At 61.0% G+C, this 57,671-nt stretch carries 52 protein-coding genes (1 of these 52 running past the window's edge); 27 read left to right on the top strand and 25 right to left on the bottom strand.

The window, feature by feature from the left end:
• Both A8B82_RS08580 and A8B82_RS08575 read right to left on the bottom strand, forming a co-directional pair.
• A protein-coding gene (locus A8B82_RS08580) for a MarR family winged helix-turn-helix transcriptional regulator (protein ID WP_067290834.1) crosses the window boundary here: on the bottom strand, positions 1-190 show its 5' end (the start). Its footprint begins 284 nt before the window's first position; only the first 190 of its 474 coding nucleotides appear in the window; the start codon lies at positions 188-190; its stop codon lies beyond the left edge, outside the window.
• Between the two features lie 109 nt (positions 191-299).
• Entirely contained in the window at positions 300-1,391 is a 1,092-nt protein-coding gene (locus A8B82_RS08575; protein WP_067290832.1) for a cupin domain-containing protein, read from the bottom strand.
• Between the two features lie 163 nt (positions 1,392-1,554).
• Here A8B82_RS08575 and A8B82_RS23910 point away from each other — a divergent pair, with 163 nt between their 5' ends.
• Entirely contained in the window at positions 1,555-2,220 is a 666-nt protein-coding gene (locus A8B82_RS23910) for a GntR family transcriptional regulator (protein ID WP_067290829.1), read from the top strand.
• Between the two features lie 437 nt (positions 2,221-2,657).
• Positions 2,658-3,500 carry a hypothetical protein gene (locus tag A8B82_RS08565; RefSeq protein WP_138069709.1) on the top strand — a complete coding sequence of 281 codons (843 nt, stop codon included), beginning with the start codon at positions 2,658-2,660 and terminating at the stop codon, positions 3,498-3,500.
• 9 nt (positions 3,501-3,509) lie between these two features.
• Here the strand turns inward: A8B82_RS08565 and A8B82_RS08560 are convergent, their stop codons facing one another.
• The 3 genes from A8B82_RS08560 to A8B82_RS08550 form a co-directional block, all read right to left on the bottom strand.
• The gene (locus A8B82_RS08560; RefSeq protein ID WP_201120768.1) at positions 3,510-4,163 is read right to left on the bottom strand and encodes a response regulator transcription factor; all 654 of its coding nucleotides are present in this window, start codon (positions 4,161-4,163) and stop codon (positions 3,510-3,512) included.
• On the bottom strand, positions 4,160-6,280 hold the full coding sequence (locus A8B82_RS08555; RefSeq protein WP_067290820.1) for an ATP-binding protein: 2,121 nt from the start codon (positions 6,278-6,280) through the stop codon (positions 4,160-4,162). Before A8B82_RS08555 ends, A8B82_RS08560 begins: the two co-directional genes overlap by 4 nt.
• Positions 6,281-6,413: 133 nt before the next feature.
• A complete protein-coding gene (locus tag A8B82_RS08550; protein ID WP_067290817.1) occupies positions 6,414-7,646 on the bottom strand; it encodes a surface lipoprotein assembly modifier in 1,233 nt (410 codons plus the stop codon).
• A 426-nt stretch (positions 7,647-8,072) separates the two neighbouring features.
• Between A8B82_RS08550 and hemF the strand changes: the two genes are divergently transcribed.
• Complete coding sequence (gene hemF / locus A8B82_RS08545; RefSeq protein ID WP_067291110.1) at positions 8,073-8,954, top strand: oxygen-dependent coproporphyrinogen oxidase; 882 nt, start codon at positions 8,073-8,075, stop codon at positions 8,952-8,954.
• Between the two features lie 15 nt (positions 8,955-8,969).
• Here hemF and A8B82_RS08540 read toward each other — a convergent pair whose 3' ends face one another.
• From A8B82_RS08540 to A8B82_RS08515, 6 genes are all read right to left on the bottom strand, one after another.
• Complete coding sequence (locus tag A8B82_RS08540) at positions 8,970-9,932, bottom strand: ABC transporter ATP-binding protein (protein WP_067290814.1); 963 nt, start codon at positions 9,930-9,932, stop codon at positions 8,970-8,972.
• The gene (locus tag A8B82_RS08535) at positions 9,932-10,912 is read right to left on the bottom strand and encodes an ABC transporter ATP-binding protein (protein ID WP_067291107.1); all 981 of its coding nucleotides are present in this window, start codon (positions 10,910-10,912) and stop codon (positions 9,932-9,934) included. Before A8B82_RS08535 ends, A8B82_RS08540 begins: the two co-directional genes overlap by 1 nt.
• A gap of 64 nt (positions 10,913-10,976) precedes the next feature.
• The gene (locus A8B82_RS08530; RefSeq protein WP_067290812.1) at positions 10,977-11,939 is read right to left on the bottom strand and encodes an ABC transporter permease; all 963 of its coding nucleotides are present in this window, start codon (positions 11,937-11,939) and stop codon (positions 10,977-10,979) included.
• Between the two features lies 1 nt (position 11,940).
• A complete protein-coding gene (locus A8B82_RS08525) occupies positions 11,941-12,921 on the bottom strand; it encodes an ABC transporter permease (RefSeq protein ID WP_067290809.1) in 981 nt (326 codons plus the stop codon).
• A gap of 87 nt (positions 12,922-13,008) precedes the next feature.
• Positions 13,009-14,592, bottom strand: a complete 1,584-nt coding sequence (locus A8B82_RS08520; RefSeq protein ID WP_235604644.1) for an ABC transporter substrate-binding protein — start codon at positions 14,590-14,592, stop codon at positions 13,009-13,011.
• 127 nt (positions 14,593-14,719) lie between these two features.
• Positions 14,720-15,607: a helix-turn-helix domain-containing protein gene (locus A8B82_RS08515; protein ID WP_067290806.1), complete on the bottom strand. Its 888-nt coding sequence runs from the start codon at positions 15,605-15,607 to the stop codon at positions 14,720-14,722.
• Positions 15,608-15,774: 167 nt separating this feature from the next.
• On the opposite strand from A8B82_RS08515, the gene pobA reads away from it, so the two are divergent.
• Both pobA and A8B82_RS08505 read left to right on the top strand, forming a co-directional pair.
• Positions 15,775-16,959, top strand: coding sequence for a 4-hydroxybenzoate 3-monooxygenase (gene pobA / locus A8B82_RS08510; protein WP_201120766.1), 1,185 nt, complete (start codon positions 15,775-15,777; stop codon positions 16,957-16,959).
• A gap of 240 nt (positions 16,960-17,199) precedes the next feature.
• Positions 17,200-18,297, top strand: a complete 1,098-nt coding sequence (locus tag A8B82_RS08505; protein ID WP_067290804.1) for a M24 family metallopeptidase — start codon at positions 17,200-17,202, stop codon at positions 18,295-18,297.
• A gap of 50 nt (positions 18,298-18,347) precedes the next feature.
• Here A8B82_RS08505 and scpB read toward each other — a convergent pair whose 3' ends face one another.
• On the bottom strand, positions 18,348-18,941 hold the full coding sequence (gene scpB / locus A8B82_RS08500) for an SMC-Scp complex subunit ScpB (RefSeq protein WP_067290801.1): 594 nt from the start codon (positions 18,939-18,941) through the stop codon (positions 18,348-18,350).
• A 2-nt stretch (positions 18,942-18,943) separates the two neighbouring features.
• A complete protein-coding gene (locus A8B82_RS08495; protein WP_067290799.1) occupies positions 18,944-19,828 on the bottom strand; it encodes a DUF1403 family protein in 885 nt (294 codons plus the stop codon).
• 415 nt (positions 19,829-20,243) lie between these two features.
• Here A8B82_RS08495 and A8B82_RS08490 point away from each other — a divergent pair, with 415 nt between their 5' ends.
• The 14 genes from A8B82_RS08490 to A8B82_RS08425 all read left to right on the top strand — a co-directional run bounded on the left by A8B82_RS08490 (position 20,244) and on the right by A8B82_RS08425 (position 35,176).
• On the top strand, positions 20,244-21,188 hold the full coding sequence (locus A8B82_RS08490; protein WP_067290796.1) for a PDR/VanB family oxidoreductase: 945 nt from the start codon (positions 20,244-20,246) through the stop codon (positions 21,186-21,188).
• 18 nt (positions 21,189-21,206) lie between these two features.
• Positions 21,207-22,547, top strand: a complete 1,341-nt coding sequence (locus A8B82_RS08485) for an aromatic ring-hydroxylating dioxygenase subunit alpha (protein ID WP_067290794.1) — start codon at positions 21,207-21,209, stop codon at positions 22,545-22,547.
• Positions 22,544-23,017 (top strand): aromatic-ring-hydroxylating dioxygenase subunit beta, encoded by a 474-nt coding sequence (locus A8B82_RS08480; protein WP_067290791.1) that lies wholly within the window; start codon positions 22,544-22,546, stop codon positions 23,015-23,017. The genes A8B82_RS08485 and A8B82_RS08480 overlap by 4 nt, the downstream gene beginning before the upstream one ends.
• A gap of 7 nt (positions 23,018-23,024) precedes the next feature.
• Positions 23,025-24,638 (top strand): AMP-binding protein, encoded by a 1,614-nt coding sequence (locus A8B82_RS08475; RefSeq protein WP_067290789.1) that lies wholly within the window; start codon positions 23,025-23,027, stop codon positions 24,636-24,638.
• Positions 24,638-25,813 (top strand): thiolase family protein, encoded by a 1,176-nt coding sequence (locus A8B82_RS08470; protein WP_067290787.1) that lies wholly within the window; start codon positions 24,638-24,640, stop codon positions 25,811-25,813. Before A8B82_RS08475 ends, A8B82_RS08470 begins: the two co-directional genes overlap by 1 nt.
• The gene (locus tag A8B82_RS08465; protein WP_067290784.1) at positions 25,810-27,048 is read left to right on the top strand and encodes an SDR family NAD(P)-dependent oxidoreductase; all 1,239 of its coding nucleotides are present in this window, start codon (positions 25,810-25,812) and stop codon (positions 27,046-27,048) included. The genes A8B82_RS08470 and A8B82_RS08465 overlap by 4 nt, the downstream gene beginning before the upstream one ends.
• On the top strand, positions 27,045-27,836 hold the full coding sequence (locus tag A8B82_RS08460) for a cyclase family protein (RefSeq protein ID WP_067290782.1): 792 nt from the start codon (positions 27,045-27,047) through the stop codon (positions 27,834-27,836). Before A8B82_RS08465 ends, A8B82_RS08460 begins: the two co-directional genes overlap by 4 nt.
• Positions 27,833-28,552, top strand: coding sequence for an SDR family NAD(P)-dependent oxidoreductase (locus A8B82_RS08455; RefSeq protein ID WP_067290780.1), 720 nt, complete (start codon positions 27,833-27,835; stop codon positions 28,550-28,552). Before A8B82_RS08460 ends, A8B82_RS08455 begins: the two co-directional genes overlap by 4 nt.
• Before the next feature lie 70 nt (positions 28,553-28,622).
• On the top strand, positions 28,623-29,807 hold the full coding sequence (locus A8B82_RS08450; RefSeq protein WP_067290777.1) for a thiolase family protein: 1,185 nt from the start codon (positions 28,623-28,625) through the stop codon (positions 29,805-29,807).
• Positions 29,804-30,223: a Zn-ribbon domain-containing OB-fold protein gene (locus A8B82_RS08445; protein ID WP_067290774.1), complete on the top strand. Its 420-nt coding sequence runs from the start codon at positions 29,804-29,806 to the stop codon at positions 30,221-30,223. The genes A8B82_RS08450 and A8B82_RS08445 overlap by 4 nt, the downstream gene beginning before the upstream one ends.
• 238 nt (positions 30,224-30,461) lie before the next feature.
• Positions 30,462-31,463 (top strand): TRAP transporter substrate-binding protein DctP, encoded by a 1,002-nt coding sequence (gene dctP, locus A8B82_RS08440; protein ID WP_161489435.1) that lies wholly within the window; start codon positions 30,462-30,464, stop codon positions 31,461-31,463.
• 79 nt (positions 31,464-31,542) lie between these two features.
• Positions 31,543-32,064: a TRAP transporter small permease gene (locus A8B82_RS08435; protein WP_067290771.1), complete on the top strand. Its 522-nt coding sequence runs from the start codon at positions 31,543-31,545 to the stop codon at positions 32,062-32,064.
• A 2-nt stretch (positions 32,065-32,066) separates the two neighbouring features.
• Entirely contained in the window at positions 32,067-33,542 is a 1,476-nt protein-coding gene (locus A8B82_RS08430) for a TRAP transporter large permease (protein ID WP_067290769.1), read from the top strand.
• A gap of 11 nt (positions 33,543-33,553) precedes the next feature.
• Positions 33,554-35,176 carry an ATP-dependent acyl-CoA ligase gene (locus A8B82_RS08425; RefSeq protein ID WP_082899195.1) on the top strand — a complete coding sequence of 541 codons (1,623 nt, stop codon included), beginning with the start codon at positions 33,554-33,556 and terminating at the stop codon, positions 35,174-35,176.
• Between the two features lie 82 nt (positions 35,177-35,258).
• Here A8B82_RS08425 and A8B82_RS08420 read toward each other — a convergent pair whose 3' ends face one another.
• From A8B82_RS08420 to A8B82_RS08405, 4 genes are read right to left on the bottom strand one after another with little or no spacing between them, the layout of a single operon-like run.
• Complete coding sequence (locus A8B82_RS08420) at positions 35,259-36,035, bottom strand: maleate cis-trans isomerase family protein (RefSeq protein WP_067290766.1); 777 nt, start codon at positions 36,033-36,035, stop codon at positions 35,259-35,261.
• A 1-nt stretch (position 36,036) separates the two neighbouring features.
• Positions 36,037-36,954, bottom strand: a complete 918-nt coding sequence (locus A8B82_RS08415) for a fumarylacetoacetate hydrolase family protein (RefSeq protein ID WP_067290764.1) — start codon at positions 36,952-36,954, stop codon at positions 36,037-36,039.
• Positions 36,955-36,970: 16 nt separating this feature from the next.
• Positions 36,971-38,089 (bottom strand): cupin domain-containing protein, encoded by a 1,119-nt coding sequence (locus tag A8B82_RS08410; protein ID WP_067290763.1) that lies wholly within the window; start codon positions 38,087-38,089, stop codon positions 36,971-36,973.
• 23 nt (positions 38,090-38,112) lie between these two features.
• Positions 38,113-39,144 carry a carbon-nitrogen hydrolase family protein gene (locus A8B82_RS08405; protein WP_067290760.1) on the bottom strand — a complete coding sequence of 344 codons (1,032 nt, stop codon included), beginning with the start codon at positions 39,142-39,144 and terminating at the stop codon, positions 38,113-38,115.
• Between the two features lie 231 nt (positions 39,145-39,375).
• Here A8B82_RS08405 and A8B82_RS08400 point away from each other — a divergent pair, with 231 nt between their 5' ends.
• From A8B82_RS08400 to A8B82_RS08380, 5 genes are read left to right on the top strand one after another with little or no spacing between them, the layout of a single operon-like run.
• Positions 39,376-41,541 carry a thiamine pyrophosphate-dependent enzyme gene (locus A8B82_RS08400; RefSeq protein ID WP_067290757.1) on the top strand — a complete coding sequence of 722 codons (2,166 nt, stop codon included), beginning with the start codon at positions 39,376-39,378 and terminating at the stop codon, positions 41,539-41,541.
• A gap of 4 nt (positions 41,542-41,545) precedes the next feature.
• The gene (locus A8B82_RS08395; protein ID WP_067290755.1) at positions 41,546-43,117 is read left to right on the top strand and encodes an indolepyruvate oxidoreductase subunit beta family protein; all 1,572 of its coding nucleotides are present in this window, start codon (positions 41,546-41,548) and stop codon (positions 43,115-43,117) included.
• Complete coding sequence (locus tag A8B82_RS08390) at positions 43,114-43,596, top strand: acyl-CoA thioesterase (protein ID WP_082899194.1); 483 nt, start codon at positions 43,114-43,116, stop codon at positions 43,594-43,596. The genes A8B82_RS08395 and A8B82_RS08390 overlap by 4 nt, the downstream gene beginning before the upstream one ends.
• Before the next feature lie 31 nt (positions 43,597-43,627).
• Positions 43,628-44,116 (top strand): MarR family winged helix-turn-helix transcriptional regulator, encoded by a 489-nt coding sequence (locus tag A8B82_RS08385; RefSeq protein WP_067290753.1) that lies wholly within the window; start codon positions 43,628-43,630, stop codon positions 44,114-44,116.
• Positions 44,109-44,585 carry a MarR family winged helix-turn-helix transcriptional regulator gene (locus tag A8B82_RS08380; RefSeq protein ID WP_067290751.1) on the top strand — a complete coding sequence of 159 codons (477 nt, stop codon included), beginning with the start codon at positions 44,109-44,111 and terminating at the stop codon, positions 44,583-44,585. The genes A8B82_RS08385 and A8B82_RS08380 overlap by 8 nt, the downstream gene beginning before the upstream one ends.
• A gap of 65 nt (positions 44,586-44,650) precedes the next feature.
• On the opposite strand, the gene A8B82_RS08375 is transcribed toward A8B82_RS08380, so the two are convergent.
• Genes A8B82_RS08375 through A8B82_RS08345 form a run of 7 tightly spaced genes read right to left on the bottom strand, consistent with a single transcriptional unit; the run spans position 44,651 to position 52,661 of the window.
• Entirely contained in the window at positions 44,651-45,595 is a 945-nt protein-coding gene (locus A8B82_RS08375; RefSeq protein ID WP_067290750.1) for an ABC transporter substrate-binding protein, read from the bottom strand.
• Positions 45,596-45,637: 42 nt separating this feature from the next.
• Positions 45,638-46,636 carry an ABC transporter permease gene (locus A8B82_RS08370; protein WP_067290747.1) on the bottom strand — a complete coding sequence of 333 codons (999 nt, stop codon included), beginning with the start codon at positions 46,634-46,636 and terminating at the stop codon, positions 45,638-45,640.
• Complete coding sequence (locus tag A8B82_RS08365) at positions 46,636-48,144, bottom strand: sugar ABC transporter ATP-binding protein (RefSeq protein ID WP_067290744.1); 1,509 nt, start codon at positions 48,142-48,144, stop codon at positions 46,636-46,638. The genes A8B82_RS08370 and A8B82_RS08365 overlap by 1 nt, the downstream gene beginning before the upstream one ends.
• Positions 48,141-49,274, bottom strand: coding sequence for a Gfo/Idh/MocA family protein (locus A8B82_RS08360; protein WP_067290742.1), 1,134 nt, complete (start codon positions 49,272-49,274; stop codon positions 48,141-48,143). The genes A8B82_RS08365 and A8B82_RS08360 overlap by 4 nt, the downstream gene beginning before the upstream one ends.
• Positions 49,274-50,329, bottom strand: coding sequence for a sugar phosphate isomerase/epimerase family protein (locus A8B82_RS08355; RefSeq protein ID WP_067290739.1), 1,056 nt, complete (start codon positions 50,327-50,329; stop codon positions 49,274-49,276). Before A8B82_RS08355 ends, A8B82_RS08360 begins: the two co-directional genes overlap by 1 nt.
• Before the next feature lie 17 nt (positions 50,330-50,346).
• Positions 50,347-51,657 carry a xylose isomerase gene (gene xylA, locus A8B82_RS08350; protein WP_067290736.1) on the bottom strand — a complete coding sequence of 437 codons (1,311 nt, stop codon included), beginning with the start codon at positions 51,655-51,657 and terminating at the stop codon, positions 50,347-50,349.
• Complete coding sequence (locus A8B82_RS08345; RefSeq protein WP_067290734.1) at positions 51,654-52,661, bottom strand: LacI family DNA-binding transcriptional regulator; 1,008 nt, start codon at positions 52,659-52,661, stop codon at positions 51,654-51,656. The genes xylA and A8B82_RS08345 overlap by 4 nt, the downstream gene beginning before the upstream one ends.
• Positions 52,662-52,942: 281 nt before the next feature.
• Here A8B82_RS08345 and repA point away from each other — a divergent pair, with 281 nt between their 5' ends.
• The 3 genes from repA (at position 52,943) to repC (ending at position 56,569) form a co-directional block, all read left to right on the top strand.
• On the top strand, positions 52,943-54,157 hold the full coding sequence (gene repA, locus A8B82_RS08340) for a plasmid partitioning protein RepA (protein ID WP_067290732.1): 1,215 nt from the start codon (positions 52,943-52,945) through the stop codon (positions 54,155-54,157).
• Positions 54,154-55,170: a plasmid partitioning protein RepB gene (gene repB, locus A8B82_RS08335; RefSeq protein ID WP_067291091.1), complete on the top strand. Its 1,017-nt coding sequence runs from the start codon at positions 54,154-54,156 to the stop codon at positions 55,168-55,170. Before repA ends, repB begins: the two co-directional genes overlap by 4 nt.
• Positions 55,171-55,348: 178 nt before the next feature.
• A complete protein-coding gene (gene repC, locus A8B82_RS08330) occupies positions 55,349-56,569 on the top strand; it encodes a plasmid replication protein RepC (RefSeq protein WP_067290730.1) in 1,221 nt (406 codons plus the stop codon).
• 8 nt (positions 56,570-56,577) lie between these two features.
• Here the strand turns inward: repC and A8B82_RS08325 are convergent, their stop codons facing one another.
• Positions 56,578-57,627 (bottom strand): tyrosine-type recombinase/integrase, encoded by a 1,050-nt coding sequence (locus A8B82_RS08325; protein ID WP_067290725.1) that lies wholly within the window; start codon positions 57,625-57,627, stop codon positions 56,578-56,580.
• Positions 57,628-57,671 lie beyond the last annotated feature (44 nt).

Below are 57,671 nucleotides of genomic sequence, written 5' to 3'. Positions count from 1 at the left end.
ATCCCAGCCGGTCCGCCAGATGGTGCTGCCGCATGCCGCCGCAGACCGACATATGTGCCAATACCCGTGCCTCTGCCGCCGTCACGCCGATCTGCGCACGCTCAATCTCGCGCTCGAAAGCGAGCCGCATCAGGCGTGCCGTGGTGCTGATCAGGAATCCGGGCGTATCGGGGTCTATTTTCGGACTCATGGGGAAGGTCACCATATACTAAGGTTGGCTTATTATATGGCATACATATTTTCTGCACCGCAGAAGTCAACGGTGCCAACGCAGTTTTTTCCCGGCCCTGCCCTGCCGTTCAGACCAGCGTGGTATTGAAATCGCCGCGCAGTGCGACTTCGAGCAGCTCCAGATCGTCGGAACAATCGCGGTATTTGGTGACCATGCCCGGCGGGACCACAAAGGCATCTCCCGGTTGCAGGTCGCGGTCCTCCTGGCCTTCTGCGCTCAGCGTCATCGTGCCTTCCATGACAAAGGTAAAATGGATGTCGGCATCATGTGTCGCAGGCACCGGCGTGCCCTCATCCGCGCGCACCACCTGAATGCCCGCGACACCCTTTGTCCCTGCGGTGATCCCGGTGTCGCGCGCGGTAAACCCCGGCATGCGGAAGGGCCGCCAGACGGCCCCCTCCTTGACATGATGCACAAACCGCTGCCCGTCCCATTCGCGCGCCGGATCGCCCTTGCCGTTGGGCAGGGTAAAGTCGTGGTCAATGGTGGTGACATGTTCGGCTGGCACGCCAATCTCGATCACTTCGATCTCGGCAGAGGCATGCATGACCCGGTGGCGGATGCCCGGCGGCTGGGTCACACAATCACCCGCGTGCAGGCGGATCACATCGCCCTGATCCTCATACAGCACATCAACCCACCCCTTGTAGCAAAAGATCAGCTGAAACCCGACCGTGTGGTAGTGCACCATATCTGGCACTGGGCCACCATCTGGAATGCGGATGTGGCTGGCGATGATCGACCCGCCCAACCGTGTCGGGATCAGGTCGCGGTGGTGCATGCCTGCGCGACCGATCACCCAAGGCGCCTCGTCCCGCAGGCGGCGCACGTCGAATTCATGCTGCGTCACGGGCTGATCCACCGCGGGCGACAGCGGCACAATGTCGATCACCGTGCCATTCGGCGCGGTCAGGCGGCGCTGCCCGCCGGCGAAATCCTCCGGCGTGTCGGTCAGGATGCGCAACCGCCCCGGCGGTACATCGGCCCCCTTTTCGATCCGCACCCGCAAACCGTGGCCCGAAAAGCTGGCGACAGAAGGATCGTCTGCGGGAAAGATGTTCTCAAGCCGCATGCCCAGGGTCTTGGTAAAGAATGGCAGGTCGTCGCGCAGCTCCTGTGTGGGCAGCAGCACCTCGGCCAGAATTTCGGGGGTCGGCATGACGCCTCCTTTGCTCTTTCAACTGATCAATCGAAGCTATGGCCCGCCACGTTTGGCCGCCAAGTCTGTAACTGTGATATTCAGAATACTGTATGCAGTTTTAACTTTCCTGCAACAAGTATTTGCGCCATGCTGCGGAGCAAGCCACCATCAGGGACCCCAGATGCCGACACCCCAATTCGACCGCCCGCTGGCTCTCAAGGATCAGGTCTACCGGATTCTGCGCGACCGCGTGCGGCAGGGGGATCTGACGCCAGAGGACCGGCTGGTAGATGCGACGCTGGCGCGCGACATGAACATTTCGCGCACCCCGGTCCGCGAAGCCCTGCAACTGCTGGTCCACGAGGGGCTGCTGGACACAACCACGCGCGGCTTCAAACTGTCAGAGCTTGACCAGACAGAGGTTGGCCACCTGTTTGAACTGCGCCTGTTGCTGGAACCCACGGTGGCGGCCAAATCTGCGCTGACAGTCGACAGGAAAGGTGCCCGCCAACTTGTCGCCTGCATCACCGAAGCCAGCGAGACGGCGGATGACGCAACGCCCCAGCGCTTCAACGCCGCCATCTACCGGTTCTTCGAAATTCTCACATCGCTCTGCGACAACCGCGTGATGGCGCAATCCGTGCTGCTGTATCATGACCGGCTGGCGCAACTCCGGGTCCATATGATGGCCAGCCCGCGGCATCGCGCGCTTGCGGCTCACGGGTACATGGCCGTTGCAAAGGCCATTGACGCTGGCGACCCCGTCACCGCGCAGAACGCGTCTGAACAGCACATCCGCGTCGGCATCACAACCTGCCGCACCCTGGGCCTGATGTCCGAAATCTGACGTCACTTGCCGGGAGTTTGTAAACGTTGAATGCCCACCATGATGCGGCAGTGCCGCAAGACAATCTCGAATGTGCCCGTAATCTGGACAATCCGCACAGAAAGATTCAGACTCGGGCAAGTCCCGTTGGGAAGCGCCAAATTACCGATCTATTCGGTATCGCCCTCAAGCCGGAATATTGATACGCAGCCAGCGCACCGGAAAAATCTGTTGTGCCGGCCAGGAGCAAGTGAATGAGTCATCTGATTGTACACGCAGGGTTTCCAAAATGCGGAAGCACTGCAACTTTTGCCGGGCTTCAGGCGCAATTCGATAACTTGTCGGCGCAGAAAATCCAGATACTGAATCGCGGCTTCATCCCGTCACCAACCCGGCAACAGGCCCAACCCCCCCTTTGGGAGTTGGAATCCGCGATGACAAATCCGCCCGAAGCAAAGGTGATCAAGGAAAAGATACTCTCGGCACTTGAGAATGCAGACCAGGGGACGTCTTTGATCCTGTCCTCAGAGAATCTGGCCAACAAGAACGCACCAAAGCGCCTTTTGCAGGGCATCGATGAAAAATTTCCTGTAACGGCGATATTCTACATGCGACCGCAAGCCGACTGGATTCCGTCGGCGTGGAAGCAATGGGACATGCGCGAGGGATTGACCCTTCGTGAAACGGTGGACAGATACATCGACCTTAAACGCCCCGCATACCTGCCTATTCTTCAGGCCTGGCAAGAAACCATGCCGAATGCCAAGATTATCCTGCGCCCCCTTGTTTCGGCCGAGATGATCGAGGGTGATCCGATCAAAGACTTCTATCACCAGATCGGCGCGGTCTTCGATACGTCCGCCCCCCCCGCCCCGAAAACCAATGTCAATCCAAGCATCGACCACGCACTGCTGCACCTGATGATGCGGTCACACGAGTTGTTCTTTTCAGGACGGCACGACAGCACATTCATGGGGCGGTTGCTGGACCATCTCCCCGACACCTACAAGCGCACGAATGCCTCAATGCTCAGCCAGGATACATGCTCAGCAATATACGACAGCTACCATGCCGAAAACCTCACTCTTGCAACCGACTATATGAAGCTTGATGACCCCAAGGGGTTCCTCGAAACTCATTTCCGCCGGGTCGTCAACGGTGATCCCTACGAAACAATGAGCGAGGATCACGTCATGGCGCGCGCGCAAGAGATCATTTTGGATGTATTCGGCGTGAAGGCTCCCCCCGAGAAACTGGCCCAGGCTTTGTTCGACGCCGTCCAGACCCGCCAAGCAGGCTGATGGACCGCTCTATCGTGGCCTGTCCCCTGTCAGCAGGCCCAGACGGGCTGCCTGATAGGCGGCTTCGGCGCGGCTGGAAATGTTGAGCTTGCGATAGATCGACTTGATGTGGCTCGATACCGTACTGGGTGCCAGTTCAAGCGCGCCAGCCACGTCCGAAACCCGCAACCCCCGGCCCACCAGCGACAGTACCTCGGATTCACGCCGGGTCAGGGTCGCGTTGTCATCCACGCTTGGACCGGTCTGGCGGAAATGATCCATCACACGCCGGGCAATCGCCGGCGAAAGGGGCGGCGTGCCGTCGGGGATTTGCCGCAGGTGGCTTGCAATCAGATCAGGCGGATCGCTTTTCAGCAGATAGCCGTCCGCCCCCGCCGACAATGCCGCCACGATGGCGCTGTCACTGCCCATGGCGGTGGTGACGATGGCTGTCACGTCGTCCTGCGTCTGATGCAGTTTGCGCAGAACGCCATAACCGTCGCCATCCGGCAGCTGTAAATCCACCAGTGCAAGGTCGAACTGATGCCTTTCACACAGAAAGAAAGCCGTGCGCATGTCCGGCGCTTCCAGTATTTCCGCATCGGAAAATATGCCCGACAGTATCCCTGTCATGAATGCCCGGCTTTGCGCCACATCTTCGACGATCAGTATCTTTTCAATCACATTGCAGCCTGTGCCATTTCTGAACGGGAATAGACATCGAGCGGCAGGCTGACATTGATACGCATCCCTTTTGGCAGACGCCGGAACTGGATCGTACCGCCAATGGTCCTGACCCGTTCCTCCATATTGTCCAGCCCTGCCCCTCTGTGTACATCCGCCGTCTCAAATCCATGACCATTATCGACGAATTCCAGCCCCAACATATCCTCTGATAAGGTGAGGTTTACCGTCACTTCGGTTGCGCTGGCATGTTTGATGATGTTGCTGGTGATCTCGCGGGTCAGCGACCTCAAGGTATTGACCATCAGGAAGGGCACCTGCGTTTCAGAGACCTGGGACAGATCCTCAAGCGAGGCGGCAGGCCAGTTCAACGCGATGCCGTGCACCTCCAACCTGTCCGCCATCTCTGCCCGGACGTCGGCAGTGGTATCCGACAGCTTGTAATTCGACCGGAAGCCATCGCTGATGATCTGGCGCAGATCGGTCAGCGTGTCGCGCAGCAGCCCGTCCTTGCGTGACCCTTCGGCAGCATGCAGCGCGCTGAGCAATTGCGCGCCGATGTTGTCATGTACATCGCGGCTGATCCGGTCCCGTTCGACATTGACCCCGCGTTCATAGGCCAAGTGACTTTCGCGGACCACGCCATGCATGCGGACAAGCGTCGCCGCTGCCTGCACGTCGGCAGAACTGAACAACCGCCTGCCGCCTGACGCATAGCGTATCCTGCGCCCCGCAACACCCGTCAACGCAGGCAAGAGCAGTGCCACGCCATTCTCCGCAATGCTGGCCTTTGCCGGGGCATCCTCCAGCACCTCTATCTGTGCAGCGGGGGAAAAGGTATCCTGCAAAAGCGCATCCCAGCGTTCGTTCTGCAACCGCTGGGTCGGTGCCAGCGCGACGTCGATCACCTCGGGGATCATTCCCGAGGCCTGTGGCGTTTTGGTGCCGAAGAGCCGCACCAGCAGCAGCTGACGCAGCGGGAAATAGAGGAACCCACCGATCAGCAGCGCCAGCGCCAGCGACGCCCAGGGCTGTTCGCGCAGCCACAGCAGCAAGATCAGGTCCGTAACAAAAATCAACACGGCACCCGCCAGCCAGACCCAGACGTAATAGGCATAGCGATCCAGCTCGAAGACCCGCCAACGGATGATCCCCAGGGCCAGTCCGATATGCATGAGATTGAAAAAGCCAAAGGCATAGGCTTGCGGAATGAAACCTCCGTCGGCGATGCCAAGCGCGGGCGGCAGCACCGACAGCGACACAAACAGCGACACGCCGACCAGCGAAAACAGGAAGAACCAGCGCAGCCCAGCCCGGCTCAGCGGATCGCGCCGCGAGCGCCACCATTGCATCACGCCAAAACCAAGGGCCAGCAGGGTCTGGGTTGGCACCACTAGGTTCAGCCAGATGTCGGTGCCGACGTACATCAGATCCAGCATGATCCCGGTGCCAAAGACCACCAGCGGCACCAACAGCCAGCGGGGATGGAACAGCGGCTTTGGGTACATCACGAAGAGCCCGACCAGTGCGATGCCAAAGGACCCCGCCCCGAAATGGTTGGTCTGCGACAGCAGTTTGAAAACATCACCCGGCAGCGCAATCTGCCGTGTCGAATAGACCGATGCGGCAATCGCGAATACCGGCACAAACAACCCCGTCAGGGCAAACATCCGCGCGCCCCAGTCCTCGCGCCGCAGGGATATCACCCAGCCCGCCACCAACAGCGCCAGAATGCCGACCCCTTGCTGGAACCAGAAGGGAAATGGCAGATCGCCGATCTGTCGCGGTCGGGGTGTAAAGACCCCTGTTTCCGTCGCACCACCGGGAACGGTGTAGGTGACGGACACCTCCGGCTTGGCCAGCTCCGCCACGATCAGATCCTGCCGGGCAAAAAATGCCGTCATCCGGGGATAGGTGCCAAGGAAATCCGGCTCGCTGATCAGGTCCGTTTCCTCCAGCACCACTTCGCCGACAACGGTCGGCGTCACCCCCTGCGGCAGGTCAAGGTAGGGTCGGTCGATGGACAGCAACACCGCAGAGGTGGTCAGGATCAGGGCAATCATCGCTGAGGTCAGCATGATCACGGTGGGGGACAGACGATACAGGAACCTGGACATGTTTTGTGCTCACACGCTATGGGGCATTGCAAAAATGAGTTCGGTTTTTCCCGGCCCGGTAGAAAAGCCGGCGCAGGGGAGATTGCCGCCTATCGTTATGTTAATTAAAACAAAAAACAACATCTTTGTGACCCTAAAACCGATGGGTCAGGCCAAGTGAAAAATACCGGTTGGTGTAGTCCGCCAGCGGAATGTTCGAGCGGTTCCTCTCGATCCCGAACTGGACTTCGGGGGCAAAGCTGCCGATGCGGAAATCCCTGTGATAGACCCGCAGGTCGACCGCGATCTTACGATCGCTGCGTGCGGCACCGAACAACCGGCTGACACCGGTGCGGTCATCGGTCTCTCCGCGCAGGGTCAGGCTGGTCATCAGCCCGCCATCAAAGGCGTAAAGCCCGCTCACGCTCAGCCCGCGACGCACGCCATCGGTGGTCAGTTGATCGGAATCGTTATGTTCCAGATAGCCGGTAAAGGACAGTTGTGCATTGCCCCCAATGGCATGGGCATATCCGACCGACAGGAACGCCCGGTCGATATCGGCCAACCCGCGCCTGCGAAAGGCCCGCGACACCTCGCCCCCCAGCCGCAATGTGCCTGCCTTGCCGATGCGACGCGCGTGATTCAGATATAGCCCGAAAGTCTCGGAATAGGGGCGGTCCGCCGACCGGCGGGTGCCCATCAGGATACCGCCATCCCAATAGCGCCCCTGGGGTGTTGTGAATGCCAGACCCGCCCGCCCTGTCAACTGATAGTCGCGCAGGGCGACCTCCGGGTTGAACTTGAGATAGGCATCCAGCGAAAACCGCGCCTTCAGCCCCTCTCTGATCGTCGGCCCGTAGCTGAACCCGGTGGTCACAATGGTGCTGACCGTTGCCTTGCCAATCGCTGTCTCGTCCAGTGTCAGCGGCAGCCCGCCAATCACAAGCACGCGGTCCTCCGTTTGCTTGGTCCCGTTTGATTCCGGCCGCAGGTTGAAACTGAAATACCCTGACCAGACCTGCCGCGCCTCGATTGCGCCGATCATCCGGGTGACCACCTGCCTTTCCTGATGCGTCAGATCAGTGCCACGCAGTTGCTCAAGATGAAACTTCGCCCGCCCGTCACGACCCAGCCGGAACAGCGCCAGCGCCAGTTCGAACCGGTATTTCTTGTTGCGCGGCTGTGCGGATACCAGCCGTTCCACCAGTGGCAGTGCCTGCTCGTGATGGCCTGCCTGGACAAGGCGAACCGCCGCCAGCCAGGTTTCATCCAGCGATTGCTGGGCCTGGGCCGGCGCGCCACCAAGCAAAAGGCAAAAGGCACACAAGGTCCCTGCCCTGCGCAGGAGCCGAACCAGTGCCCCCAGGGTCATGACAAACCTGAACATAACATCCCGTGGAACGTCGAAATATGGTAGAAACTCACACCCATTCCCCTGACGGCGGGCCGCTGTCGGCCCCCGCATGTCCAAAGCCGCACAACATCACGCGGCTGGTTTGTTTTTGGCGAATTATGCGCCCCGTTCACTCCCCCCAACAGGGGAGACACGACAGCTAAGCGTTTGAAATGCCGTGTTGACGGATCATGCCGGAAATACTGCGACAAGATGCCTGCACAGCCATGCCCTTTCACGCCTTAAAGCGATCCGGGATATACTTGGATCACTTGTTCGCGGCCTCTCCCTTCGGTCGAACGCGAAAAGTGATGTGCGATGTTTCAAGTTTATCCCGAAACTCTGTAATGCCGGTCGGTTATGGTTTTCACCGCCATCGCACCGGGTTACCTTGGCCAAAACAGATCAGGTGGCTCATCCATGACAGAGATTTTCGAGGCGGAGAAAACGCAGGCCGCATCCTGGTTCCGCCAGTTGCGCGATGACATCGTGACGGCATTCACTGCACTGGAAGCGCGCCAGCCCGGCAACAGCCCTGCCGGACAGTTCGACGTCCGCGCCACCACCCGCACCGCAGAGGATGGATCGGACGCGGGCGGCGGCGAAATGAGCGTGATGCGCGGCGGGCGCGTGTTTGAAAAGGTGGGCGTCAACATCTCGACCGTCTTCGGCACCCTGGGTGAGCGGGCGCAGGCGGCGATGGCAGCCCGCAAGGGTCTGCCGGGCATGAAGGACGATCCGCGCTTCTGGGCCTCCGGCATCAGTCTGGTGGCCCATATGCAGAACCCCCATGTGCCTGCGGTTCACATGAACACCCGCATGTTCTGGACCCCCCATGCCTGGTGGTTCGGCGGCGGGGCCGACCTGAACCCCTGTATCGAATATGCCGAGGACACCGCCCATTTTCACGGCGAGATGAAACGGGCCTGCGACCCGCATGGCCCGGCTCTTTATGACGAACTCAAGGCCTGGGCAGACGAATATTTCTATATTCCGCACCGCAAGAGGGCGCGCGGGGTTGGCGGCATCTTCTACGACGATCGCAACACCGGCGACTGGGACGCGGATTTCAAGCTGACGCAGGATGTGGGCGCGGCGTTCCTGCCCGCCTTTGTGCCGCTGGTGGACAAGCGCCGCGAAACACCATGGGACGACGCGGACAAGGACACGCAACTGCGCCACCGGGGGCTCTATGCGGAATACAACCTTGTCTATGACCGCGGCACAAAGTTCGGTCTGGAAACCGGCCATGACCCCGATGCCGTGTTGATGAGCCTGCCGCCAATGGCGAAATGGTACTGAACCGCTGTTTGGCCCCTATTCAGCCATGTGACAGGCGACCCGCGCGCCGCGCAGGGGACGCATTTCGGGGCGTTCCTTGCGGCAGATGTCCTCTGCCAGCGGGCAGCGCGGATGATAGGCGCAGCCGGGTGGCGGGTTGATCGGATCAGGGATTTCGCCCTTTGGCGGATCAACCTCGCGCCCGAATTCACCCAGCTTCGGGGCGGCCTCAAGCAGCATCTGGGTATAGGGGTGCTTGGGATCGTCGAACAATTCGTCCGGCGCGGCCTCTTCCACCAAGCGCCCCAGATAGAGCACGCCGACCTTGTCGGAGATATGCTGCACCACGGTCAGATCGTGACTGATAAAAAGATATGTCAGCCCCAGATCGTCCTTGAGATCGCTCATCAGGTTCAGCACCTGCGCCTGCACCGACACGTCCAGCGCCGATGTCGGCTCATCGCAGACGATCAGCTTTGGCTCTGACGCCAGCGCGCGGGCGATACAGATGCGCTGGCGCTGTCCGCCGGAAAATTCATGCGGGAACTTCCCGGCATCACGGGCCGACAGCCCGACCTGCTCCAGCAGTTTTTCCGCCATTCCCCTGGTCTGCCCGCCCCGCGCCGCGACAGGTTCCACGATGATATCGCGCACCCGCCAGCGCGGATTGAGCGAGGCGTATGGGTCCTGAAAGATCATCTGGATATCGGCGCGCACCGCATCGACACGGGCGGCATCGCGTTCGCGGGCAAGATCCACATCACGGATCTTTACCGATCCTTCAGTGGGCGGCAACAGGCCCACCAGTATCTTGCCGATGGTCGATTTTCCCGACCCGCTTTCCCCCACCAGCGCATAAACGCTGCGTTCCTCGATATCAAAGCTGACATCGCTGACAGCGGTCAGAAAGGCCTTCTTGCGGCGTTCCACGACGCGGTTCAGCCAGGGTTTGGACACGTCGAAAATACGGGTCAGGTTTGCAACGGACACCAAAGCCATCATGCCACCTTTGCGTCATGAGGCAGCGGAAACCAGCAGGCGGCACCATTGCCATCCGCCAGGGTCGGGCCGGGATCGGCACTGCATTTGTCCTGCGCATAAGGACAGCGCGGATGAAAGGCGCAACCGGAAGGCAACGCATCCAGCCGTGGCATCGCGCCGGGTATCTGGTGCAACCGTGCCTTCCCGCGAGAGGCCAGCGGCGTCGATCCCATCAGCCCGTCGGTATAGGGGTGGCGCGGCCTGGTCAGCACGTCACGCACCGGACCAAGCTCCGCCAGCTTGCCCGCATACATCACCGCCACCCGGTCCGCCGCCTCGGCGATGACGCCCATGTCATGGGTGATCAGCATCACGGCAGTCCCCCGGTCGCGACACAGCGCCTTGAGCAACGCGATGATCTGCGCCTGTACCGACACATCCAGCGCGGTGGTCGGCTCATCCGCGATGATCAGCGACGGTTCGGCACAAAGCGCCAGGGCGATCACCACCCGCTGCCGCATTCCGCCCGAGAATTCATGCGGATAGGAATTGATCCGTTCCCTTGCACCGGGGATGCCGACCTCGTCCAGCGCTGCAACCGCGCGTTTCTCTGCCTCGCTGCGCGACACATCAAGGTGGGCAAGGATGGTTTCGGTCAACTGGTCGCCAATGCGCAGCAGCGGGTTGAGCGAAGTCAGCGGGTCTTGGAACACCATGCCGATCTGCTTACCCCGCAGACGCCGCATGGCGTCGCCCTTGAGGTGGTCGATGCGGGTGCCGCCCACGTGGATTTCCCCCTTGGCGATACGCGCGGGGGGGCTGAGCAGGCCAATCACCGCGTTGCCCGCCATGGACTTTCCCGCCCCGGATTCGCCCACGATGCCCAGCACCTCGCCCCGCCCGATGTCATAGCTGATCCCGTCCACGGGCCGCAGGATGCCATGGCGGGTGGGAATTTCGACCGTGAGGTCGCGGATGGAGAGGATCGGTTGGGTCATGGTCATGCATCGGAATCCGTGTCTGAAGAGGCCCGGCGTGCAAGCGCCTCTGTTTCGCACTTCATCACCGCAACCTCGGGTTCAGCGCATCGCGCAGCCAGTCGCCCAGCAGGTTCACCGACAGCGCCAATGCCAGCAGGGTCGCCGCCGGGAACAGCAAAATCCACCATTCACCGGAAAACAGGAACCCCTGCCCGATCCGGATCAGCGTGCCAAGGGAGGGTTGCGTGGGCGGCGCGCCGACGCCGAGGAACGACAGCGTCGCCTCCGCGATGATCGCCAGCGCCAGCGAAATGGTCGCAATCACCAGCACCGGGCCCAGCACATTGGGCAGGATGTGCCGCAGCATGATCGCAGGAGATGTCCGGCCGATCAGCCGGGCGGCCTGCACGTATTCCTTGTTTTTCTCCACCAGCGTCGCCCCGCGCACCACGCGCGCGAACTGCACCCAGTCGCTTAGCCCGATGGCGATGATCAACACCCAGATCGCCATCTGGTCGCGGTATTCCACCGGCGTGATCCCCTTGGCGATACCAAAGATCAACATCGCCACCAGGATCGCCGGAAAGGTCAGTTGCACGTCGGCAACGCGCATGATGATCGTCTCTGTCCAGCCGCCGACATAGCCCGCCAGCATGCCCAGCGTGATGCCGAGGATCATGGCAAACAGCACCGCCGCCGCCCCGACAAAAAGCGATATCCGCATCCCGTATAGGATGGTTGAAAACACGTCGCGGCCCTGATCATCCGTGCCCAGCCAGAAGGTATCGCCGGTAAAGGCATTGGGCGTCATCGGCCGGGAAAATCCGTTCATCAGGTTCAGGGATGCGGGGTCAAACGGGTTGTAGGGTGCCACCAGCGGGGCAAAGATGGCGGCCAGAACCATGATCGTCACCACGGCAAAGCTGATCATCGCCACGGGCGAGCGTTTGAAGGTATAGATAAAATCGCTTTGCAGTGCGAGGCTCAGCCGCGAGGGGTCCTTGACCGCGATCGGTGCATCGGGGGGCAGTTGGGTGTCTGTCATCTTAATGCGCCTTTGTCCGGTCCGCCCGCAGGCGCGGATCAATGGAAAAATACAGCAGGTCCACAATCAGGTTGATGCCCACGAACATGACCGAGATCAGCATCAGATAAGCGGCCATCACCGGAATATCCACGAACTGGATTGCATTGATGAACAGCAGCCCCACGCCGGGCCATTGGAACACCGTTTCGGTGATGATCGCAAAGGCGATGATGCTGCCCAGTTGCAGGCCGGTCACCGTGATCACCGGCACCAGCGTGTTCTTCAGCGCATGGCGGAAATTCACCGCCCGTTCCCGCAGCCCCCGCGCACGGGCAAAGCGGATATAATCCTGGCGCAGCACCTCCAGCATTTCCGATCTGACCAGCCGCATGATCAGCGTCATCTGGTAAAGCCCCAGCGTGATGGAGGGCAGGATCAGCGCCTTGAGCCCCGATGCTGTCAGAAACCCGGTGCTCCAGCCGCCCACCCGTACCGTGTCACCCCGCCCGAAACTGGGCAGCCAGCCCAGTTCGACCGAAAACAGATAGATCAGCAGGATACCGATCAGAAAGGTCGGCAGGGATACCCCGATCAGCGACAGCGACATGATCGCATTGGCCGCGAACCCCTCGCGTCTGATGGCGGTAAAGACCCCCAGACCGATGCCGATGAAGATGGCCAGAAAACCCGAAACCGCAGCCAGTTCCAGCGTGGCGGGTGCCCGTTCCATCAGGATGTCCGAGACAGGCCGCCCCTGCCGGTAACTGATCCCGAAATTGCCCTGCACGGCATTGCCCAGAAACTTGACATATTGCACCGGAAACGGCTGATCCAGCCCCAGTTGCGTGCGCAGCCGGTCGATGTCTGCCTGCGTGCGCTCCTGGCCCAGCATGTTGTCGATGGGGTCCCCGACAAAACGGAACATCGAAAAGGCGACCAGCCCCACGACCAGCAGGACGAGGGCGGATTGCGCGACGCGTTGGATGACAAAGGCGAGCATTGGATGAGTGGACAATCTGTTAAGCGGAAGGTCAAGGAAAAGGCGGCACCCGCAGCGCCGCCCTCGCCCGGTCCGTCAGGACCTGCTTCACTTCATGGTGAAATACTTCACCTTCGGCTGATCCTCGGGATCGACCTCGATGCCGACGGCGTCGGTCATGCCCCAGTTCAGGACCTGGTGGTGGATCGGGATGTACAGCGTCTCGTCCTGCACCACCCGCCAAATGTCCGCGATGTCGGCATTGCGGGCTTCCAGATCGGTGTTGGAAGCGAGGCTCTTGATCTTGGCGTCCAGCGCGTCGTTGTCATAGCCGGTGCCGTTCCATGTCCCGATATCACCTTCACGCCCATGGACCAGGAAGTTGAAGATATATTCGGAATCGTAGGTCGGCACGCCCCAACCCAGCATGTAGAAGTCGGTCTTGCCGTCGGTGATCAAGGGGAAATGCTGCGCCTTGGGCTTGGCATCCAGGTTTACCGTCACGCCGATCTGGCCCAGCATCCCGACTGCGGCCTGGCAGATCGCCTCATCGTTCACATAGCGGTCGTTCGGACAGTCGAGCCGGATCGAGAAACCGTCCGCATAACCGGCCTCTTCCATCAATGCCTTGGCACCTTCGATATCAGTGGTGGATTCCGCATCCATCGCTTCGGTCCAGCCGTTGACAAAGGGCGGCGCGATCATCCCGGCGGGCTGGGATTGCCCGCGCATCACAACCTGCTGGATGGCATCACGGTTGATCGCCATCGACATCGCCTTGCGCACCCGTGCATCTGCCAGCGGGTTCTTGCCATCGACGTTGTCGGCTTCGATGTCATCGGCACCCTGGTTCATGCCAAAGAAAATCACCCGGTTCTGCGGTGCCTGCTTGACCACAAGCCCGTCCGCGTTGTTGACGCGTTCCAGATCCTGCACCGGCATGTCCTGAAGAAAATCCACCTCGCCCGACAGCATGGCGGCGACGCGGGTCGCGGCGTTCTGGATCGGCGTATAGACGATTTCAGTCACGTCCAGCGGGAACTGGTCCTTGCCCCAGTAGTCTTCGTTCAGGGTCATGACCGTTTTCACGTCCTGCTCCCGGCTTTCCAGCTTGTAGGGGCCGGTGCCGTTGGCATTGGTGGTGGCATAGGTCAGCTCACCGCCCTCGAAATCCTGCACATCGACGGTGTTGTTCGCTTCGGTCCAGTCCTTGTCCATGATGAACAGGTTGGTCAGGTTGCTGGGCAGAATCGGGTTTGGCCCGTCTGTGACCATCTCGACGGTGTAATCATCCACTGCGCGCACCTCTGTGATGGAGTTGATCAACTCCTTCATGTCCGAATTCTCGGTCTTGGCGCGGTTGAAGCTGAACACCACATCCTCGGCGGTGAAATCGGCCCCATCGTGGAATTTCACGCCTTCACGCAGCTTGAATACCCAGACATTGGGGTCGTCTTCGCTTGGTCCCCATTCTGTGGCAAGCGTCGGCTCAAACGCACCGGTAACATCGCGAATGATCAAAGGCTCGTACATCTGGTGCCGGATGGTATGTGTCGGCCCTTCGTTCTGGGAATGCGGATCGAGGGTGAGGGCATCGCCAGACCGCGCCCATCTCAGGGTTTCGGCCTGGGCCAGCGCGGTTGTGGACAAAAGCAATGCCGTGGACATCAGTGTAAGTGTCTTGGTCATCATTAACTCCCATTATTTTTCTATTCCAACAGTGTTTTCCAGTCAGGATTGTTTGGCAACCCCGAACTGTCGGCCGGGCGATGCCAGGGCTCTCGGGTTCCGGCCGTGCAAAGGGAGGTGAAAACTCCGTCTATCCGTTGTCCTGTTGCCTGCGGTACATGCCCGGTGTCTGCCCGGTGTCCGCCTTGAAGGTACGGCTGAAATATCCGGCATCGGCAAAGCCCGCGCGGGCGGCAATATCGGCCATGGAATGACGGGTGAATTCCAGCAGGTGCTTCGCCTCGACCAGGCGGCGCTGGCGGATCACGGCATTGGGGGTTGTCCCAAGGATACGGCGGCACAGGCGATTGAGATGCGGTGTCGACACACCGATTTCGCGGGCATAAGCCTCAAGCGTCATCGCGCTGGCAAAATGTTCCTCAACCGCCGCGCAAAAGGCCTGGGCCTGCCTTTCGTGCAAAGTCTGTTCCTGCCGGGCAGGCAAAGGCCCCAAGGGGCGCGCGTCGGTCCGGTCGCCCTCCAGATAGATCAGCATAAGACGGATCAGCGTTTCAAGCAGCGCGGCACGCCCGGTCCCGAAATTGCGCAGGGCCTCGCGCACCTGACCCATCAGCATGTCAATGACTGCGAAATGGGGGCTGTCCGGTTCGGGCAACACCGCACCACCGGTATCGGCAAACCGCATGATCCGCGCGGCATTGTCGTCATCCAAAAGGGACAGCCGCAGGCTGATCACATCGCCTACGATGTCTTCGGGAAACCGGAAGCCATGCGCCAGACCCGGCGGCACCACCAGGATCACCGGCCCGGCGCTGCGAAAATCCAAATCGCCAAGGCGTGTGTATACGCCCGGAGTCTGGAACAGAAATATCTGCGCAAGCCTTTGGTGGCGGTGCAGACGGATCGTCCAGTCATGTTTGCTGCTGCGTTCCACGATGGTCTCATGATGCATCGGATCGGCACGGGTACCTGCCAGATATTCACCGTAAAGTTCATATGTCGGAACAGTGTCTGGCAAGGGAACCACCTTTTTTCAGGCCCTTTTCGCTCATATTGGCCCCACTTTGATCGGATAGTACAAATATTGGTGGCTGGTGTCCATTTGCCGATTGCCAGATTGCATTAAGATTGCCCGGACAAGGCCGCGCCGCGTCGGCTTTTTGGATAGACAACGAAGGCCGCGTCATGACCCGTACCATCAAAACATCCGTCTGTATCATTGGCTCCGGTCCTGCCGGATTGTTGCTGTCGCAACTGCTGGCCAATGCCGGGATCGACACAATTGTGCTCGACCGCAAGGACCGCGCCTATATCGAGGGGCGCATCCGTGCGGGCGTGCTGGAACAGGGCACGGTCACCGCACTGGAAGAAGCCGGTGCCGCTGACCGTTTGCACCGCGAAGGGCTGCCGCACGACGGGTTTGAACTGGCCTTTGACGGCGACCGGCACCGCATTGACCTGGCCGGGCTGACCGGCAAGACCGTGACCGTCTACGGGCAGACCGAAATGACAAAGGACCTGTTCGACAAACGCATGGCCGGGGCGCAACAGTTCTTCTTCAATGTCGATGACGTGGTGCCGACGGACCTCAAGTCTGACCAGCCCGCTGTCCATTTCACCCATGACGGGGCCAAAATTGTTGTGACCTGCGACTATATCGCGGGCTGCGACGGGTTCCATGGTGTATCCCGCAAGGCGATCCCGGCGGATGTGCTGAAGACATTCGAGCGGGTTTATCCCTTTGGCTGGCTGGGCATCCTGGTGGAAAAACCGCCCGTCGCGCATGAGTTGATCTATGCAAACCATGAACGCGGCTTCGCGCTGGCCTCCATGCGGTCCAACACCCGCAGCCGCTACTATATCCAATGCGATGTGAACGACGATGTCGCGCAATGGTCCGATGACCGCTTCTGGGAGGAATTCACGACTCGCCTGGGTGCGGAGGCAACGGCCAACCTGCAAACCGGCCCCTCCTTTGAGAAAAGCATCGCGCCGCTGCGGTCCTTCGTGGCCGAGCCGATGCGCTATGGCAACCTGTTCCTCGCAGGCGATTCCGCCCATATCGTGCCGCCGACAGGTGCCAAGGGACTGAACCTTGCCGCCGCCGATGTGCGCATCCTGCACCGCGCGCTGGTGGCCCATTACAAGGACAACAACGACGCGCTGATCGACAGCTATTCTGAAACCGTGCTGCGGCGGGTCTGGAAGGTCGAACGGTTCTCCTGGCAGCTGTCCACGCTGATGCACCAGTTTCCCGATAATTCGGAATTCGAGAAACGCATGCAGCGGGCCGAATTCGACTACCTGCGCAGTTCAGAAGCCGCATCGCGCGCCATCGCGGAAAACTACGTCGGCCTGCCGCTGGACTGATCCGCCGGGACGGGCTGCTGATAGTGACATGCTCAATCTGACTAAGGCACGTTAGAAGCGCCCCGCCCGGCGCAAGCCGGACATCGCCAGACTTCCCCTCGCACCGGAGGTGCGCCGTATGTAGCCGGCAGGCCTGTGGCGTGGCGTGAGGGCAATGCAGGTCAGCACGCCTTGGCATCCGCCTCAAGATACGCGAGGCTTGGGCACAAAGCACAGAACATCATGATCCAGGGACCCCCGATGAATTTTGACGCCCGCATTTCCAAGCTCACCGACATACTGCAACGCCATGATTGCCCCGCCATCGCAATGGTGCCGGGGCCAAACTTCTACTACCTGACCGGCGTGCGGCTGGGTCTGATGGAACGGCCCACGATCCTGATTGTCACAGCAACAGGCGACATCCACGCCGCAATCCCGGCACTGGAAAAGGACATGTGGACCGCGCGCATGCCGCAAGCCCGGACCGTGTTCTGGCAGGACGCCGACGGATATGCCGATGCGCTGTCCGAACTCGCCCGGCAGACAGGCCTGACCAGCCTCGCCGTAGAGGGAAGCCGCATGCGCCATTTCGAGGCCGCCGCCCTTGCCCGCGCCTTTGGCACAGCGCCCGAGGATGGCACCGACATGCTGCTGCCGCTGCGCCTGAACAAGGATGCGTCAGAGGTCGCCGCCATCGAAAAGGCCGTGCAGATCAGCGAAGATGCATTGACCGCGACCCTGAGCGAGATCGGCGCGGGCCAGACGGAGACGGAGATACGGGCGAAGCTGCTGATCAACATGCTGGAAAGGGGGGCGGAAGGGGCCGCATTCAACCTGATCGTGCTGGCTGGCCCGGCTGCGGCGGATTGCCATGGTGTCCCCTCCTCCGACCGTCGGTTGCAACGGGGCGACGCCTTGCTGTTCGACTTTGGCGCAACCCTGAACGGCTATAGCGCCGACATCACCCGCACCTATTTCTGCGAGGAAATCCCGCAGGAACACCGCCCGCTCTATGACGCAGTGCAAGAGGCAAACCGCCTGGGCCGCGACATGACCGCGCCCGGCGTGACCCCGCATGATCTGGACATGGCCGTGCAACAGGCACTGAGCGACGCGGGATTCGCGGCCGATATCCGCCACAAGGTCGGTCACGGGCTGGGCCTTGATATCCACGAAGCGCCGCAACTGATGCGGGGCAACCATGCGCCGCTGGAGGCCGGGATGGTCATCACGATCGAACCGGGGCTCTATCGCCCCGGCATGCTGGGTGTCCGCATAGAGGATGACGTTCTGGTCACGGATAATGGTGCCCGGTCCCTTACCCGGTTGCCCCGTGACCCGCAGGTGATCGGCTGATCGTCATGGTCTGGACCGATTGATCCTGCACCGCTGGCACCGGGACGTGCTCACCCCTGCGACAGGCCCGCATCCAGCAACTCTTCCCTCTCCGGCAAGTCGCGCAGGCTTTCCAGCCCAAAAGCCAACAGGAAGTGTTCCGTTGTGACAAAGGTAAAGGGCGCGCCACGGCTGGGGCTGCGCGGCCCTGTCCCGATCAGCCCCCGCGCATGCAGCCGACCGATCAGATCGCGGCTGATCTCCTTGCCGAAAATGTCTTTCAACGTGTCTCGCGTGGCGGGTTGGTAATAGGCAATGGCGGCCAGCACCGCGATGTCGAATTCGCTGAGGTCCAGCAGTTGATCGTCCAGATCGGCCGCCGCGCGGATCGCCGGGGCAAAGGCGGTCCGCGACCGCAACACCCAGCCATCCGCCACCTGCACCAGTTCAAACGCGCGTCCCTCAAGGTCTGCCGCCAGATCCCCGATCAGCAGATCGACGGAGGCCCCCTGCCCGACAACCCGCGCCAGGTCCTCTCTTGGCACCGGGGAGGCGCTGGCAAAGAGCACCGCCTCGATCCGCAGCATCCATTCCCGCCAGCGCAGCTCCGGCGGCATGTCGGCAAGCTCGCGGTCCAGCGCCGGTTCGGATCGGTCAATCGCCACACCTACACCCCGTAAAGCCGAAAGGTGTCGCGCCCGGTCAGTTCGCGCACCGCGCCCAGATCAACCAGCCGGTCGCAGAGGCGGCGTGCAGCCCGGCCCGCCATTGGCAAGGCCGAAGGTGCCACCGCGTCCCGGCTCAGGAAAACCTCGACCGCGCCCGGTGCTGTCTTGGCCCGCAACTTCGGCGCAACTGTCTTCAGCCGCTCTGCCCGCCGCGCCAGATCCGCCGCCAGTCGCACCGCCATCGGGGCCGCTGTTGTCACTGCACCGTGACAGGCCAGCCGCAATGCGTCACCGCGTTTGGCAAGGTCCGCACGCCCCAGACCCAGCGCAAACATCGGCAGGATATGATCCCACCCCAGCGCCCGCGCCAGGGCCGCATCGGCCAGGATCAGCCCGGCCACTTCCGCACGCGGCGCTTCCGTCAGAACGGTTTCCAGCACCCTGGCCGCGCGCGCCATCGGTGCACCCTGCCCGGTGCCCAGCCAGGCCGCGATGCGTGTTGCCTCCACCTCGAGCAAGGCGCGATGCAGCGCCTTGGCAGAAACGGGCCGTTCAGCGGCACGCCGCCAGGCAAGATAGGTCTCCCCCGCCGGGCCAGGCAGGTCGCCGGGCCGCAGCAGGTGAATGGCATCACGCAACTCCCCTGCCCGCTCGGACCGGCCCGAAAACACGACGCAGGCCTCTGCCGCCTGCAACGCCAGACGATCCCTCCATAACTCCTGCGGGACATCACGCCGCCCGACGACCTGATGCAGATAGCTCAGCGCGCCTCCGGACAGGAACGCCATTTCCTCAAGTGCCTCGCTGCGGCGGGGCGTCACCCAGGAAGGCAACAGAAGTTGCGTGTTGGGCTCGTCTTGGGTGTTCGGTGGGGTGAATGTCATGCCCAAAGCTTATCCGACAACGGCACCGTTCGCTACAAGATGTGGGCATTCAGCGCAGATATCAGGATTTGCACACCGGCGCAGTTCCGGCCCGTATTCTGGACCGCACAGTGCAAGCCGGACTTTGAGTGGTTGTGAAAGAAGCATACCTTGGCCACACCGACCGTGATTTCAGACCTCGGCCCCTTGTTCCAGATCGACGCGGCATTTCGTCCTTGCGGCTTGTGCTACCCCGATGTTGAATGCAGGCAGTCGGTGTGAGTTGATGCTCACAACCGGACAGCCGCCGTATGGGTATTTATCCCAGCGTGCCGCCACAACGGTTCCTTGGCCGAACCCGACAAACAATCACTTGACGAGTTTTTATTTTATACATAAAACTATGCAGAAACATAGAATGGAGTTAGGGGGCGTCATGCCGTCCATAGGCTACGAAGTGATCGCCGTTTCGAGCGAGACCAAAGATGTAAAGCGGATCGAAGTGAAACCTTCGGCGCCGATCCCGATGGTGTGGACGGCGGGCGCGCATGTGCGTGTGAGCCTGAGCCAAGGGGGTGACCGGTCGTACTCCCTGCTGCGGCTTCCCGGCCTGCAACCCGGCCATCTGGCTCTCGGCGTGCTGCGCGAGGCGCAAAGCACGGGTGGCTCGACGTTCATGCATGCGCTCAAGCCGGGCGACAAGCTTCAGATCTCCAACCCGACCAATCATTTTGAACTGGGCGATCATGCAGAACCTGCCGTGCTGATCGCGGGTGGCATCGGGATCACGCCGATCCTGTCGATGGCGGCGGAACTGGCGGCGCGCGGGCGCCCCTTCGAAGCCCATTATGCCGGGCGTTCCGAAGGCATGCTCGCCTTTGTTAAGGAAATGCAGGACATCTGCGGCGAAAAACTGCATCTGCATTACGACGATCAACCCAGCAAGATGGATCTGAACGATATTCTGGGAAAGGCCCCCGAAGGCGCGCATGTCTACTTTTGCGGCCCTGCGGGCATGATCGAGGCTGTCAAATCCGTCACCTCCGATCTGGGCTGGCCCGTGGAAAGGGTGCATTACGAACTTTTCACCGCTGCGGCCAATACGGCGGAGGACACGGCCTTCGACGTTGAAATCCACAGCACCGGCCAGATTGTTCACGTCCCTGCCGACAAGAGCATCATCGAAGCGCTGGAGGAAGCCGGGCTTGATCCGCTTTATGACTGTCAGCGCGGTGACTGCGGGATCTGCCAATGTGATGTGATTGACGGCATCCCCGACCACCGGGATGTCATCCTGACTGACAGCGAGAAGGCAGCGAATGACGTCATGCAAATCTGTGTGTCGCGTTCAAAGACGCCGAAACTCGTCATTGATATCTGACCTTTACAGGAGCCTGCCATGGACCGTTACCGCGGAAATTCCCAAGCCATCGCCGAACTGGTCAAAGGCCACGCCGTTCATCGCGACGTCTATGTGGACAAGGAAATCTTCGAGCTGGAGATGGAACAGCTGTTTCCGAATTCCTGGATATACATCGGCCATGAAAGCCAGCTGAAAAACACCGGCGACTTCATCACATCGAAGATCGGAAACCAGCCGGTTCTGGCGTCCCGGCACCGGGACGGGCAGGTTTATGTCCTGCACAACCGCTGCCCGCACAAGGGCGTCAAGATCGCGTCCGAGGCTTGCGGGAACACCGGCAAGTTCTTTCGCTGCCCCTACCATGCCTGGTCATTCAAGACCGACGGCTCACTTTTGGCGATCCCGCTGAAGAAGGGGTATGAAGGCACCGGGTTTGATACCGATCAGGCGGCCAAGGGCCTCAAGCGGATCGAGAACGTCAAGATCTATCGCGGCCTGATCTTCGTGCGACTGGCCGAAGAGGGTCTGAGCTTTGAAGAGTTCTTTGGCGACGCGCTGTCCACGATCGACAACATGGCCGACCGTTCGCCCGAGGGCGAATTGGAGGTCATCAGCCAGCCGATCCGATACATGCATACCTGCAACTGGAAGATGCTTGTCGAAAACCAGACCGACACCTGCCACCCGATGGTGGCACATGAAAGCTCTGCCGGAACTGCCGTCAGCGTCTGGGAGCGGGAGAAAGACAACTTCACCGAAACGCCCATGGCCGTACAGCTCTATGCACCCTTCATGAGCCCCTATGAATTCTATGAAGGCGCGGGCATTCGCGTCTGGCCAAATGGCCACGGCCACACCGGCGTGTCCGGGTCGATCCACCAGGATTATGAAGACGTTGATGGCTATCAGGACATGATGGTCGAGGCTTACGGGAAAGAACGGGCCGCCGAAATTCTGGGCGATATCCGTCACAACACGATCTACTTCCCAAATATCATGGTGAAAGGCCCGGTCGGCATCCTGCGCAACTTCATCCCGCTTGGCGTCGACAAGACCTTGGTGGAAAGCTGGGTATTCAAACTGAAGGGTGCGCCGGACAAGCTGTATGAACGCGGCCTGATGTATAACCGCTTTATCAACGCGCCGACGTCGATTGTCGGTCATGACGATCTGGAAATGTACGAACGCGCGCAGGAAGGGCTGCTGTCGAATGGCAACGAATGGGTCAACCTGCGCCGCCTCTGGGAAGATGATGAACCCGAAGAGACGACCGAGGTCGTCAACGGCACATCCGAACGCCAGATGCGCAACCAGTTCTATGCCTGGCGGAAATTCATGGTGCAGAACATGGACAAAGCCGTGGAGGCCGCAGAATGAACCGGGATGACCTGATCGACTTTGTCTATGATGAGGCCGCGGCGATCGACCAGATGCGTTGGAACGATTGGCTGGCTTTGTATCACAAGGACGGTCGCTACTGGATGCCGCTTGAGTGGCAGCAGGAAGATCCGATCCTGCAGCCGTCGCTGATGTACGAAGACCGTCTGCTGCTTACCGTCCGGGTGGAGCGGCTGACGGGCGAGCGCACCTTCAGCCAGAAACCCAAAAGCCGGTGCCATCACCTGATGGAACGACCGCGCATTCTGTCGATGGGTGAGGACGACGGCGTCTATAAACTGCGCACGTCTTTCATATATACGGAAACGCGGGGCGATCTGCTGGAACGGTTTTCGGGCTGGGTCAGCCACGAACTGGTCGAGGTGGACGGGGCATTGCAAATCATGCTCAAGCGCATTGATCTGATCAACTTCGACGCGCCTTTCAGCAACATTCAGCTCTTTATCTGAGGCAGGCATGAACACCGAAACAGTATACACCCGATTCAAGAAGACCGCCGAGAGACGGGGCAATGCCCCTTTCCTGCATGTGCTGGAAGAAACCGCAAAGGTCTATGGCATCCCGCAGGGCGACATCAGCTATGACAACATGGCGGACCGGGTGGAGGATTGGCGCAAGCGGTTCAACGACGCCGGATATGGCGCCGGTCATCGCGTTGGACTGCTGTTGGAAAATCGCCCCGTCTTTCTGGAAATCTGGTTTGCCCTGAACGCGCTTGGCGCTTCGGTGGTGCCGATCAACCCGGACCTGCGGCTGGCGGAATTGGAATATCTGGCCGAACACTCTGAAATGATCCTGGCCATTGTTCTGCCGGAGCGGTTGGAAGAAATGAAGACCGCCGTGAAGAATGCCGGGATACCCACCCTTGTCTCCCCGCCAGAGGGACAACTTCCACCGGCTGTCCGGCCTGCGACGGCTGACACGGTGCCGAACACGCAGACCGAATGTGCCTTGCTCTATACCTCGGGGACAACCGGCAAACCCAAGGGCTGCATCCTGTCCAACGAATATTATCTCTATTCCGGTGACTGGTATGCCGGGGCTGGCGGCCACATCAGCTTGCGCCAGGACACGGAGCGGATGCTGACCCCCCTGCCCGTATTCCACATGAACGCGATGGCCGTTTCCCTGATGGCCATGGTCACAGTAGGCGGCTGCCTGATCATCCTGGATCGTTTCCACCCCCGCAGCTGGTGGGAGTCGGTCCGCGAAAGCGGCGCAACGGTGGTGCATTACCTGGGCGTCATGCCGCCGATGCTGATGCGCGCCGAACCCTCTGATGAAGACCGCAATCACAACGTCCGTTTCGGATTTGGCGCAGGCGTGGACGCCAAGCTGCATGAACCCTTCGAAGCACGCTACGGCTTTCCCCTGATCGAGGCCTGGGCCTGCACGGAAACCGGATCGGGTGGCGTCATCTGCGCCAATGAAGAGCCGCGCAAGACGGGAACGGCCTGCTTTGGCCGACCCGACAAAGACGTGGAAGTGCGCGTCATCGACGACGCAGGCGAAGACCTGCTGCCGGGCACCCCCGGCGAAATGCTGGTGCGCCGCGCCGGTGACAACCCGCGCTACGGCTTCTTTTCCGGTTATCTGAAAAACCAGCAGGCAACGGACGACCTTTGGCAGGGCGGATGGCTGCACACCGGTGATGTGGTCCAGCAGGACGCGGACGGATCGCTGCACTTCGTGGACCGCAAGAAAAACGTGATCCGCCGCTCCGGCGAAAACATCTCGGCGGTGGAGGTTGAATCGATCCTGAACCGGCATCCCGACATCAACGCCTGTGCTGCCGCCGCCGCCCCGGACGACGTGCGCGGGGACGAGGTGGCCGTGTTCATCATCCTGGAGGGCGGCCAAGGCAACGCCGCCAAGGCGCAAGAGATCGTGACCTGGGCACTGGACCAGATGGCCTATTACAAGGCCCCCGGCTGGATCGCCTTTGTCGATGACCTGCCCCTGACCGCCACGCAGAAAATCCTCAGAGGTCAGTTGAAAGACCTCATGGTGACAACATTCGAAACAGATGGTTTCATGGACACCAGACACCTGAAGAAACGCAAAACCTGATGGCACGACAGAAACCCTATGACGGCGTTGCCCTCTGTGCGCCGGTCACCACCCCCTATGTGCGGTTCTCTGACCAAACCGCGCATTGGTGGGCGGGCGCTGCCCTTGCCGCCCTGGCCCGGCAGACCGGCTTGGGACCGGCTGATTTCGACGGGTTCTGTTTTGCCAGTTTCTCGGCCGGACCGGACACGGTTGTCGGCATGGTCCAGCATCTGGGCCTCAGCCCGCGCTGGATGGATCATATCCCCACCGGCGGTGCGAGCGGCGTCATGGCGCTGCGCCGCGCCGCCCGTGCGGTTCAGATGGGGGATGCCGAGGTGGTGGCCTGCGTCGCCGCCGACACCAACCAGATCGACAGCTTCCGCCAGACTTTGCAGGGCTTCTCGCGGTTTTCACAGGATGCCACCTATCCCTATGGCTTCGGCGGCCCCAACGCGACCTTCGCACTGATCGCCGATAACTTCATGCGGGAATACGGCGTCACGCGGGAGGATTTTGCCAAACTCTGTGTCGCGCAAAGGACGAACGCGCTCTCCAACCCGCTTGCGCTGATGAAAAAGCCTCTGACCCACGAACAATACATGCAGGCGCGCCCCATCGCGGACCCGATCCATCTGTTCGACTGTGTCATGCCCTGCGCCGGGGCCGAGGCCTTTATCGTCACAACGCCTGAAAAAGCGCAGGAACTGGGCCTGTCCACCGCCCGGCTGGCGGCGACCATCGAACGGCACAATGCCTTTGCCGATGATCCGGTGCAGACGCGCGGCGGCTGGGCGCGCGACATTGACGATCTGTGGGCCGCCGCAGGATGCACCCCGCAGGACATGGACATGGTCCAGCTTTATGACGATTACCCTGTGATCGTAGCCATGCAACTGGCCGATCTGGGGTTCTGCGACAAACCAGCGTTATCGCGGTTCATTACAGAGAACGATTTCACCATTGCGGGCTCTCTGCCGCTCAACACAAATGGCGGGCAATTGTCTGCAGGTCAGGCCGGTGCGGCAGGTGGCTTTCAGAATGTTACCGAAGGATTGCGGCAGATATTGCGCTGCCCTCTGGGGGATCAGATACCTGACGCAACGCGCGCCCTGATCTCTGGCTTCGGGTTGGTGAACTATGATCGCGGCGTCTGCACCGGTGCTGCCGTGCTGGAACAGGATGTGTTGCGATGACCGACCCGCTGACACCGCCCAGGCGAAAGGACCCGCTGGTCACCACCCATCTGGGCCATGTCTCCCCCGCCCTGCGCAGCCGCGCGGCCACGGCGATGGCGGCGCGCGCCGGTCAGGGGCGGTTTGTGCTTCAGGTCTGTGACGATTGCGCGCAGGCGACCTATCCGCCGCGTGACCGCTGCCCGTTCTGCTGGGGCGCACTGCATTGGCAGGATCAGCCCAATGGCGCGGTGATCGCGGCACAGACAACGATACGCAGCTCGATTGACCTGTTTTTCAAAGACCACCTGCCCTGGCGCATTGGCACCGCCCGGCTGGATGCGGGGCCGATGGCGACCGTGCATCTGCACGGGGACGTCGGGCGCGGTGACCGCGTCAGAATGGAACTGAAGCTCGACAGGGCTGGCAATCCGGCACTCTTTGCCATGCCCGAAAAGGAGACGCCGCATATGGCTGACGATCCTCAATTGCGGGTGTTTACCGCAGACCCGAAATACCGGCGCATCCTGGTGACCGACGGGCGCAGCGCAACCGGACAGGCCGTGGCCGAGGCCCTGCTCAAGGCCGGGGCAAAGACGGTTTTCCTCGGCAATGCCGATCCTTTGATGCGTTATCCGGGGCAGGACCGGATCGAGGCAGTAGACGGGATCGAACCTGTCCGGCTCAGCCTGACCGACACCCGCAGCATCGAGGCGCTGGCCGGTCAACTGGGCGGGCGCGTGGATATCGTCGTCAACACGGTCGGGTTTACCCGTCAGGGGGGCGTCGGTTTTGGCGGCAATCTGAACAATCTGCAATCCGGGCTGGACCTTGAAGTGACCGGCCTGATGCGCCTGGCCCAGGGTTTTGCCCCTGCCCTTTCGGCGCGTTCTGACGATGGGGACAATGCTGCCGCTGCCCTTGTCGATATCGCCTCCATCCACGGGCTGACCGGAAGGGCGGGCTTTGCCGGGTCGTCGGCCACTGCCGCCGCGCGCCTTTCCCTTATCGCCAGCCTCAGGGGCGAGATGGCCCAGACCGGCATCCGCGTCATCTCTGTCCTGACCGGCCCGGTGGACGACGGATGGCACCAAAACGTCCCCCCGCCCAAGACCACAGCGGCGCAGATCGCACGCGCCGTTGTGACCGCCCTTCAGCAGGGGCAGGAAACCATCTGTGCCGACGAGGTGGCCAAAGACGTGCTTGCGCGCTGGCAGGACGATCCGATTTTGACAATTCGCGAGGAAAACAAATGAGCAAACCCCTGCTTGCGGATCTCGCGATGGCGCTCGCGTCCGGCCAGGTCCGTGTCATCGACCTGACCAACACGCTCAGCCCGGATTTCCCGGTGATCGTGCTGCCGCCCGAGTTCGGCCAATGCGCTCCGTTCCGCATGGAAAAGCTGTCGCGTTATGACGAAAACGGACCGGCCTGGTACTGGAACAACATCTCGATGAACGAACACACCGGCACCCATTTCGACGCCCCGGCGCATTGGGTGACGGGCAAGGACCTGCCCTCGAATACGGTGGACGCCATCCCGGCGCAGGACTTTGTCGCACCCGCCGTAGTGATCGACATTTCGGCCGAGGCGGCGGCGGACGCCGACTTTGTGCTGACCCGCGATTTCCTCGAACAGTGGGAAACGGCATATGGCACCATCCCGCCCGGCCACTGGATTGCCCTGCGCACGGATTGGTACAAACGTGTCGGAACAGCGGCGTATCTGAACCTGCTCGAAGACGGCGCGCATTCGCCGGGGCCGGATGCAGGCGCTGTCGAGTTTCTGGTCCACGACCGCAACTGCGTCGGCCTGGCGGTCGAGACGGTCGGCACCGATGCCGGTCAGGCCAGCAGGTTCAATCCGCCCTTGCCTGCGCATTCGATCCTGCATGGCAACGGCAGGTTCGGCCTGCAATGTCTGACCAACCTGGACCAGTTGCCGACCTTCGGCGCGATCATCGTCGCCTGCCCCCTCAAGATCGAAGGCGGTTCCGGCAGTCCGCTGCGGGTCATCGCGCTGGTAGAAGGAAAAGCCGCGTGAAAACAACTTTGATCACGGGTGGAAACTCCGGCATTGGTGCCGCGATTGGCGATCGGCTGCGCGCACGCGGGGAAAGGGTTGTGTCGCTGGGGCTGGAAAAGCCGACCACAGAAAATGACACTCTGTTCGGCTATACTGCCGATCTGACCGATGCAGCGGCGACCGCGCAGGTGGCCGCACAGATTGCAGCCGATCACACCATTGATGCCGTGGTTCACAACGCAGGCGCAATCCTGCCCAACCTGCTGCCCGACGCAGACCCCGACGACATTCTGAAACTGGCGCAACTGCATCTGGCGGCCCCCATGGCGCTGACCCAAGCTGTCCTGCCGGGGATGATCGCGCGCGGGTTCGGTCGGATTCTGTTCATAACGTCACGCGCCTCGATGGGGATGCCGACCCGGTCCGCCTATTCCGCCACAAAGGCGGGTGTGCACGGCATGATGCGCACCTGGGCGCTGGAGCTGGCCCCGAAAGGGATCACCGCCAACGTGATCGCGCCCGGCCCGGTCCTGACCGAAAACTTCTGGGGCATTGTGCCTAAGGATGGCGAGTTGCAGGAGAAAATCGCCAATGGCGTGCCGGTCCGGCGCATTGGCACACCCGAAGATATCGCGAACGCCGCCGGGTTTTTCCTGGACGACAATGCCAGCTTTGTCACCGGTCAGGTGCTCTATGTCTGCGGCGGCACCAGCCTTGGCGGCCTGCCCTCGTAACCTGGCCTGAATCGGCCAAGACTTCGCTGTTCCGAATAAGACGGCGCACCACAACGAGAGGGCCAACCCTATGGGCAAGTTCAGCACCGTCCGACAACCCTATGACAACGTGGTGATCACAACGCCCGTCACCCTTCCCTATGTCAGGTTCAGCGACCAAAGCGCGCATTGGTGGATTGGGCGCGCCTTGCGGGCGTTGGTGGATGGATCGGGCATTGCAGCGCGCGACATCGACGGGTTTTGCCTGTCCAGTTTTACCACAGCCCCCGATACCGCGATTGGTCTGGCCGAACATCTGGGTCTCAGCGTCCGTTGGCTGGACCATGTGCCACTTGGCGGTGCCAGCGGGATCACCGGGATCAGACGTGCCGCCCGCGCCGTTCAATCCGGTGATTGCGATGTCGTGGCCTGCATAGGGGCCGACACCAACCAGCGCGGGTCATTCGGCAATACTCTGGCCAATTTTTCGCGGTTTTCGCAGGATGCCGTCTATCCCTATGGCGCGGGGGGCACCAATGCCAGCTTTGCCCTGATTGCCCGCAACTACATGGAGACATTCAATGTCAGCCGCGAGGATCTGGGGCGGATTGCGGTGGCACAGCGGTCCAATGCCCTTAAAAACCCCCACGCGCTGATGAAGGACCCTCTGACACTCGATCAATACATGAACGCCCGACCGATTGCAGATCCGATCCACCTGTTCGACTGCGTGATGCCATGTGCGGGAGCCGAGGCAGTCTTGGTCATGCGGCAGGACACGGCCCGTGCCTGCGGCCTTGCCGGTGCCAAACTGCGCAGCAGCATCGAACGTCACAACGCCCGCTCGATTGATCCGATGCAGACCTCCGGCGGCTGGGTGGAGGACGCAGGCGAGCTGTACAGCATGGCCGGTGTCAGGCCCGACGATATCGACGTGGTGCAGACATATGACGACTATCCGGTGATTTGCATGATGCAACTGGAAGACCTGGGGTTCTGCAAAAAGGGTGAAGGGGCGGAGTTCGTCCGCAGCCATGATCTGCGGATCGAAGGCGATTTCCCCCACAACACATCCGGAGGTCAGCTTTCCTGCGGGCAGGCTGGCGCGGGCGGGTCCTATCTCGGGCTGACGGAAGCGGTTCGTCAGGTTCTGGGTACGGCTGGCGACACGCAGGTCAAGGGCGCGGGCCTGGCGCTGGTATCGGGCTTTGGCATGATGACATATACCAAGGGCCTGTCATCCGGGGCCGTCATTCTGTCGGGAGACGGCGCGTGACGGACCGGCAGTCAGATCAGGACAAGGCACTGCCACCCTATCCGCATTCCGCCAGCGGAAAGCTGTATGATGCGATTGCGGCAGAAGGGCGTTTCGCCCTGCAACGATGCCGGGACTGTGCGCAATTCCTGTATCCGGCGCATGATGTTTGCCCCTCGTGCCTGTCGACCACCCTGCCGCTGACAGAGGCTCCGCCCCGGGGACGGATCGCAAGTGAAACGACGATCCGGGCAACCACAAATCCGTACTTTCAGACACATCTGCCGATCAGGATCGGCCTGGTAATCCTCGATTGCGGACCGACAATGATCGCCTTTCTCCAAGAGGGAACTGGCATGGGGGACCGCGCCAACCTGTCCTTCCATCTTGATGCCTTTGGCCGGGCGATGGCCTGGGCGGCGCGCTCCAAAACATGAACGCCTCAAATGCAGGCGACCAGCCGCTGCGCTCAGGTTTGCGATGACAATTTTCGCCCATACATAATATGCTCAAAAATATTTTTACTTGTAAAATACTTTGACGCAGTCATTATCACCCAAGAAGGAATCGCCCGAAGAACGCGAAAAAGCCGCGTCCAGATAACTTGTTTTCATGGTGCAGGCGGCAACGGCAGCGCGGACGGCATTTCAAATTCATCACTCAAGGGGAGGAAAAATGATGAAGACCAAGAAAGTACTTCTGAAAGGGCTCGCCGCGATCATCGCGGCAGGCACATTCGTTGCAACACCGCTGGCCGCCGAAGAGGTCACTCTGCGCGGCGTAAGTTGCTTTCCCATCGGCGCACCCCCCGGCGTGCCGTTCGAAAACCTGGTGACCGAGATCAACGAAAAGGGCAAAGGGGTCATTCAGATCAACCTTCTGGGCGGTGCGCCCGCCATCGGCAGCCCGTTTCAGGTTGTCGAGCGTATGGCGCAAGGAGCCTATGACATCGCCGGATGCCCCGAGGCGTTCTTTGGCAATATCATCCCCGAAGCGCCCGCTCTCCGGCTTCAGGAAAAAACCTTTGCCGAACTGCGCGAAAACGGTGGGATCGACTATTTTCAGGAGATCATGAACAAGAAGAACACCTATTTCGTTGGTCGCCACCACGACGACGGCGCGTTCAACCTGTTCCTTGGCGAGGGCAAGGCCATCGACAAGGCCGACCTGACAGGCCTGAACCTGCGTGTTTCGCCCGTCTATACGGCCTTCTTCAAGGAGTTGGGCGCGACGGTTCAGCGCTCCTCCATGCCCGAGGTCTATACACTGATGGAAAGCGGCGCAGTTGACGGTTACGGCTGGTCCGTGCGTGGGATTTCCCCGTCATGGTTCCCGGTCACAAAGTATCGTGTCGAACCGGGCGTCTACCGCGCTTCCATCCATACGGTTGCAAACCTGACCAAGTGGAACTCCCTGAGCGATGAGGCCCGCGCCATTCTCAACGAGGTTGTGATCGGTGCAGAGACGCGGATGGAAGGGACCAGCGACCATGCCAAGCAGCTGGACGCCGAAACGTTCAAAATGCTTGAAGAAAACGGCATCGAGACCATTACACTCGAAGGCGAAGAGGCCGAAAAGTGGGTCAGCATGGCGCGTCAAACCGCCTGGGCAGAGTTCATCGAGCAAAACCCCGAGACGGGGCCAAAGCTGAAAGAGCTCTTCACAGTCTCCCAATAAACGGAACCAAGACAAAATTCCGGCAGACCGTCGCCTGATGGTCTGCCGGCCTTGCCTGTAACACGAGCCGGAGACGTTCATGGCCCCGCTTATCGACAGATTCGAAACCCTCTTCGAGAAATTCAACCTTTGTGTCGCCGTCTGTGTGGCCGGATCAATCGGGGTTTTTGCGGCCCTTGTCCCGTTCGATTTCTTCTCGCGCAAGCTTGGCTGGCGCGGTCTGGACTGGCTGAACGAAGGTGCAGAATACGGGCTGTATGCAGGGGTATTCCTGTCTGCGGCATGGGTTCTGTACAAAGGTGCCCATGTGCGCGTCGACATCATTCTGACGGCACTGCCCGCCCGCCTGAGCGCCAGGGTCGAACGCGCGATAGACCTGTTCGGCGCGCTTCTTTGCCTTGGCATGGCCTACTTCGGCGCCAAAGGCACCCTCAGCAGCTATGTATTCGGATCGCTGCCGGACAAGGATCTGCAGATTCCCAACTGGATCGTCCTCGCCGTCTTCACCGCTTCGTTCATCATGCTCGCCATCGAATTCCTGTTCCGATTTCGGCGCGCAGGGCGGCCCGACCATACAATCTCGACTGACATAGGATTTTGATGATGGAATGGTATTCAGCCCTGACCCTGCTGCTTGGGATCGTCTGCTTCTTTCTGTTCCTCGGCTTGCCGGTTGCCTTTGCCTTTATGGCTGCCAACATTTTCGGCACCGCCCTGTTCATCGGCGGCCTCGCGACAATGGGCGACTGGACCATTGCGTCCCTGTCGCTTCAAAGCATGCCGATGGAGTTTCACGAGGCGATATCCTATTCCCTCGCGACAATCGCCTTGTTCCTGTTGATGGGTGAAATCCTGCTTGAGACCGGCGTGGCCTTCAAGGCCATCGGCGCGATCGAGCGCATGATCTCACGCGTGCCCGGCCGCCTTGCCATCGTGTCCATCGTTGGCGGAACGGTGTTCTCCTCTCTGTCCGGCTCGACCGTGGCGAATACCGCGATTCTGGGCAAAGTGCTTTTGCCCGACATGCTGAAACGCGGCTATAAACCCGCCATCGCAATGGGGCCGATCATGGCTGTGGGGGGCATCGCCATGCTGATCCCGCCCTCCTCTCTCGCGGTCTTGCTGGCGAGCATTGCACAAAAATCAGTGGCCCTGCTGTTGGTGGCGGGCATTATTCCCGGCTTCCTGATGGCGATGAGCTTTTTCGCCTATGTGATCATCCGATGCACGCTTAACCCGGATCTGGCACCCGCCTACGAACCCGATACCAGCTACCTTGACCGGCCGCTGACCATCGCGGTCAACACCCGGCGCGGCACCATCTGGACCAGAACATACGAGGGCCGCTGGCTGCGCATATTGAACCGCCTTCTGCCGACGCTTGTTTATATCCTGCCCCTGTTCAGCATCTTCGTTGTTGTGGTCGGCAGCATCTTCACGAATTGGGCGTCGCCCACCGAAGCCGCTGCAATGGGCTGTCTGGCCGCACTGGGGGCCTGCCTGTTCTTCCGGCTGTTCAAGAACAAGATCACGATTACCGGCATTGACGGGGCGGACTTTGGCTGGGCAGAGATCGGCAAGGCCCTGATGGAAACGGCCAAGGTCAACACCATGATCATCTTCATCATCGCCGGGTCGCTGGTGTTCACCCAGGCGATGGCTGTCTCCGGCGCGACCCAGGGCCTGCTGCAAGCGCTGACCGCGCTCGATCTTTCACCGCTGTCGGTGGTGCTGTTCATGATCCTGATACTGCTGTTCCTCGGGGCCTTCATGGATCAGGTCAGCATGCTGCTGCTCACCCTGCCGTTCTTTCTGCTGGGGCCAACCTCGCTTCAGGCGATCTACGGGATTGATCCGATCTGGCTGATGGTGCTGATCCTCATCACGATGGAGATCGGGCTGCTGACGCCGCCATTCGGTCTGCTGCTGTTCGTCATGCGCGGCGTTGCACCGGACGGCATCACCATCGGCCAGATCATCAATTCGGCGCTGCCCTTCATCCTGATCGAACTCGCAGTGCTCGCGCTTCTGATTTTCGTGCCATCGGTCGCCACCTGGCTGCCCAACCTGATCAAGTAGGACCACAGTCAATGTCAGAAGGAACACCGCCCGTCTCGCATCCCGCCGATGATGATTGCTATGACGGGATCGTGGAGGCATTCGCGCCACAGGATCGAACGCTTCGGACAATGCTCCAGCGGCAGGCGGACCGCTACGGCAATCGCGCCTTCGTCACCTGCGGCGGGGTCAGCTGGACCTTTGCCGAGACCGCCGAAGTCGCGCGCTCATGGGGGCAGCGGCTCAGCGATGCGGGGATCGGCGCAGGCGACCGTGTGCTGATCCACTGCGGCAACCGGGCCGAATTCCTTCAGGCCTATCTGGGGATCACCTGGATCGGGGCCATTGCCACCCCCGTCAATACGGCATTTCGCGGCGCGCAGCTTGCCCATGTCCTGGCAAACGCCCGCCCCAAACTTCTGATCGTGGAAGAACAGTTTCAACCGGCCTACGATGATCTGGGCAAAGACGCACAACTGCCGCCGCTGCTCTGGCCGATCACCGCGGACGGCATACAGACAAGCGGTTCAACCGCGCACCCGGCACTCTCCGGGGCGGCCCCTGTTCAACCAGGCGATATCGCCGCAATTCTCTACACCTCCGGCACAACCGGCCCGTCAAAGGGTGTCTGCTGTCCGCAGGCACAGTTCTTCTGGTGGGGCATCTATTCAGCCCGTGCATTGGGCGTGCGCGAAGGCGATGTGCTGATGACAGCGCTTCCGGTCTTCCACACCAATGCCCTCAACGCCTTTTATCAGGCGCTGTTGTTGGGCTGCGAATATGTTCTGGTGCCCAAATTCTCGGCCTCCGGCTACTGGAAAACCGCCGCAGACTGCGGGGCCACCGTGACCTATCTGCTGGGTGCGATGGCGGCCATCCTCATGGCACAGCCTGAGCGGCCCCAGGATCGCCAACATGCCATCCGCACCGCCTTGGGCGGCGGGGTTCCGGCACGGCTGCAAGACCCGTTCCATCACCGGTTCGGGATCCCCCTGGTCGATGGCTATGCCTCGACCGAAAGCAATTTCCTGTTCTACAACCGATACCCCTCGGCCCGCCCCGGCAGCATGGGGAAACTTGCCAAGGGGGCAGAGGCCATCGTGGCCGATGAACACGACATGCCGGTCCCCGACGGCACCGCCGGTGAACTGCTGTTGCGCCCGACAGAGCCGCATTCCTTTGCCTCCGGATATTTCGGCATGCCGGAAAAAACGGTCGAGGCCTGGGCCAATCTGTGGTTCCACACCGGCGACCGCGTGGTGCGCCACCCTGACGGCCATTTCAATTTCATCGACCGGATGAAGGACGCGATCCGCAGGCGGGGCGAGAACGTATCGTCATGGGAGGTCGAACAGGCCATCATGACCCATGACAGGGTAGAGGCCTGCGCAGTCTATCCCGTCCCATCGGAGCTTGGCGAAGATGAAGTTGCAACGGCGATCCAGTTGAAGGATGGCCAAAGCCTGCCGCCCCTGGCCCTGATCCAATACCTTGAAACGCGTCTGGCCCATTTTGCGGTCCCCCGTTTTGTCCGGCTGATGGAGGCGATGCCCCTGACCGAGAACGGCAAGATCAAGAAAGTCGTGCTGCGCGAGGAAGGGATTGTGCCGGGGATGTGGGATCTGGAAACCACGGGCTACAAGATCAAACGCTGACCCCCGCCCGTCTGGATCAGCATTTTCATTGTCGAACGCGGCCTGCCAAGGTTTTGGCAAGGCCGCGTTCCATCATGTCGGTTTACTGATATTTCCCTGACAACAGCGCCCCGCAACCCGGCACATGCGGCTTCAGGTTCAGCTTTGTCAGCATCTGATGGGTTGTCGCCACCGCCGCCGACACCACCGGAATCCCGCATTCGTCCTCGACCTTCTGGATCGCGGCGAGCGATGGCATCTGAACACAGGCCGACAGCACCAGCGCGTCGATGTTCTTGAGGTTTGCACGCTTGTAGATTTCGGTCAGGTTCATCGGGTCCTGTGCTGCGACCTCAAGGTTATCGGGAATCTCAAGCGCGATACTGTCGGTCACCTCGATCCCTTCCGCCGTGATGTAATCGGCCACCATGTCGGTCAGCGGGCGCATATAGGGCGTCACGATCGACACCCGCTTGGCCCCCATCAGGTGCAACCCATCGACCAGCGCCCCAGCGGAACTGACAACCGGCGCGGGGTGGCCGTTGTCGACGGTCACCTGATGCAGACGTTTCTGGCTTTCACGGTGGTATCCCCGACCCATCGACATGATCGCGACCAGACAGGCATAGCCCATCACATCGACAGAGGCGTCAGACAGCTCCAACGCGCAGCGGTCGCTGTCCTTGTCCATCGCGGCCAGCTCTTCCTTGGTGACCTTCTTCATCCGCATGCGGCTGGAGTGAAAGGAAAACCGCTCCGGGTAGAGCGTTTCACGCGCCCGCAACATCGCCGGGATCTCGCGCTCCATCGTCAGGTTTGACGACGGCACGATCTGCCCGATCTTCAGGGTCTTGTGCATGTTCTCTTGAATGCTGGTCATGTCAGTCCCCGATCTTCACAACCGGGTTGCGCAACACGCCAATGCCATCGACACCGCATTCGATCACGTCACCGGGCCACATCCATTCCTGCGGATCGCGCCCCGCGCCGACGCCCGCCGGGGTGCCGGTGGCGATGATGTCGCCGGGTTCCAGCGTGATGCCCGAAGAGATGTCGGCAATCAGCGTCGGAATATCGAACAGCAGGTGCTTGGTGTTGGACCGCTGCTTTTCCTCGCCGTTTTTCTTCAGCCACAGTGTCAGGTCATGCGGGTCCGCAATATCGTCAGCGGTCACGATGGCCGGGCCAAACGGGCAAAAGCTGTCCTGTCCTTTCGAGAATATCCACTGCCCCGCCCGGCGGTTGTCACGCGCCGAGACATCGTTGATCACCGAATAGCCGAACACATGGCTCATCGCGTCATCCTTGGAAATCCGCGTTGCGCGCTTGCCGATGATCACCGCCAGTTCCACCTCCCAGTCCAGCATCTGCGTCATGGATGCGTTGTGCTGGATCGGCTCTCCGGTTGCGATCACGCTGGTCGGCGGCTTGGAAAAGACCACCGGTTCCTTGGGCAGGTCCGTCGAGGTGTCCAGCGACTTGGCGCTTTCCGCGACATGTTCGACATAGTTCAGACCGATGCCAAAGATGTTCTTGCGCGGGCGCGGGATCGGCGCCAGCAGACGCACGTTTTCCTCTGGCACGGCAATCCCTGCGGGCCGCGCACCTTGGGTCTCGGTCAAGGCGCGACTGATCGCAGCAAGCGCATCGGGGCCAAGGTCGATCAGGGTCAGCATATCCGCCGGCAGCGCGGCACCAACAGCCTCGCCCAGATATTCCACGTCAATGACAAGGCCGTCTTGCACAACGCCAAGGCGACCTTCGGCTGCAACGCCGTCACGATAGGTAACTAGTTTCATGTTGGGTATCCTGTGATTATCCGTTGACGACCTGATGGCCGCCATTGTCTTCCAATGCCTGTTCCGCGTAAAAGCCGAGCTTTCTCATCGTCGGCAGATCATGGAACGAGAACAGGCAGGCATCATCGCCACTTTGCGTGTTGCAATGCTCGTGCCACATCCAGGGCGGCACGCAGAAGATGTCCTTTTCCTTCCAGTCGAACCGCTTTCCGTTGATCACGGAATAGCCTTCACCCTTGGCCACCTGATAGATGATGTTGCCGGTGTGGCGGTGGGCCTTGGTATGCTCGGATGGGCGCAGCAACTGCATGTTGGCACCCATGGTCAGCATCGGATCCGCCCCGGTCTTGGGGTTGATATAGCGCATGATCACCCCGTCATAAGGCGAACCATCGGTGACACGCGCATAGTTCTGCAACGCCTCATAGGTCTGGTCCCAGCGGAATTTCAGCAACGGCGAATAAGGCTGGTCCCACTTGTCCAGTTCCGGCATCAGCGCGGGTGACCCATAGGTCGCCGGGCTGTCATCCAGCGGCAGGTTGCTGGCCTGATAGTCATCGGGATGCACCTCGTAGAAGTTCGCCTCAAGCGCGTTGGTCAGCGGAATGTCCAGCCCGTCCTGCCACAGGCAGGTGCTGCCGTCTTCCTCGATCCCGTGCTCATGCCATGTGCCGTTGGGCGTCAGCACAAAGTCCTTCGCGCCCAGGTTCATCTTGTGACCCTCGACAATCGTATAGGCCCCGGTGCCTTCCATGATGAACCGCAGGGCAGAGGCCGCATGCCGGTGCGCACCCGCGCGTTCGCCCGCCTTCATCGTCTGAATGCCCGAGAACAACCACCCGCAAGCCGCACTCACGTCCTGACGCTTCGGGTTGCGCAGATAGACAACGCGCCGTCCCGCATCCTCGGGGCGCACCAGATCAATGGCCCGCAGAACCTGTGGCCGCAAATCTTCCCAGCGCCACAGGACAGGGTCGGATTTCGGCGTCGGCTCCCAAGGCTCGATCGAGTTCGCGACAGTCCAGAGCGCGCCTGTCTCCTGCTTCGCCAGATCCGCGTAATAGGCTTCCAGTTCCGGCGTATCGCGCACCCGCGCCCGCCCCAGAACGTCGTCTTTATCGACACTATCAGTCATGGTTTCCTCCAGTCTTGATTGGATTAGGATTCTTCGCTGTCGTCCGGCATCGGCACAGCGCTCAGGTCCGGCGCGGGGGCCGGGCCGGTTTTCAGGTTCACGGCGGCCTGCGGCATCTGGTTCACCCGCAGGTCAAACACATCGAACCGGTTATAATGGCCAGTGATGTCATGCATCTGCTTGGGCTGGATGCATTTGCCCAGGTCAATCTCGGCATAGACAATGCCCTCGTCGTCAATCAGGCCCTCCCCGATCGCGCGCCCGTCAGGCCCGATAATCCCCGAATAGGCACTCGATTTGCGCTCCAGCATGGCCCGCGCATCAGGGCGGACCTTCTCCATCTCGGTGATGATCTCATCCGACACCGTCGATGTGGCGATGACGGTAAAGACCTTGCCCTCAAAGCTTTGCGACATGCCGCGCAGCTTGATCGCCTCGGCCATGTCGTAATCGGGCGGTGCGACCGGCAGGGAAATGTAGCTTGCCGCATGCACCAATTCGCCTTGCGCCAGCAGGGTGAACCGCGCCAGCGTATTGGTATTCTCGCCACAGGCCAGACCACCCAGCGGGCCAATCTCAGTATCGTAGACCTTAAGACTTGACCCATCCCCGCCGGTCCAGGTCAGCTTTTCCGCCCAAGTCGGCACAAGCTTGCGGTGCTTGCCCAGTATCGCGCCATCCGGCCCGATGAACAGCAAGGTGTTGTAAAGCGCACCCAGCGACACGGGGCTGCGTTCGTTCAGGCCGATCACGACATAACACTTGTTGGCCTTGGCCGCCGCCTGAACCTTTGCAACCTCGGGGCCATCGGCAAAAACCGACGCCCTGACAAGTTTCTCAAACCACGCGCTGCCCGTCACCGGGTCGGTGATCCAGTTCCAATAGGGGTAACCGGGAATGAAGACTTCGGGAAACACCACAAGGCGCGCGCCGTTCCCGGCGGCTTCCGCAATCAGACTTGCGGCTTTTTCAACGGTCCGGCCCGCATCCAGGAACACAGGGCTCGCCTGAACCGCCGCAGCCGTGAACTTGGGAAAGTCATTCAGTGGCAGCATGAGCAGCCTTCCTTTCGGTTTCGTTTGATCTGTACAGCACCCACTTGGCTGAGTCGGTCAAGTGCCGCGCGAGCGGCCCTGCGATTGCCCCGTTGGCCTTTAGCCGTAACTGCATGTATTCATCCTGTTTTTCTCACTCATCCGAATTAATCGCACGAAGGCAAGAACTGATCGTTGACTTATTTTACATATAAATCTATTCATTACCATACTTTTTTTCGGGAGATAATAATGGCTGAACGATCCTTTGCGAAAGAAGTCGAAGACCTGAAGCTGGGAGAGGGCGACCTATTCCGCGGTGAGGGCATTCTTGCGATCACCAAGGCCCTTTTGCAATCCGGTGTCGCCTATGTCGGCGGCTATCAGGGATCACCGATTTCGCACCTGATGGATGTGCTGGCAGACGCCAATGACATCCTGGACGACCTTGATGTGGTCTTTCAAAGTTCGGCCAGCGAAGCAACGGCAGGCGCGATGCTGTCGGCTTCCGTCATGTATCCCCTGCGCGGTGCGGTGGCATGGAAATCAACCGTCGGCACCAATGTCGCCTCAGACGCGCTCTCGAACCTTGCATCCGGCGGTGTCACTGGCGGGGCGATGGTGATCGTCGGCGAAGACTACGGCGAGGGTTCCTCCATCATGCAGGAACGCACCCATGCCTTTGCGATGAAATCGCAGATGTGGTTGCTGGACCCGCGCCCGGATCAGGCCTGTATGGTCAATCTGATCGAAAAGGGTTTCGAGCTGTCAGAGGCGACCAACACCCCCGTCATGCTTCAGGTGCGGGTGCGGTCCTGTCACATGACCGGCGAATTTGCCTGCAAGGACAACAAGCGCCCCGAATTCACCCTGCGTGACGCGATGAACAACCCCGAGCGCGATCTGGGCCGCATTGTCCTGCCGCCCGCCGCTTATGAGCACGAGGTCGAAAAGATCAAAGTGCGCATGCCCGCCGCCATCGACTTTATCCGCGACCAGAAACTGAATGAGTTCTTCGGCCCCACCGGAGAGGAAAAGACCGGCAAGACCGGGCTGATCGTCGTCGGCGGCATGTACAACAGCACGATCCGAGCGCTGCAATTCCTTGGGCTGTGCGATGCCTACGGCAATTCGCGGGTGCCTATATATGTGATGAACGTGGCCTACCCGACGATCAAATCCGAAGTCGATGCCTTCTGCGAAGGGCTGGACGCGGTCCTGATGGTCGAAGAAGGCCAGCCCGAATATATCGAACAATCCATCTCGACCATTCTGGCCCGCACAAAAAGCCCGACCGAAGTTCATGGCAAGGATTACCTGCCAATGGGCGGCGACTATACCGCCGCGGTCCTGACCGAAGGGATCGGCCGCTTTCTTGAGGATCATGAGCCCAAACAACTTGGCAACCGCGCCCCGGTGCCCGACCCGGTCCCGATCCTGACCAACCCGGTGATCGAACGACTGGCCGACGTCGTGCCGGCCCGTCCGCCGGGCCTGTGTACCGGATGCCCAGAACGTCCCATCTTTGCCGCGATGAAAATGGTCTTCGAGGAAACCGGCACGCATCATGTCTCGGCTGACATCGGCTGTCACCTCTTCTCGATCCTGCCGCCCTTCAACCTCGGTGCCACCACAATGGGTTTCGGCCTTGGCCCGGCCTCGGCGGCGGCCTTCAACGTCAAGGGCGCCAAACGCTCGATCTCGATCATGGGCGACGGCGGTTTCTGGCACAACGGGCTGACCAGCGGCATCGGCAATGCGGTTTTCAACAAACACGACGGTGTCTTTGTCATCGTCGACAACTTCTATTCCTCCGCCACCGGCGGGCAGGACATCCTGTCGTCCCGTGCTCACAACAAGCGCCGCAACACCAACAACTCCATCGTCGATGCGGTCAAGGGGATCGGGGCAACCTGGGTCCGTCAGGTGGATCACACCTATGACGTGACAAAGATGCGCAATGTGCTGAACGAGGCGCTGACCACCGATGCCGAAGGCCCCAAGATCATCGTGGCTTCCTCCGAATGCATGTTGAACAAGCAGCGGCGCGAGAAACCGAAAGTGGCCAAGGCGATCAGCGGCGGCAAGCGGGTGGTGAAAGAGAAATTCGGCGTCGACGAAGATGTCTGCACCGGCGATCACGCCTGCATGCGGCTGTCCGGCTGCCCGTCCCTGTCGATCAAGGAGCTGGACGATCCGCTGCGCGACGATCCCGTCGCCTCCATCGACGACACCTGCGTGGCCTGCGGCAACTGCGGCGAAGTTGCGGATGCCGCCGTGCTCTGCCCTTCCTTCTTCCGCGCCGAGGTCACCCATAACCCGACAGGTTGGGACAAGGTCCGGGCCAATCTCTCCGGCTCCGTGATCCGCTACCTGCAAGACCGCCGCGAGAAGCGCGCGGTCAGCTTTGAGGCATAGACAGATGAAAGATGACACCGTGAAACTGGGCCTGAAGCCCACAGGCCCCGCGACAGAGCGGCCAATCTCCATCGCCATCGTGGCCATGGGCGGTCAGGGCGGTGGCGTTCTGACCGGCTGGATCGTGAACCTTGCGGAAACGCATGGCTGGGTGGCGCAATCAACCTCCGTTCCCGGCGTGGCCCAGCGAACCGGGGCCACCATCTATTATGTGGAAATGATGCGCCCCGGCGACGGCGGGCAAAAGCCCGTGCTGGCGCAGATGCCGACACCCGGTGATGTCGATGTGGTCATCGCATCGGAATTCATGGAAGCGGGCCGGTCGATCCTGCGCGGGATCGTGACACCCGACCGGACCACCCTGATCGCCTCCAGCCACCGGTCGCTTGCGATCAGCGAAAAGATGGCCCCCGGTGACAGCATCGCGAACAACGGCGCCGTGAGTGATGCCATCGGCGTGGTTGCCAAACAGGAGATTGTCTTCGACATGAACGCGATGGCGGTCAAGAACGGCTCCGTCATTTCATCCGCCATGTTCGGCAGCCTTGCCGCGTCAGGCACCCTGCCCTTTGCGCGGGAAGCCTATTACGACGTGATCCGCAAGGGCGGCAAGGGCATCGACGCCAGCATCCGCGCCTTCGATGCCGCCTTTGACCGCACGGTAAACGGCCCCGAGATGCCGCAGCTGGAGGCACCCGAAACCCCCGTCGCGACCCTGCCTGACAGCTTGCGCGACAAACGGGCAAATGCCCTGCTCACCCGCATCCGCTCGGAACTTCCTGAGCAGGCCCACGCCATGGCCTATCTCGGGCTGCAAAAGGTCGTCGACTTTCAGGATGCCGCCTATGGCGACGAATACCTCGATATCCTGCGCAACCTCACCGAGGCTGACCGCGCGGCAAATGGTGAGGCCCAGGGCTTTGCGTTCACCGCGTCCGCCGCCAAATACCTTGCAAATGCGATGGCCTATGACGACGTGATCCGTGTCGCCCGCATCAAGACGCAAAGCGCGCGCCGTCAAAGGGTGGCCGAAGAGGTTGGCCTGAAGACCGGTCAGGTCCTCAACACCACAGAATTCATGCACCCCCGCATGGAAGAGGCCGCATCAACCCTGCCGGTCGGGCTGGCAAACTGGCTGAAATCGCGCAAGTCCCTCTATGCCTGGCTCGACCGTCGCATCAACAAGGGACGGCGCATCCAGACCTACCGCCTGACCGGGTTCCTGCCGCTGCATTTTGTCGGTGCGCTCAAGGGAACGCGCCGCATGTCCCTGCGCCACAAAACGGAAGTCGCCCACCGCGATGCATGGCTGGCCGATGCAGCGCAGGCGCTGGCGCAGAACTATGACCTGGGCGTCGCGATGCTCACCTTCCGCCGCCTGATCAAGGGCTATTCAGACACCCATGTCCGGGGCCATTCCAAGTTCGAAAAGGTGATGCAGACAACAAAATCCATCGCCGGGCGTGACGACGCAGCGGAATGGGCGCAAAGGCTTCTGACTTCTGCGATCAAGGACGCGTCCAGCAAGGATCTGGACGGCACGATCATGACAATTGAGAGTTTTTCGGGCACATGAACAAAATCAGCAAACCGGCGTCTTTTCCCCGGCCCGTCAACCGGGCGGATATCCCGTTTCCCGGCTGGAGCTACAAGCACATCTTCCGGCACGGACAATGCGACCCTGCCGGCATTGTCTACACGCCGGAATTTTTCAACGTATTCAACCACGTCATCGAAGCATGGTTCTGCGACTGCCTGGGCCTGTCCTATTACGACTTCCTTGGCCCCCGCCGCACCGGGCTGGGCTATGTCAACGCCCATGCCGAATTCTTTTCGCCGGTCAAAATGGGCGAGGAAGTCGAATATTTCGTGCGGGTTTCCAGGATCGGCGGCAAATCCTACGCGCTTGAACTGAACGCCATGCTTGGCGATACAGAGGCGCTGCGCGGGCTCTTTACAACTGTTACCACCAACCTTGATACCCATTCTTCAATCGACATTCCAACCGACCTAAGAGGTGCATTGAACCAATACGTGTTCTCGGATAATGCCTAGTATGTAAAAATATGGAAATGCAGATAGCTCGATGATGGCCCGCGATCCGGCTCAGGATACTTCAGATTATCGCAAGGACGAAACGCGGCTCTGGCTCAGCGTGCTGGATGTCTATAATTACATCTATCCCGAAGTGAACCGGCAACTCAAGGAGCGAACCGGCATCAGCGTTTCGAAATTCGATGTCCTTGCACAACTGGATCGCTACCCCGACGGGCTGAGCATGGGCGAACTTTCGGCCAGGCTCAAGGTCAGCAACGGCAATGTATCGGGGTTGGTAAACCGGCTGCGCAAGGATGAACTGGTCGACAAATCAATGTCAGCCGACGACCGGCGGTCTTTTGTCGCCGTGCTGACCCCGGCAGGCCGACAACGGTTCAAGGAAGCAGCGGCAATTCACGCCGATGTCCTTGCAAAGTGCTTTTTGCATCTGGATGCCGAGAACCTCGCGGAAACCATCGCGATGCTCAAATCAATCATCAAGAAACCGGGCGGCAAGGTTCACACCGATCATGGCTGAGAACCCCGACGACGCCAAATTCCCCTTCAAGACGCCAGAGCAGCTTGCGCAATATCTGCCCTATCTGATCACCCGTCTGGGCAACCGGTGGCAGGTCAAACAGGATGCCGACCTCAAAAGCCTTGGCATCCAGGGCGCGACAATGCGGATCATATCATGCCTTGGCGCGTACAAGCAGCTTACCGTAAACGAAATATCCGTGCTCGCGGTGACTGAACAATCCACCGTCAGCAGATTGGTCGAACAGCTTGTCACCTCCGGCATGGCGCAGCGCGAGATTGACGCGACCGACCAACGTGTGCGCCGCGTCTCATTGACCGCGAAAGGCCGCAAGAAGCTGAGGGAAACTGCACCGCTCGTCAACGCGAATTATCAACATATGACCGCTGACATCGACCCTGCCCAACTCGACGTCTGTGTCGAAGTGTTGCAGGCGATGCTGAAGAAAATTCGCGTGCACGACCTCTGACAGGCTGGCCAATTCCCATCTGTGTGGTCGAAGGGCTTGCCCGCCCTTCGACCGTTTTTCATGTCTCAGAACGGGCTGTCTTCATAGTAGAAGTCAGCAGCGTTCTCTTGCGTGATCAAAACCGATCCGATGGTGAAAGTGCCAGACACCGGCGCGGTCGAGGTCATGCCAACAGCGGTCATTTCGATCGCCGTGGCAATCATCGACGGCGGATAGGTCACATCCGCCGGGATCATCGGATCGCCATCGCGCACCTTTGCGACCATTTCCTTCATGCCGGCACCGCCCAGAACAAACTTGATGTCATCGCGGCCCGACTGTTCGATGGCCGCCAGCACGCCAATGGCCATGTCGTCATCCGATGCCCAGACCGCGTCGATCTTGTCATATTTTGACAGGAAATCCTGCATCACGGTAAAGCTGTCGTCGCGGTTCCAGTTGCCATGCTCCATCGCCAGAATGTTGATGCCCGATCCTTCGATCGCGCTCTGGAAACCTTCGACACGCTCATTGTCGATGGTTGTCGGGATGCCCCGGAACACCACAATGTCGCCGCCATCCGGCATGGCCGAGGCCATGTATTCGCCCGATACCTTGCCAAAGCCGGGGTTGTCGCCCGCCACATAGAGGTCTTCGATGCCGGGAATGGCAAGGCCACGGTCAACCACCGTCACCCATGCGCCGCTGTCCGCCACCGCCTTGACCGGGCTGGTCAGCGGCTCGGATTCAAACGGCAGCACCACCAGCGCGCTGATGTTGCGCGTGGCCAGCATGTCTTCGATGTCGTTGACCTGCTTGGCCGGGTCCGATGCCGTCGCCAGCACGAAATCCAGTTGCGGATAGACTTCCTCCAGCCGGTTCACCGCCTGTTGCGCATGAAAGTTCATGCCGCCCGCCCAGCCGTGCGTTGCTGCCGGAATGGACACGCCAATGACTTTCGTATCCTGCGCCAGCGCTGGCAGTGCCAGTGTCGCGGCCAGTGCGGCCGCCGTGATTGTCGTAAATTTCATGGCTTATCTCCTCTGTTTACCATGGTATTCCGGAGCGCCTCCTCAGCTCTCCGCTTTCTTGTCGCGCTGCAGGATGACGGCCAGGATGATGATGACACCCTGTATTGCCCCGTTCAGATAGGGCGACACGCCATCCGTCAGATTCAGAATATTGTCGATCAGCGACAGGATCAGCACGCCGATCACCGTGCCCCAGACGCGGCCAAAGCCACCCTTCAGCATGGTGCCGCCGATGATCACCGCCGCAATGGCTTCCAGTTCCCACAGCACACCGGTGCTGGGCGAGGCCGAGCCAAGGCGCGGCACATACATGATTGTCGCCACCCCAACGAGGATGCCGAGAAACACATAGGTCAGCATCCGCACCCGGTTCACGTTGACCGAGGAATAGCGCGCCACCTGATCGTTCGACCCGACAGCGGCGGCATGTCGGCCAAAGGCCGCGCGCCGCATCACCAACTCGCCACTGATCGCCACCAGCGCGAAAACGATGATCGGCCAGCTGATCCCCAGAATCCCGTCGAAATAGATTGGCCGGATCACTGACCGCATCCCGAAATCCAGTGACAGCGTGCCGCCGTCCGCCAGCCAGGTGACCAGACTGCGATAGATGCCCATGGTGCCCAGCGTCACGATAAACGCCTCGATCCGCATGGTGGTGATCAGGAAGCCGTTTACAAACCCGGCCAGCGTGCCCGCGACCATCGCCGTCAACATGCCGACAAAGACCAGCGGCCATCCCGGCCCCATCACCGGCAACATCGCGTTCATCACCAGAATCATCAGCCCCGCGATAAAGGCCGCCATCGACCCCACCGACAGGTCCAGCCCGCCGCCGGTGATGACAAATGTCATGCCCACCGCGATGATCCCGATAAAGGCGGAGCGTGACAGCACATTGGTGATGTTCGCCGCGCTCAGGAAATTCCCGTTCAGCGCGGCGCCCACAATCACCAGCACAACCAGCGCCAGGATTGGTCCCAGCACTTTCAGGTTCACGCCTCTGGCCGGTCGGCTGGGCCGTGTTTCGGTAGCTGTCATCAGATTGCCTCTTGTCTGGTCGCGCCCAGGCCCATCGCCAGCCGCACGATCTTGTCTTCTGTCATGTCATCGCCGCTGACTTCGCCCGCGATGGTGCCCAGCCGCATCACCAGCACCCGGTCGGCCAGGCCGATGACCTCCTGCATTTCGGAACTGACCACGATGATGGATTTACCCGCGGCAGACAGCGCATGGATGAATTCGTAAATCTGTTGCTTGGTGCCGATGTCGATGCCCCGCGTCGGCTCGTCGATGATGACGATATCCGGGTCGGTCAGCATGATCTTGGCGATCAGCAGCTTTTGCTGGTTCCCCCCCGACAGGTTGCCCACCAGCACCTCACGGGTCGGCGCACGAATGTCGAAATCCGCAATCGCCCGTGTCAGCGCCGCGTCTTCCGCCTTGTGATCTATCAGCCAGTTGGTGAACTCCGGCAGCGCCTGCAAGGTCAGGTTCTCCCGCATCCCCTTTTGCAGCAGCAGACCCCGCCCCTTGCGGTCCTCGGTCAGGTAACACAGCCCCGCCGCCTGCGCCTGTTGCGGCGACCGCAGGGAAACAGGCCGCCCGTTGATCCGCACATCACCCTGCGCGGCGCGCAGCCCCGTCAGCCCCTCCATCGCCTCAGTGCGCCCCGATCCGATCAGCCCCGAAATGCCCAGTATCTCGCCCCTACGCAGGGTAAAGCTGATGTCATGGGCATAGCCCGGCACGTTCAGCCCCCTGACCTCCAGCGCGGCATCATCGCCCACACCGACAGAGCGCACGGGGTACAGCGAGGACACATCCCGCCCCACCATCGCCTGCGCCATCTGGTCCTCGTTGAACTCCGCCGTCATGCCCTGCGCCACCACATGCCCGTCGCGCAATACCGTGATCCGGTCCGAAATCCGCTTCACCTCGTCCAGCTTGTGCGAGGTGAACAATATCGCCACCCCCTCCGCCTTCAGCCGCTCCACCTGCTCGAACAGCACCTCCGCCTCGCGCTCGGTCAGCACGGCGGTGGGTTCATCCATGATCAACACCTGCGCCCGGCGCGACAGCGCCTTGGCGATCTCGACCATCTGCTTGTCCGCGTTGGAAATATCACGCACCCGCGCATCGGGGGACACCTTGCAATTCAGCCGCGCCAGCAGCCTGCGCGTCTCTGCCTGCATCCAGGCTTTATCCAGAAACAGCCCGCGCCGCTTCTCGTGCCCCAGAAAGATGTTCTGCTCCACGCTCAACTGATCCGCCAGATTGAACTCCTGATGGATCAGCACAACCCCCTGCGCCTCGGCCTCCTGCGAAGAGGCAAAGCGCACCGGCGCATCGTCCAGCTTCACTTGCCCCTTCGTCGGCTCCAGATAGCCCGACATGATCTTCATCGCCGTCGATTTGCCCGCCCCGTTCTCCCCGATCAGGGCATGCACCTCGCCGGGCCGCAGCGTCAGGCTGATGTCATGCAACACCTGCACCGGCCCGAAACTCCGGCAAACATCAGCCAGCGTGAGGGCGCGGGTTTCGCTCATAGCCTGACCCAGGCCGCATCGCGTTTCGACGACCGCACGCAGGCGTCGATAAAGGCGACCCCCTCCAACCCGTCCCGCACCGTCGGCAGCAGATGATCCGGCACCTTGCCCTCACGCGCCGCAACAATCAGATCCGCCGCTTCGTTGTAAATGTTCGCGAACCCCTCAAGATAGCCCTCGGGATGCCCCGGCGGAATGCGAGAGGCGCTCAGATTGGCCTCCAGCCCCCCTGCCCCGTTCCGCGTCAGCAGGCGCTTGGGCTCCCCATGCGGCGTGAACCACAAATAGTTCGGGTCTTCCTGCGCCCATTCCAGCCCGCCCTTGTCGCCATAGACCCGCAACCGCAGCCCGTTTTCATTACCCGGCGCCACCTGCGAGGACCACAACATGCCTTTCGCCCCGCCCTCGAAACGCAGCATCACATGCACGTTGTCATCCAGCCGCCGCCCTTCGACAAAGCTGGTCAGGTCCGCCGCAAGACTGTCCAACTGCAACCCGGTGACAAAGCGCGCCAGATTATAAGCGTGCGTGCCAATGTCACCCACACAGCCCCCCGCGCCAGAGCGTTCGGGGTCAGTCCGCCATTCCGCCTGTTTGCTGCCGTCGGCTTCCACCGCGTCGGTCAGCCAGTCCTGCGGGTATTCCACCTGCACCACACGGATCGTACCGATGTCGCCTTGCCGCACCATCTCGCGGGCCTGACGGACCATCGGATAGCCGGTGTAATTATGCGTCAGCACAAACAACGCATCCGATTTCTCCGCCGCCGCCACCAGCTTTTTCGCATCCGCCAGTGTCGAGGTCAGCGGCTTGTCACAGATCACATGGATGCCGCGTTTCAGGAACTCGCGCGCTGCCGGATAATGCACATGGTTCGGCGTCACGATGGCCACCGCCTCAACGCCCTCCTTCAGCCGCGCCTCGCGTTTCGCCATCTCGGTGAAATCGCCATAACAGCGGTCTTCGGCCAGCCCCAGCGCCGCACCCGAAGCCTTCGATTTCTCCGCAGTGGAGGACAGCGCCCCCGCCACAAGCTGAAACCGTCCGTCAATCCGCGACGCAATGCGATGCACCCCGCCGATGAATGCGTCATTGCCGCCACCGATCATGCCCAGTCTGATAGGTGCCATCACGAAAGCCCCATCATCTTGGCATTCAGCGCATCATCCGCACCGCCATCTGCGAAATCGTCAAAGGCACGCTCGGTCACGCGGATGATGTGATCCTTGACGAACTGCGCCCCCTCGCGCGCCCCGTCTTCGGGATGCTTGAGCGCACATTCCCATTCCACCACGGCCCAGCCGTCAAAATCATTCGCCGCCATCTTGGAAAACACCGCGCCGAAATCGACCTGCCCGTCGCCCAGACTGCGGAACCGTCCCGCGCGGTTGACCCAGCTTTGATAGCCGCCATAGACACCTTGCCGGCCCGTCGGATTGAACTCCGCATCCTTGACGTGGAACATGCGGATGCGGTCGCGGTAGATGTCGATATTGTCGAGGTAATCCAGACATTGCAGCACGTAATGCGACGGATCATACAACATGTTGGCCCGCGCGTGATTGCCGGTGCGCTCCAGAAACATCTCGAATGAAATCCCGTCGTGCAGGTCCTCGCCCGGATGGATTTCATAGCAGACATCGACACCGCAATCCTCCGCATGGTTCAGGATCGGCGTCCAGCGTTTGGCAAGCTCGTCGAACGCCTGTTCAACCAGCCCCACAGGCCGCTGCGGCCACGGGTAAACATAGGGCCAGGCCAGCGCGCCCGAAAACGTCGCATGCGCCCCGATGCCCAGATGGGCCGAGGCCGTCAGCGCCTTTTGCACCTGATCAACCGCCCATGCTTGCCGCGCCTTGGGGTTGCCGCGCACGCTTTCGGCGGCAAAGCCGTCGAACACATCGTCATAGGCCGGATGCACCGCAACCAACTGCCCTTGCAGATGGGTCGAAAGCTCGGTCACCTCCACGCCATTGGCCAGTGCCTGTCCGGCCCAATCCTCGCAATAATCTTTGGAGTCCGCCGCCTGATCCAGGTCGATCATCCGCGCGTCCCAGCTGGGCACCTGCACCCCCTTATAGCCGCAATCGGCGGCCCATTTGGTGATCGCATCCCAGGAATCGAACGGCGCTTCGTCGCCTGCAAATTGCGCCAGAAACAGCGCCGGACCCTTGATCGTTTTCATCCCATTCCTCCCTTTTGTCAGACGTAGCGGTTGACGATATTTTCCAGTTTCTCCTGCGCCCCTGAGACCGGCTGCGGTTTCAGGTCCGCCGCCTCCGCACGGGCGGCAATCCCGTCCAGCGTGGCGTCCTTTGCCAGCATCGCCTGCGCCGCGTCGCTCTCCCAACCCGCGTAGCGGTCGCGGCGCGGCCCCTCCAGCGCGTCGTCCTCGATCATCCGGTACGCCGATTTCAGCCCCCGCGCACAGATGTCCATCGCGCCCACATGGGCGGCAATCAGGTCTTCGGCATCCAGCGACTGCCGCCGCAGCTTGGCGTCGAAATTGGTGCCGCCAGTGGTGAACCCGCCCGCCATCAAAACCTCGTAATAGGCCAGCGCCGCCTCTGACGGCGAATTGGGAAACTGGTCCGTGTCCCAGCCGGACTGGTAATCGTTGCGGTTCATGTCGATGGAGCCGAAAATCCCCAGCGTGCGTGCCATCGCCAGCTCGTGTTCAAACGAATGCCCCGCCAGAATGGCATGGCCCTGTTCCACATTCACCTGCACCTCGTCCTCCAGCCCGAACCGCTTGAGGAACCCGTAGACCGTGGCCACGTCATAATCATACTGGTGCTTGGTCGGCTCCTGCGGTTTCGGCTCGATCAGGATCGCGCCCTTGAACCCGATCTTGTGCTTGTATTCGACCACCATCGACAAAAACCGGCCCATCTGTTCCAGCTCGCGGCTCAGATCGGTGTTCAGCAGAGTCTCGTATCCTTCACGCCCGCCCCACAGCACATAGTTCTCGCCCTCCAGCCGGTGGGTCACATCCATGCAGGTCTTCACCGTCGAGGCACAATAGGCAAAGATATCCGGGTCCGGGTTGGTGCTGGCCCCCGACATGTAGCGCCGGTTGGCAAACATGTTCGCCGTGCCCCACAGCAGCCGCGGACCGCCATCGGCCATCTTCTGCTGCATGTAATCGGCCATCTCGTTCAGCCGCTTGTGGCTCTCGGCCAGATTGGCACCTTCAGGGCGCACATCATGGTCGTGAAAGCAAAAGAACGGCACGCCCAGAATGCGGAACATGTCAAAGGCGGCATCGGCCTTGGCCCGCGCCAGATCCATCGTGTCTGCCGGAAACCACGGGCGCTGAAAGGTCTGGCCGCCAAAGGGGTCGTTCCCCTCCCAGACGAAACTGTGCCAGTAACAGACGGCAAAGCGCAGATGCTCCTCCATCGTCTTGCCGCCCAGCTTTTCCTGCGGATTGTAGTGACGGAAGGCCATCGGATTGGTGCTGTCGGCACCTTCGAATGTCACCGGGGCGATGTCTGCGAAATATTGGCTCACTGTATGTTCTCACGACTGTAGATGTTCAATTTGATCCTGCCGGCATCGGCAGGCGGTGTGGTGGCTTCGGTCAGGTCCCGCATGATTTTCACAGCGGCAATCACCCCCGACAGAATGTCCTGGTCGATGACCAGATCGAATGTGCCGCTGCGCAGCGCCTCGCGCGATGTCGGCGTCAGCTCATGCACGATGGTGGTTGGCCTCGGCGCCAGCGTCCGCACCGCACGCACCAGCCCGCGGTTCCCGGCCCCGATCGCATAGATCCCGGCAAGCCGCCGGTCCCGCGCCGCCTCCAGCACGATCTGCTCAACCCGCTCGGCATTGTCCGCCCCCTGCGCCGCAGGCAACAGCGTGCAACCGCCAAAGCGTTCCTGCATCACCATCCGAAACCCCAGCAGCCGCTCGCTGTGATCGCGCGCCGCCAGCGATCCGGCAATCATCAGGACATTCCCCTGATCCTTGATGAACCGCCCCATGAATTCACCGGCCGTGCGCCCCGCCATGACATTGTCCGGCCCGACATAGGCATCGCGCCCCGAACTCGGCAGATCGGCCACCAGGCTGATCACCCTGACACCCGAAGCATGCAGCGCCGCGATCTCCTCATTGATCTCGGGCGCCTCGCTGGCCATCACCGCAACCGCGTCACACTCAAGATTGCGCAGCGCCGCCACCTGGTCTTCCACGTCGAACGGCTTGGTCGGGACAACCTGCACCAGCACCTGTTCTTCCATCAGCCGCTGCTGTTCGCGCGCCAACGCCTCGTGCAGCAGCGCGATAAACCCGGTATCGCCCGACGGAATGACAAAGCAGAACCGGTAAACCCGGCGGCGCGACAGGTTCGCGGCGGCCAGATTGCGCACATATCCGGTCTGCGCCACCGCCGCCTTCACCCGGTCGACAACCTTTGCCGACACGCCGCCCCGATTGTTCAAAACCCGGTCCACCGTTGCCAGGCTGACCTGCGCAACCTCTGCAACGTCCCGTACTGTCGGCCCGCTCATTGACGAATCCCCCCGTTGCCCAAGAGTTGAGCAATTTCTGAGGTACGTCAATCAGGATTCTGCGGGGCACACCTCAACAGCCCCCGGATCAGGCGTCAGTCCGGGTCTGGCCACAGGCAAAATCAGGCTCTAGAATGGCCGAACAGGGCCACGTACCCCTCCAATACGGGGACCGGGATTGTAAAAAAGCCTTGCGCGACTCTCCAGCTTTCGTCAATAGTCACGGAAACAAGGCGATAAACGCCATGTTCCGTGAACACGGGACAAGAGACCGAGGGCAGATGAGCAGTATCAAACAAACAGACAACCTGAATTCCGTCATCCGTCAACATGCGGAATGGCTGTCAGGCCAATTGCACGCACAGCGCGAGAACCTGTTCCCGCCAAACGCGCAGAAATCCATGCGCACCTTCACCTCCGGTGAGGCGGCAACCCTGCTGGGCGTGAACGACAGCTACCTGCGCAAACTGCACCTCGAAGGGCGCGGGCCCTCCCCTGCCCTCACGCCGGGCAACCGGCGGCATTATTCGGCGCAAGACATCCATGACCTGCGCGTCCTGCTGGAAAAGACCGCGCGCAAACCGGGTGATTACCTGCCCGGTCGCCGCGTCTCGCCGGAGGGGAGCGAACACGGCTATATCGACCACCTGCAAGTCATCGGTGTGATGAATTTCAAGGGCGGTTCTGGCAAGACAACAACTTCCGCCCACCTCGCCCAGCGACTGGCCCTCAAGGGCTACCGCGTGCTGGCCATCGACCTGGACCCGCAGGCCTCGCTCACCGCGCTGCACGGGGTTCAGCCCGAATTCGATCTGCACGACGGCGGCACGCTCTATGATGCCATTAGATACGATTCACCGGTCCCGATCGCGGATGTGATCCGCAAGACCTATATCCCCAACCTCGACCTGATCCCCGGCAACCTGGAGTTGATGGAATTCGAACATGAAACCCCCCGCGCCCTGTCCCAGGGCAAGGCGGGCCTGTTCTTTTTCCGGGTAAAAGAGGCTCTGATGCAGGTCGATGGCGACTATGACGTGGTTGTCATCGACTGCCCGCCGCAGCTTGGCTTCCTGACCATGTCGGCCCTGTCGGCGGCAACCGGCGTGTTGGTCACCATTCACCCCGAAATGCTGGATGTGATGTCGATGTCGCAATTCCTGCGCATGACCGCCGACCTGATGGATGTGATCGCGGAATCCGGTGCCGACATGAGCCATGACTGGATGCGCTACCTGCTGACGCGCTACGAACCGGCAGATGCGCCGCAGAACCGCATCGTCGCCTTTCTGCGCACCATGTATGGCGACAAGGTCCTGAATGCACCGCAGCTCAAATCAACGGCCATTTCCGACGCCGGGCTGACGAAACAGACTCTATACGAGGTAGAACGCGGCGCTTTCACCCGCAGCACCTATGACCGTGCGGTCGAAAGCCTCAATGCCGTCAACGATGAAATCTCTGAACTGATCCAACGCACATGGGGCAGGACATGACGACCAGAAAAAAGCGAATGACCATGCTCGACGGGTTGGCAGCGGCGGGGCATGCCCCCCCTGCCCCCGGCACGTCGATGATGTCCACAAACCGGGCGCTGCGCTCTGCGCGCGACGCCGTGGATTCCCATCAGGTCTGGGAGCTGGACCCCGACACCATCGAAGACGGCAGGATCGCTGACCGGCTCGACCCCGACGATGTGGTCGATCTGCGCGACGCAATAGAGACTAACGGCCAGACAGTGCCTATTCTGGTGCGCCGCCACCCCAGCACGCCTGACCGCTATCTGCTGGTCTATGGGCGGCGCAGGCTTCAGGCGATCCGCAATTCCGCCAAGGTCCAGACTGTGCGCGCGCTGATTGCCAGCATGGGCGACGACGCGGCGGTCAAAGCGCAGATTTCCGAAAACATGGCCCGGCGCGATCTGTCCTTTATCGAAAGGGCGCTCTTCGCGCAGGAACTGGTCGAATCGGGCTTTGGCAATCAGACCCAGGTGGCCGAGGTTCTGACCGTCACCAAATCTTCCGTCTCCATGGCCATCGCCATCGCAGAGATGATCGGCCGTGACCTAATCCGCGCCATCGGCCCGGCCCATGGCATTGGCCGCCCCCGGTGGGAGGCCCTGGGAAAAGCCATCGAGGAACGCCAGATCAACCCCGACAGGTTGATCGAGGTGGCCGAGAGCCTGCGCAGCGAGGCAGAGGTTGCCATGGTGATCGACGATGCTTCGGCAGAGCCGAATGAAGTCTCTGTCAGGGCATTCGAGGCTGTTTTTGACGCCGCTGGTGTTCCCGAACGTCCCACCAGAAAACCCAAAGCCCCCCCTGCCCGTCCGCGCAAGCTCAGCGTCAATCTGACGGTTGATGGCCGCACCGCAGCAAAGCTCGTGCGGTCCTCCAGGGGGGTTTCGCTGGATCTCGAAAAAGGACCGTTTGCCGATTGGATAGAGGCGCAAGGCCAGCCCCTGATCGAAGAACTTCACGCGCGCTGGCTTCAGCGCGGCGAAGACTGAGGAAAGAGCAACAATGAAAAGGAGACACGGACAAGACTAAAAGAAAAGGTCCCGCAAAGACGATGCTCCACGAGACCCTGACTTGTTTCTAGCACCTTCAAGCTAGTGGTCGGAGCCTAAATTCGCAAGTCCAAAGTGATTCGCGGACCGCTATTTTTTTGTCTTCGTGTACATGAAAATGGAATACACACCGGTATCGTCGTTTCGGCGACCGATCACTGCTGTCCAATTGGAACGGCAGGCACAGGCAGATCGGCCCGTCACCACAGAGGTCAGCAAGTGGGACGCCCTGCGCAAACTCGCCGCCGCGCGTCAGCATTTCAATCTGTCCGACCGCGACCTGACAGTGTTGCAGGCCCTGCTCGGATTTCACCCCGAAACCGCCCTTGGGGCCGACAACCCTGCCGCGGTTGTCTATCCTTCCAACAAGGCAATCTGCGAGCGGCTGAACGGCATGCCCTGCTCCACCATGCGCCGCCACATCGCGCGGCTGGTGGATGCCGGCGTGATCCTGCGCCGCGACAGCCCCAACGGCAAACGCTATGTCCGCCGCAATGGCGGTGCCAAGCTTGCCTATGGGTTTGACCTCACGCCCCTGGCCCACCGGTTCGAGGAATTCAGCCGTATCGCTGATCGCCTGGAAGAGGCCGAGGCACGCCGCAACCGCCTGCGCGAAATGGTCAGCCTGATGCGCCGCGATCTGGCGGGCTATGTTGAATACGGCATCACCCGGCGGCCCGACCTGCCCCTCTGGGACCAGATGAGCGACCTCGCCCGTCTGACCGCCCGTGACCTGCGCAGAAAGCTGGGCATCGAGGATTTGACCATTCTCAAAGCCAAATTGGTCGCCGCACTGGAGGAGGTCATCGCCTGTATCGACATGGCTGAAACGCCGGAACTGAGCACCAGCGACGCCGAGATTGAGCAGCACCATCAGAGTTCAAATAAAGAATATATTGATAAGGAAAAAGCCGAAGTCCGTGGCGACACGCCGCGTGAAATTGATGCTGCGCCCCTGCATCAGCCGCCCCCGCTCAGTCAGGTGTTGAGCACCTGCAAAGAAATACAGTCTTTTTCTCAAGGGGCGGTCCGCCATTGGGAGGATCTGATCAGGCTGTCAGATGTCGTCAGCCCTATGATGGGAATCGGGGCATCCGTCTGGCAAGAAGCGAAATGCCGGTTGGGCAGGGCGCAGGCAGCGGCAACGCTGGCGGCAATGCTGGAAAGATTCTCCGAAATCAAAAGCCCTTCGGCATATCTGCGATCTTTGGGCCAGAAGGCCGGGAATGGTCTGTTTTCCTGCGGTCCAATGATCCGCGCGCTTGAGGGCAGGGGAGCTGGAGTTCACAGCTGTGAACACTCAATGAATGCACCGCTCGCTCCGAGTTCACAGCTGTGAACTCCGCCCTACAATCCCGCAGCCTTCGTCAGGTTCACCCGGAACCTGTCACGTCTCCGCTGGTAACGACGGGTCATTTCCGCGCTGGCATGCCCAAGCTGTTTCTGGACATAGCGCTCGTCGACCTCCGCCGAAGAGGCCAGCCCCGCCCGCAGGGAATGGCCGGAGAACAGCGCCAGCCGCTCGTTCTCGGGCAGATCGAACCGGACCCCGGCGCCCAGCACGCAGCGCTTGATCAGCCGCGCGATGTGTTTGTCGTTCAGCCGTCTCTCCAGCGCCTTCTTGCCGTCCCGCGAGGTACCCACAAATATCGGGCCGAAATCGATCTTGGCGAAATGCAGCCATTGCTCAAGCGCATGAACGGGGCAGGTCTGCTCAGACGATCCGCGCCCGATCTCGACCTCGCGCCAGCCGGTCTTCGCGTTGAGGGTGAGCAGGACACCGCCGTCGAGAATCTCGATCCAGCCGCCGCTGTCCGGTGTATCGTCCTTGCCGTGATCGAGGCTGACAATCTCGCTTCGGCGCAGGCCGCCGGCATAGCCGATCAGCAGGATCGCCCGGTCCCGCAATCCGCGCAGGTCGAAGGGCAGACAGGCCACCATGGCGCGGATATCCTCGGCCATGATCGCCGCCTTCTGGACCGGCGGGCGGGCATGCCTGCGCTTGATCCCGGCCAGCACCGAGGCGATGTGCCGATCCTTGCGATCCAGGGTCAGACCGCGCTGCGCGAAGTTCCAGGCGAGGCCGGAAAGGCGGCGCTCTATGGTGCTGACGCGCAGGGCAGGGGCCTTGCCCGAGGGGGCCGCCATATCGGCGAGGTAGAGCCCGATCATCTCGGGCGAGGGGGGCAGGGGCTCTGCGCCCTTCAACCGGCACCAGCGGGTGAAATGCGCCCAATCCCTGGCATAGGCTTTCAAGGTATTGTCCGAGGCGGCAGACCGGGCATAGTCCCTTGCGCTGTCCACCAGCCGGTCAAGCCTGCCCGACCCCGCAACCTCCGTCGGCAGGGCAATGGGGGTGTTTTCGGAAGAAGCGGGTTTCCCGGAATCTGTCGACATTGTCGGTCTGCCGGAGTTTTTGAGACTGCGATCCATTTGTTTTC

This window comes from Sulfitobacter sp. EhC04, from assembly GCF_001650875.1.
Taxonomy (GTDB): Bacteria; Pseudomonadota; Alphaproteobacteria; order Rhodobacterales; family Rhodobacteraceae; genus Sulfitobacter.
Note: the sequence above shows the minus strand (reverse complement) of the source record. Positions and strands in the feature narration are given on the sequence as shown.

What these genes read in the sequence shown, in the direction of transcription:
- A8B82_RS23910 (WP_067290829.1), top strand. Translation starts at nt 1,555, where the DNA reads ATGCCGACACCCCAATTCGACCGCCCGCTGGCTCTCAAGGATCAGGTC.
- A8B82_RS08465 (WP_067290784.1), top strand. Translation starts at nt 25,810, where the DNA reads ATGACCGACCCGCTGACACCGCCCAGGCGAAAGGACCCGCTGGTCACC.
- A8B82_RS08550 (WP_067290817.1), bottom strand. Translation starts at nt 7,646, where the DNA reads ATGTTCAGGTTTGTCATGACCCTGGGGGCACTGGTTCGGCTCCTGCGC.
- A8B82_RS08355 (WP_067290739.1), bottom strand. Translation starts at nt 50,329, where the DNA reads ATGAAAACGATCAAGGGTCCGGCGCTGTTTCTGGCGCAATTTGCAGGC.
- A8B82_RS08345 (WP_067290734.1), bottom strand. Translation starts at nt 52,661, where the DNA reads ATGAGCGGGCCGACAGTACGGGACGTTGCAGAGGTTGCGCAGGTCAGC.
- A8B82_RS08475 (WP_067290789.1), top strand. Translation starts at nt 23,025, where the DNA reads ATGAACACCGAAACAGTATACACCCGATTCAAGAAGACCGCCGAGAGA.
- A8B82_RS08530 (WP_067290812.1), bottom strand. Translation starts at nt 11,939, where the DNA reads ATGACAGACACCCAACTGCCCCCCGATGCACCGATCGCGGTCAAGGAC.
- A8B82_RS08425 (WP_082899195.1), top strand. Translation starts at nt 33,554, where the DNA reads ATGTCAGAAGGAACACCGCCCGTCTCGCATCCCGCCGATGATGATTGC.
- A8B82_RS08540 (WP_067290814.1), bottom strand. Translation starts at nt 9,932, where the DNA reads ATGGCTTTGGTGTCCGTTGCAAACCTGACCCGTATTTTCGACGTGTCC.
- A8B82_RS08375 (WP_067290750.1), bottom strand. Translation starts at nt 45,595, where the DNA reads ATGAAATTTACGACAATCACGGCGGCCGCACTGGCCGCGACACTGGCA.
- A8B82_RS08575 (WP_067290832.1), bottom strand. Translation starts at nt 1,391, where the DNA reads ATGCCGACCCCCGAAATTCTGGCCGAGGTGCTGCTGCCCACACAGGAG.
- repA (WP_067290732.1), top strand. Translation starts at nt 52,943, where the DNA reads ATGAGCAGTATCAAACAAACAGACAACCTGAATTCCGTCATCCGTCAA.
- repC (WP_067290730.1), top strand. Translation starts at nt 55,349, where the DNA reads ATGGAATACACACCGGTATCGTCGTTTCGGCGACCGATCACTGCTGTC.
- A8B82_RS08485 (WP_067290794.1), top strand. Translation starts at nt 21,207, where the DNA reads ATGGACCGTTACCGCGGAAATTCCCAAGCCATCGCCGAACTGGTCAAA.
- A8B82_RS08365 (WP_067290744.1), bottom strand. Translation starts at nt 48,144, where the DNA reads ATGAGCGAAACCCGCGCCCTCACGCTGGCTGATGTTTGCCGGAGTTTC.
- A8B82_RS08400 (WP_067290757.1), top strand. Translation starts at nt 39,376, where the DNA reads ATGGCTGAACGATCCTTTGCGAAAGAAGTCGAAGACCTGAAGCTGGGA.
- A8B82_RS08325 (WP_067290725.1), bottom strand. Translation starts at nt 57,627, where the DNA reads ATGTCGACAGATTCCGGGAAACCCGCTTCTTCCGAAAACACCCCCATT.
- A8B82_RS08385 (WP_067290753.1), top strand. Translation starts at nt 43,628, where the DNA reads ATGATGGCCCGCGATCCGGCTCAGGATACTTCAGATTATCGCAAGGAC.
- A8B82_RS08470 (WP_067290787.1), top strand. Translation starts at nt 24,638, where the DNA reads ATGGCACGACAGAAACCCTATGACGGCGTTGCCCTCTGTGCGCCGGTC.
- A8B82_RS08380 (WP_067290751.1), top strand. Translation starts at nt 44,109, where the DNA reads ATGGCTGAGAACCCCGACGACGCCAAATTCCCCTTCAAGACGCCAGAG.
- repB (WP_067291091.1), top strand. Translation starts at nt 54,154, where the DNA reads ATGACGACCAGAAAAAAGCGAATGACCATGCTCGACGGGTTGGCAGCG.
- A8B82_RS08415 (WP_067290764.1), bottom strand. Translation starts at nt 36,954, where the DNA reads ATGAAACTAGTTACCTATCGTGACGGCGTTGCAGCCGAAGGTCGCCTT.
- A8B82_RS08460 (WP_067290782.1), top strand. Translation starts at nt 27,045, where the DNA reads ATGAGCAAACCCCTGCTTGCGGATCTCGCGATGGCGCTCGCGTCCGGC.
- A8B82_RS08390 (WP_082899194.1), top strand. Translation starts at nt 43,114, where the DNA reads ATGAACAAAATCAGCAAACCGGCGTCTTTTCCCCGGCCCGTCAACCGG.
- A8B82_RS08490 (WP_067290796.1), top strand. Translation starts at nt 20,244, where the DNA reads ATGCCGTCCATAGGCTACGAAGTGATCGCCGTTTCGAGCGAGACCAAA.
- A8B82_RS08360 (WP_067290742.1), bottom strand. Translation starts at nt 49,274, where the DNA reads ATGGCACCTATCAGACTGGGCATGATCGGTGGCGGCAATGACGCATTC.
- A8B82_RS08420 (WP_067290766.1), bottom strand. Translation starts at nt 36,035, where the DNA reads ATGACCAGCATTCAAGAGAACATGCACAAGACCCTGAAGATCGGGCAG.
- A8B82_RS08430 (WP_067290769.1), top strand. Translation starts at nt 32,067, where the DNA reads ATGGAATGGTATTCAGCCCTGACCCTGCTGCTTGGGATCGTCTGCTTC.
- pobA (WP_201120766.1), top strand. Translation starts at nt 15,775, where the DNA reads ATGACCCGTACCATCAAAACATCCGTCTGTATCATTGGCTCCGGTCCT.
- A8B82_RS08480 (WP_067290791.1), top strand. Translation starts at nt 22,544, where the DNA reads ATGAACCGGGATGACCTGATCGACTTTGTCTATGATGAGGCCGCGGCG.
- A8B82_RS08370 (WP_067290747.1), bottom strand. Translation starts at nt 46,636, where the DNA reads ATGACAGCTACCGAAACACGGCCCAGCCGACCGGCCAGAGGCGTGAAC.
- A8B82_RS08505 (WP_067290804.1), top strand. Translation starts at nt 17,200, where the DNA reads ATGAATTTTGACGCCCGCATTTCCAAGCTCACCGACATACTGCAACGC.
- A8B82_RS08395 (WP_067290755.1), top strand. Translation starts at nt 41,546, where the DNA reads ATGAAAGATGACACCGTGAAACTGGGCCTGAAGCCCACAGGCCCCGCG.
- A8B82_RS08405 (WP_067290760.1), bottom strand. Translation starts at nt 39,144, where the DNA reads ATGCTGCCACTGAATGACTTTCCCAAGTTCACGGCTGCGGCGGTTCAG.
- A8B82_RS08450 (WP_067290777.1), top strand. Translation starts at nt 28,623, where the DNA reads ATGGGCAAGTTCAGCACCGTCCGACAACCCTATGACAACGTGGTGATC.
- dctP (WP_161489435.1), top strand. Translation starts at nt 30,462, where the DNA reads ATGATGAAGACCAAGAAAGTACTTCTGAAAGGGCTCGCCGCGATCATC.
- hemF (WP_067291110.1), top strand. Translation starts at nt 8,073, where the DNA reads ATGACAGAGATTTTCGAGGCGGAGAAAACGCAGGCCGCATCCTGGTTC.
- A8B82_RS08520 (WP_235604644.1), bottom strand. Translation starts at nt 14,592, where the DNA reads ATGATGACCAAGACACTTACACTGATGTCCACGGCATTGCTTTTGTCC.
- A8B82_RS08555 (WP_067290820.1), bottom strand. Translation starts at nt 6,280, where the DNA reads ATGTCCAGGTTCCTGTATCGTCTGTCCCCCACCGTGATCATGCTGACC.
- A8B82_RS08435 (WP_067290771.1), top strand. Translation starts at nt 31,543, where the DNA reads ATGGCCCCGCTTATCGACAGATTCGAAACCCTCTTCGAGAAATTCAAC.
- A8B82_RS08495 (WP_067290799.1), bottom strand. Translation starts at nt 19,828, where the DNA reads ATGACATTCACCCCACCGAACACCCAAGACGAGCCCAACACGCAACTT.
- A8B82_RS08525 (WP_067290809.1), bottom strand. Translation starts at nt 12,921, where the DNA reads ATGCTCGCCTTTGTCATCCAACGCGTCGCGCAATCCGCCCTCGTCCTG.
- A8B82_RS08535 (WP_067291107.1), bottom strand. Translation starts at nt 10,912, where the DNA reads ATGACCCAACCGATCCTCTCCATCCGCGACCTCACGGTCGAAATTCCC.
- A8B82_RS08410 (WP_067290763.1), bottom strand. Translation starts at nt 38,089, where the DNA reads ATGACTGATAGTGTCGATAAAGACGACGTTCTGGGGCGGGCGCGGGTG.